Below are 57,671 nucleotides of genomic sequence, written 5' to 3' on the forward strand. Positions count from 1 at the left end.
TTGATGGCCAGGTTTCCGCCCGCGGAGTCACCGGACAACGACAGCCGCGAGGCGTCTCCGCCGTACGTCGACGCGTTATCGGCGATCCATGCCAGCGCACAGCCGATCTGGTCTTGGGTCAGGTCCCACAGATGACGTTCATTGGAGGACAGCGCGTAGTCGACGCCGATTGTCAGCCACCCCTGATCGGCGAACCACCGCAGGTCGGCACCGTGGGCGCTTCGGTCGCCCGCGATCCAACCGCCGCCGTGGATGTACACCAGCACGGGGGCGTGCGATGACGTTCCTCGCGGTCGATAGACGCTGAGCCGCAACGGTTCTCCGTCGAACGTCGAGTAAATCGGCTCTGCGTCGGGCGGCGCCCATTTCGTCTGCCCGATACCGAATGTGTCGAGTAGATCGATGTCGGCACCTGCACGTTCCACCGCCACTGTCATGCGCGCAACGATCACTGATGCGCCGACGAGTGTCGCCACGGCCAGGATGACCAATGCGGCCGAGAAGCGATCTCGCCGCCGGCACAAGCGGTAGAGGGCGATGCCCGCGCCGACGAGCGTGACAACCATCAGCCACGGCAGGTACCACGCGACATACGCAGTCGCCAGGCCGACGTAGGGCACGTCGTAGAGGAACGTGCCGATGACGCCAAGCGCAACCGGCACAATCAGTAGCGTCGCGAGTAACCGCACAACTCATCTAAACCGAATCCACGGTTGTTGTATGCATCCGTCGAGATCACCGGCAAACAAGCGTGCACTCGGCGAAGATCAGTGAATGCAAACCCCTCCCCTGCGCTTGGCCATCGTGATCGGCGCGCTGGGTGTGGTCTTCGGTGATATCGGGACGAGTCCGATCTACACGCTCCAGACCGTCTTCAATCCGCACGACCCGCACCCGGTGCCAGTCTCCCCGGCCAATGTGTACGGCGTTGTCTCCTTGCTGTTCTGGTCGGTGATGACCATCGTCACGCTGACCTACGTCACGCTGGTCATGCGGGCCGACAACAACGGCGAGGGCGGAATCATGGCGCTGATTTCGCTGCTGCGCCGGTGGACCGGGCAGCGGGGACGCCGCACCACGATGGTGTTGTCCGCACTGGGATTGTTCGGCGCCTCACTGTTCTTCGGTGACAGCATGATCACTCCCGCGATCTCGGTGCTGTCCGCCGTCGAAGGCCTCAAGGTCGTCGACTCCGGCTTCGCCGATTTCGTCGTGCCGATAACGGCGGTGATCATCGTCGCACTGTTCTCCGTCCAGCGGCACGGCACCGCGACCGTCGGGAGATTCTTCGGGCCGGTGATGATCGCCTGGTTTGTGACCATCGGGGCGTGCGGCGTGAACGGCATCGTCGACAACCCTGAGATACTCAAGGCGCTCTCCCCGACGTGTGCACTGACTTTCGTCGTCGAGCACTTTCACTTCGCATTCTTCGCCCTGGCCGCGGTCGTACTTGCCGTCACGGGCGCAGAGGCACTCTATGCCGATATGGGCCATTTCGGCCGCCGTGCAATCACATTGGGCTGGCTGGGCGTCGTATTGCCTGCCCTCACGCTGAACTACTTCGGACAGGGCGCACTTGTGCTGCGCGACGAGTCGGCGCTGGGCGCACCCTTCTTCCTGCTCGCTCCGCAGTGGGCGCGAATTCCCATCGTGCTGCTCGCGACCATGGCCACAGTCATCGCGTCACAGGCGGTGATCACCGGAGCATTCTCCGTGGCGTCGCAGGCGGCCGGACTCGGCTACCTGCCGAGGTTGCGAATAGAACACACGTCAGCCTCGACGATCGGGCAGATCTATGTGCCGTGGATCAACGGCTTTCTGATGGTGGCGGTGTTGATCCTGGTCTTTGCGTTCCGCAGCTCGGCCGCTCTGGCGTATGCGTACGGCATGGCGGTGACCGGCACGATCACCATCACCACCACGCTGTTCTTCTATTACGCCCGCACCAGATGGGCGTGGCCGCTGTGGCTGGTGCTCGGCGGCGGCGGAGTGCTGTTGCTGGTCGACCTGATGTTCTTCGCGGCCAATCTGACCAAATTGGTGCACGGCGCGTGGCTGCCGCTGCTGATCGCGATCGTTGCCTACGTCGTGATGACGACATGGCAGCGCGGCCGCGAAATCGTCACCGAGGCAAGGGAGAAGGCTGAAGGTCCGCTACGCGGGTTCGTCGAGAGCCTGCGCGACCGAAAGCCTGCGCTGGTGCGAACTCCGGGCACCGCGGTGTTCCTGAACCGCGGCAAGCGGACCACACCGTTGGCGATGCGCGCCAACGTCGAACACAACCATGCGCTGGCCAAGCATGCGGTGATCGTGTGGCTTGTGACAGAACCCGTGCCGCGGGTACCGGACTCCGATCGAATCACCGTCGACGACCTGGGCTACTCCCGCGACGGCATATTCCATGTCGTCGCTCGCTTTGGCTACATGGAACGGCCGAATGTCCCACGGGCACTTGGGCTTATCGACCCGGCACAGACGGAGGGCCCGATCAGCGTCGACAGGGCGTCGTTCTTCCTGTCTCAGCTCGAACTGTGCGCGGGCAGCAAACCGACGATGCCCGCCTGGCGCAAGCGGCTGTTCATCGCGACCTCCTACATCACCGCTGACGCCGCGGGTTACTTCGGCCTGCCGCTCGACCGCACTGTAATGATCGGTTCGCGGATCGAGATCTAATGACCATGGAGCGATTCGACGTCGTGATCGTCGGTGCCCGCTGCGCGGGATCCCCGCTGGCGGCGATGCTCGCGCGGAGAGGCTTGAGCGTGTGCCTGCTCGACCGCGCGCGGTTTCCCTCCGACACCCCGTCGACCCATATCATCCAGCCGTGTGGCGTGGACGTGTTGGCCCGGCTTGGCGTTCTTGACACCATCCTGGCGGCGGGGGCGGCCGAGCTCGACGAAGTCGTCCTGGTCACCGACGATGTCCGCATCCAGACCCCGGGTGACGAAACAATCAGCGAGCGGCCGGCGATCTGCATGCGACGGGTGACGCTGGACGTGCTGCTGGTCGAGGCCGCCGCGGAAGCCGGGGCGGCCGTCCGGACGGGGACGCGTGTCACAGGTCTGATCACCGACAACGGGCAGGTGACGGGCGTTCAGACGGACGCGGGTCCGATCGCCGCGCAGTTGGTCGTCGGCGCCGATGGCCGCCATTCGACGGTCGCCTCATCGGTCGGTGCCGCCGAATATCACGTAACGCCGCCGGGCCGGATGCCGGCGTGGGCGTACTACGAAGGCGTCGCCGAGCAGAGCGGACGCGCAATGCTCGGCCGCGTCGGAGAGCTGGCCTACCTTGCCAGCCCGACCGACGGAGATCTCTACATGGCGGCCGTCACGCTGAACTTCTCGGAGCAAGCCTCATTCCACGCTGACCGCGACGCCAACTTCACCGCCGGCATCGGCATGTGGCCAGAGCTCGCCGATGTGGTTGCAGGTGCGCGCCGCATCGGCCCGATCAGGGTGCTGACCAATTGGTATGGGTACTTCCGGCAGGCCGCAGGACCCGGCTGGGTGCTCGTGGGCGACGCCGGTCATTTCAAAGACTTCTCGCCGGGCCAGGGAATCGCCGATGCGTTGCGGCAGGCCGAGCGGCTGGCGTCGGCGATCGAACAGGGGCTCGGCCAGTCTGATCCCGACACGGCCATGCATCGGTGGTGGCGGTGGCGCGACCATGATGCCTACGAGATGTATTGGTTTGCAACAACTATGGGCGCGCCGGGCTTCGCGACGCCATTGACCAGGGGCCTGATGAAGGACGTTGCCGCCGACGCCGCGGCCACGCTGACGCTGTTCCGTGTGCTCAACCACGAGGTCCGCCCATCGCAGCTGATGACGCCGTTGCGGGCGCTGCGTGCGACCGCCCGTGCCTTGCGCGACGAGCCCCGTCAGATCGCTTCGATCCTCGGTGAGTTTGTCACCGCCGGAGCCGACGCCCGGCGCCAAGCTCGGCATGGACGGGCACGCCCGCCCGGCATGACGATCGGGGCGTGGCACGCCGGCTAGTCGTCGTCGCCATCGCGCGCCTTGCCCGCAACCAGTTCGATCGTCGCCCAGTGACCAGGTGACACAAAGATGGTCCACTTGCCCTCGCTCAGGCCCAACGGGACAGGCCTGCACTGGTGAGCGTGTACGCGCGGTGGTCTCGCCACTCGCCGGCGACGCGTTAGCGCCGGAAGACCACCCACCGCATCGCGCTGTACATGTACACGGCCTCGCAGGCGCCGGCCACGATCCGCGCGAGGTGGTATTCGACGCCGACGGCAGACAGCACGCTGGACACGCCCAGGATGAACGCCAGGTAGTTCACCACAACCACCCCGACGTAGACGGCGAACTGCGGTCCGACGGCGGCGTGTGAACGGAAGTTCAGCGTCCGGTTGAGGAAGTAGCTCAGCGTGAAGGCGCATGCGTAGGCCAATGTCACAGCGACGGCCAACGGCAGTCCCAGCCCGCTGCGCAGACCCGTCAGCAGCAGCAGATCGAACGCGAACGTGGCGCCGTTGAGCAATGCGAAGCCCAGGAAAGTCGGCGCGACAATGGAATTCAGCCCGAACGGCAACCTGGCGACCGCAACGACGCAGAAGTCATGGAACCGCTCGACCGAACGTGGCCGGGAGTCGACGCGCACAAGCCACGCTGACATGATCAGGTTTCCGGTCCGTGAGCACCGGGCAAACGTCCGGCGCGGATTCAGCTCAGGCCGAATAAGGCGAGCAGCTGGTCTGTCCGCCACCAGATCAGAACCGCGAACAGAACCAGGATCGCCACCGTCACCACCGCCTGGATCAGGTTGCGGCCCTGCCGTGGCGCATACACGTAGGTCGCGGCAACCACCGCGCCGGTGACCAGCCCACCGATGTGGCCTTGCCAGCTGATGTTCTGCGAGCTGATCAACGGGATCACGAATGTGAAGGCCAGGTTTATCGCGATGAGCCCGACGACCCAGCGGACGTCGAGATTCAGTCGCTTGCCCACCACGAAGGAAGCGCCGAAAAGGCCGAACACCGCGCCCGAGGCGCCCGCCGTCGACGCCGTCAACGACGACAACAGGTACACCAGCACCGAGCCACCCAACGCGCTCATCACGTACAGTGCCGTGAATCGTATTCTGCCCAGCCACATTTCGAGCGGCGGACCGACCACATAAAGCGCCCACATGTTGAACAGCAGATGCGTTATGCCGTAATGCAGGAACGCCGACGACAGCAGTCGGTACAGATCTCCTTGCGCCACGCCGGGCGACCACAGCACCAGCTCGCCCTGGACGTTTGTCGACACCGTCTGGAGTACGAACATCGCGACGTTGATGGCGATCAGCCCATAGGTGACGGCGGGAGCCGATCGCTGACGCCCGCCGAAGGCGGTCTGCGGTTGCCGTACCGTCTTGGCGCCATGGTTGACGCATTCAGCACATTGGTGGCCGACGGCCGCGTCGCGCATGCATTCCGGGCAGATGTAGCGGTTGCAGCGTGTGCACCGCACATACGTCGCCCGGTCGGGATGCCGGTAGCAGGCCGGCGTTGTCGGGGTCGTCACAGCGTTCCGAAAAGTTCGATCCAGTTGCCGTCCGGGTCGGCGATGAACATCCAGCCCATACCGGGCACGGGGGCGAACTCGGTGACCGGCTCGACCACCTGGTAGTGGGAGGCGTCAACGGCGGCGGCCACATCGCGCAGATTCTTCACCCCGATGGTGAAGTACCGGATGCCCGCTTGAGCCCGCCCGCCGCCGGCCGCAACGGGCTCGGCCGGAGGTGGGTCGTACGTGACGAGTTTCAGCACCCCGCTGCCCAGCGTGTAGCGGCGTTGCGAACCGCCTGGGAATTCGACGTCGCCCTGCAACTCGAGTTCCAGGAAGCCCTCGTAGAAGGCGACCATCGCATCGAGGTTCGTCGTCACCAAACCGACCTCCACGCCGGGGGTGAGCAGATCCAGCCGCACGGCCACCTCATCTCGTGTTGATGGTGTCTGGCCTATGAGTATCACTGGACTGCGCCGAGGCACTACGTCAGGCGGTCGGCGCCGGCATGTCCTTCGTTGGATGGACATGTTGCGGCCGGCGTTCGTAACTATTCGATCACCATCGACATCACGATCAATTAAGGCACCACAGCGAATTCTGAGAGTTTTCAAGATCTCGGCGACGATCTGTTCGACCGCTCAGCGGAATTCGGCGGATTTGAGGTTTAAATCACGACAACGGGGTGTAACGCTTCTGCCTCTACGTTCGCCTCTGCTTCAACGCCGGCGGGTAGCCATTTGTCCTCGGCTACTTTGGAATTCGGGACGGGGAAACAGCGACCGATTCGCAATTTGAAGGAAGAATGATCATGACATTCAGCAGTATCTCTGCGCGCCGGGCAATCGTCGGCGTCTGTGCCAGCGGACTGCTTGGGGGATTCGCCGTAGCAACCATCGCCGCACCGACGGCGTCGGCGGCACCCGAGCAATGCACCGCCAGCGCGCTCGCCAACACCGTCAGCTCGACGACCGGCTCAGCGCGCGCCTATCTGGACGGCCACCCCGGTGCCAACCAGGCAGTGACGGCGGCATTCGCGCAACCGCGTCCGCAGGCGGCCGCCACTCTGCGCGGCTACTTCACCGCCAACCCTCAGGAGTACGACGCCCTGCGCGGGATCCTGGCGCCGATCGGCGACGTTCAGCGCCAATGCAACGTCGCGGTGCTGCCCGGCGACCTTCAGTCGGCTTACAACGAGTTCATGGCCGGCTGATTTCGCCACGATGGCCCGCCGATGCAGCCCGTGCTGTGGCGGCGGGTTTTCGTTAGTCAGCCTTAGCGTTACCCTGGTGTCTATGAGGGCGACGCGAGTAACCGCTGCAACGGTGATTCTCGCTGGCTGCGTCGCGTCCGCCGGGATCGCTCACGCCGATCCGCCGCCACCGCCCGCGCCGAAGACGACCATCGACGCCGACGGTACGTACACCGTCGGCAAGGACATCGAACCGGGTGTCTACAGTTCGGCCGGTCCTGTCGGCGACGGAGCCTGCTACTGGAAGCGGGTCAACGGCAGCACCATCGTCGACAACGCGCTCTCCAAGAAGCCGCAAGTCGTGCAGATCGAGGCCACCGACACGGCGTTCACGACCAATGAGTGCCAGGCGTGGCAGAAGACCGACGCTCCCCTGCCCGCCGAACCCGGCCCGCAGAGCATCCTCGGACAGCTCGGGCAGCTCATCCTCCGGCCGCCCCCGGCACCGCCCGCGCCGGGCACGGGGTAGTCGGCCGTGCGCTCACGGACGTTTGACTCGGCACTTCAGTCACCGCTCCGATAGCGCGGCCGCAGCGGCAGTGTGGCCGTAGCGCAAGTTCTCAAGTCTCGGCAATTTCGTCGAGCGCAACAACTTCGCGGACTTGATCGTCGTACACACGCACAATCAGGCGACCGATATGGGCGGTAGCCCGAGGCGATCCGAACGGTACTGCGCCCCGTGAGTCGTACCACTGACTGCCACGGGGAGAGTTCGGTGCCGCGGCGCAAATGCCAGCGCCGGATTCTGATGCCGGGCCTACGTGCCGGCCACTCGTCGGCGGACGGTGCGGCAGATTCGGACGGCCGGTCGACCTTGGACGTCGGCGACGCGGCGCGAACCCGCGACGACGTCGAGGGCCGAGACCGACCACCAACCATGAAGTGGTGCAGCACAAAAATGAGATTGACGGATCTCCGCTACCCAGCGATATGCCCCGTCGGCTTTGATCCTTGGCCCACACTGACCGCTACCTGTACACCAGCTGCAAATTTGGCAAACTTTCGCAACGCTAACTAATTTGATTGCCAGCAGCAGCATAGGGCCGTTCTGCAAGGTCCATGCCATACCACATCAGTGTTGTCTTGCTGAGAGACCATAGGCCACAAGGCGAAACTTCACAGTCGAGTAAACGCATAGAAATCCACTTGCAGGGCATAGCAACCAGCGCTTTAGGTAGAACATGTCGTTCGCGCGTCTGGGGTGCGAGGGCTACCGGCAAACCAATCTACTTTCAAACGCAAGCTTGTCCGTAGGTTGCTGATGCCTCAAATTGTGGGTTTTATGGCAAACAATTACGCTCACGTAAGCAGAATCGCGCGGTAGGAAACTTACGAGGGACGACGGGGCGGTCAGCACACGGATCACCGGCCTTGCCTGCAGCGCTGACCAACGGTATCGCTGAGCAGCAGACGGGAGTCCAGCCGTGGCGCAGATGATCAACGCGCATTCAAAAGCATCTCCTCGACGTGGCTGGGCAGCCTGTTGCGCTGCCGCGCGCGAGTGGTCTGCCGTCACGCGCCACCGGGGCTCAAGCCGGCTGGTGTCGTGGTAGACCAGCATCGCGCCGGCACACTTGTGCTTGATAAGGGCAGTGGTCCGCCGATCGCTGGCAGCGAGGGGTTGCCCGTCGACTCAGTCGGTGAAGCGACCTTCCCTGTCGGCGGGGCAGGTCAACGCGGGCCGCGAGACTGGAGAACGTCATCGCCGGCCGGGCGCCAGCCGCTTGTTTGGGACCCACCTGTTGCCAATGGGGATAAATCCGAGTTGGCCCGCGACCTCGCAGTGAGTCAAGAAATCATCGGTGACACGCAAGTACTCATCGTCGACGACTCCACCCTCTCACGCGATTACCTGGCCGGCGTGATCGCGGCGCATGGGGCGCACGTCCCCAGCGTTGCGTGGGATTTATCCTCGCTGATCGCGGCGATCGAGAACACCATGCCACGAGTAATCCTGCTCAACATGGCGGCCCGCGACTACGCAATGCTGCTGCGACACTCATTGGCCCTGAGCCCGAACGTGCGGGTAATCGTGCTGGGAATGTCCGAGGACGACGAATCAGAAATCGTGGCCTGTGCCGAAGCGGGTGTGGCCGGCTATCACATGCGCAAAGACTCCGTGAAAGAGTTGCTCTTCTTGGTACGAAGGGTTGCTGCGGGCGACTCGCCATGTTCGCCGCGCGTCTCTGCAATCTTGCTGCGGAGGCTGTCGGCACTCGCATCGGCTCGGCAACCGATGAAGGAACTCGATCTGACCGCCCGTGAGGTCGAGATCCTGACGATGTTGGAACTCGGCCTATCCAATCGGGATATCGCGGCTCAACTATGCATTGCAATTCACACCGTCAAGAATCATGTGCACAGTGTTTTGACCAAGCTGGGTGTGAGCACGCGGGCCCAGGCGGCGGCGCTCGCCCGCGCTAGTCGGGACAACGAGGATGGTCACTGGAACTAGTCCAATTGCTGGCTAGCAGAGGCATCGTGCGCTTGAAGGTTCTCGAAGATGAAGACGAGGTCAAGATCTTCGCGGGTCGAGATACCCTGAGCAAGAACGAGTTCGAGACCTCCTGGGCCGAAGGCACAGCGTTGTCGAACGAGGAAGCGATCGGCGACGCGCGGCGCAGCCGATGCTCGCAGCCCGCCGGAGCCACGTCGCGATCATCTCCCACGGGCACCACTCCGCCCGGCCTGCCGTGACGCGGTGCGAGGATATCGTTCATGACTGTAGTTCTGGTGCACGGCAATCCGGAGACAGACGCGATCTGGGGCCCGATCGTCGAAGCTCTCGGGCGCGACGATGTGCTGCGGTTGTCCCCGCCGGGATTCGGTGCCCCACTGCCCGACGGCTTCCCGGCGACCTACCTCGCTTACCGTGACTGGCTCGAACGCGAGCTGGAGGGCATCGATGAACCGGTCGATCTCGTCGGGCACGACTGGGGCGGCCTCCATGTGGTGAACGTGGTGATGCATCGACCCGAGCTGGTGCGCAGCTGGGCAAGCGACGTCGTCGGAATTTTCGACCCCGACTACGTCTGGCATGATCTGGCCCAGGTATGGCAGACCCCCGGTGAGGGAGAGCAGCTGGTCGAAGCGATGTTCGGCGGCACAGTCGAGGATCGCGCCGCCCAGTGGTCCGCGTACCTACCGACGGACATCGCAACGTCGATGGCTGAAGCCCAGGGGCCGGAGATGGGTCGGGCTGTCCTCTCGTTGTACCGCTCGGCACGGCAGATGGCTGCTGAAGTCGGACGCGCGCTGGAGAACGCTCGGGCCCGTCCCGGCCTTTCACTGCTGGCCAGCGAGGATTCATACGTCGGATCCGAGGAAATCCGGCGTCGCGCAGCTGAACGAGCTGGTGCCCACACGGAGGTGCTCGACGGACTGGAACACTGGTGGTTGGTGCAAGACCCGGCTCGCGGCGCCGCGGCGCTCACCCGGTTCTGGGAAACACTCGACTAAAAGCTGAGACCGTTTCATCGCTCGTGACGCCAGCCCTAGCGGTGCGCAAGTCGGGCATAACGTCGCACTCCGCATCCGACCTCCGGTTCGGGCGGCCAAATGTCCACGATAAGACCGGCAAGACCGCCCTAGCCGCGTTTGGGGATGCGGATGTGCGGATCCCAGCCGTCGGTGCGCGGCCGTAATCTGAGGGGCGTGGCCGACCTCCATCCCGATGTCGCTCTTCTCGCTCCACTGCTGGGCACGTGGTCGGGTCAAGGCGCCGGCGAGTACCCGACGATCGAGCCCTTCGACTACGTCGAGGAGATCATCTTCGCTCATATCGGAAAGCCGTTCCTGACCTATAGCCAACGCACGAAAGCCACTGATGACGGCCGTCCCCTGCACGGCGAGACCGGATACGTTCGAGTCCCGTCGCCGGGCCGGGTCGAATGGATTCTGGCTCATCCAACCGGTGTCACCGAAATCGAAGAGGGCACATTCTCCGTCGGCGAGACGACGATCAACATGGACTTGATGGCATCGGTGATCGGTCTGTCGGATTCCGCCAAACACGTTTCGGCCCTGTGCCGTTCGATTCGCATTGACGGTGACGAACTGACCTACACGCTGAGGATGGCGGCGGTAGGCCGTCCGTTGCAACACCACCTCAGCGCGACGTTGCACAGGATGCCCGCATGACCGAGGACGGCACAATCCGCGTCCCGACCGACCTCGACGCGGTGACAGCGGTGAGCGAAGAAGACCATTCGGACATCGACCCGGCCGTGATCGAGCGGATCTGGCAGGCGGCGCGGTATTGGTATCAGGCGGGGATGCATCCCGCGATCCAGCTGTGCCTGCGGCACAACGGCAAGGTGGTGCTGAACCGCGCGATCGGACACGGCTGGGGTAACGGACCCACCGACCCGCCCGACGCGGAAAAGGTCCCTGTCACAACCGAAACGCCGTTCTGCGTGTACTCGGCGGCCAAGGCGATCACCACGACGGTCGTGCACATGCTCGTCGAACGCGGCAGCTTCTCACTCGACGATCGCGTCTGCGACTACCTGCCCAGCTACACCAGTCACGGTAAGGACCGCACCACGATCCGGCACGTGATGACGCACAGCGCGGGCGTTCCGTTTGCCACGGGGCCGCGCCCGGATCTCAAGCGGATGGATGACAGCGAGTACGCACGCGAGATGCTCGGTCAGCTCAAGCCGCTTTACCGGCCGGGGCTGGTGCACATCTATCACGCGCTGACGTGGGGCCCGCTGGTCCGCGAAATCGTCTCGGCCGCAACGGGAAAGAATATCCGCGACATCCTCGCCGCCGAGATTCTCGACCCGCTCGGCTTCCGGTGGACCAACTACGGCGTGGCCGAGGAAGACGTGTCTCAGGTGGCGCCGAGTCATGCGACGGGTAAGCCACTGCCTCCGCCGATCGCGGCGGCTTTTCGCACGGCGATCGGCGGAACGACACACCAGATCATCCCGTTCACGAACACCGCCCGGTTCCTCACAGGTGTCGTCCCGTCCTCCAACACCGTGTCGACCGCGGACGAACTGTCGCGCTTTGCCGAGATCCTGCGCCGCGGAGGCGAGCTCGACGGGGTTCGGGTGATGAGCCCGGACACCCTGCGCGCCGCCACGAGGGAATGCAGACGGCTGCGGCCGGATCTCGCGACGGGTCTGGCGCCGCTGCGATGGGGCACCGGATACATGCTGGGATCGAAGCGGTTCGGGCCGTTCGGTCGCGATGCAGCAGCGGCTTTCGGACACACTGGGTTGGTCAACATCGCGGTCTGGGCGGACCCGGATCGGCAGCTCGCGGCTGGGTTGATCAGCAGCGGCAAGCCCGGCCGGCATCGCGAGGCCAATCGCTACCCCGCGCTGCTGGACCGCATCGCAGCCGAGATTCCACAGATTAGGTGTTGAGACCCGAACAGCAGTACGCTTGCGCGCGGTTCGTCGGCGCGCCTAGGAGAAATCAATGCCCACGCAGTCCGCTTCCAGGACGTTCTCCGCGCAGTCACACCGCATCGGCCGAACAGCGCGCTCCGTTCGCAATGTGCCGGGTCTGACTGCCGGTCAGTGCTTCGACATCGACATCAGCCCGGAAGTCAGCGGCTGGGTTATCCGGATCCCGGAGATCGGCGGCGAGACGCGCGCGAGCCGACGGGTCACGGTCGAGGTCGTGGCGCGCAAGTACATCGCCGCGCGAACCGGCATTCCGATCGGCTACATCACGGTCAACGTTCGCGACTGACTGGCCGGACGTCCGGGCGGTTCTCGCGCACTCCGCGGTAGATACCCCATCTGACAACCCACGGCATGAGCACCCGGTCAATCGACCATGCGGGGAACCGGAAGGCGCGGCCGTTGGGCGCGAACACTTCAAGGCCGTCGGACTGAATGCCGATCACCGAACCCCAGCGACGCTTCGGCGCACGGAAGCTGCGCAGCGGTCGCCCTTCGAACTCTGCACGGACGTTGTGCGCAACAACGCCGTCTGCCCGGTTGCGGGCTGAGCTTCTAAGCGGGTCCGTCGCGGCGACATCACCGACCGCGAAGATACCCCGGTGACCGGGCACGCTCAATTCCGGTGTCACACGGACGAATCCGTGTTCGTCGAGAAGCTCCAGTGGTAGCCACCCGGTGTTCGGTTGTACCCGTCCGACCGCCCAGAGCACAGCCTCGGCGGACGACGGCGGCTGCCCGGTGCTCCATTCGACGGGCTCGCCGGTCATCTCGTCGCCGGCGAAACCGTCGGGCAGCAGTGCGCGGTGCCCGGGATGGAGCACCACGCCGACATCGGTGAGTCTCTTTCGAATCGTCGCCCATATCCGGGCATGGTGTTGCGCAAGGGCGCGATCGCCGGGGAAGTACAAGTCCACCCGCTTGCCGGGCCAGGCGATCGCGATGTTGGCGGCACTACTTACCGCTGCGGCGCCGCCGCCGACGACGATCACCGAATCGGCGGCGGCCAGGCGGTCGTGCGCGGAAGCGAGGTCGGCGCCGACCTCTGTGGCCGACTGCAAAGTGGGTCGTCGCCAAAACCCGTTCGTCACGCCGGTGGAAATGATCATGGCGTCATAAGACTCGGTCCGTGTCGCGCCGTCCGCCTGCTCCACAAACACCTCACGGGCTGCGAGGTCGAGGCCCGTGAGCGTGCCATGCACCGTGCGCACACGATCGAGACCGCGGAACCTGTCGAACGGGATCCAGTTGTCGCGGGCCCAGTCGTTGGGGCGCGAGATTCGCAAGCCCAGTTCCTGACCGCTGACCAGAGCCGGCTTGACCGAGATTCCGACAACATCGAAGTGGCGGGCCAGCCGGATCGCAGTGAGCAGGCCGCTGTCACCCAGACCGGCGATGACGACGCGCTTTCGGTTCACCGCCGACCTCCCGGATACGTTCGTCGCCGCTAGGACACTAACTGGCGTCAGCGGATCTTTTCGCCGTATACGCGGTCGACCGTCAGCGCCATCAGCACGCGGCGGTCGGAGACCATCACCGACCGGTATTCGTCCCAGTCCGGATGCTCGCCTGCCGCACTGCGGTAGTAGTCCACCAGCGCTTCCACTTCCGGACCGTGCGGGTCGGCGGCCGGCCCAGTCAGCGTGACGCTGCCCGGCGACAGCTGCGGCAGACCGTTCTTCTTGATGGTGGCGAGGACACCGAGCCGGGTCTCGGCAAGCAATGTGTGCGGGTCGAAGGTCATGTCGTGGCCAACCCGACACGGCGTCGCGGCTATTCCGCCTCACCGGATCTCGGGCCGGATCGCGTCTGGCAGAAAGGCGCCGTCGTTCTTGCCTACCTCCTTGGCGATGAGGTCGTTGAGCAACGCGTTCATGCGGAGTATCAGATCCTTGTTCTTATCCGGATCGACCGTCAGATTGTGCGTCTCGAGCGGGTCGTTCTTCAGGTCGAAGAGTTGGACGTCGTTGTCGCGCAGAATTTGTTCGAGCGTGACTGGGGTATTGAAGGTCGCCGGCGCGTAATAGCGCACAAACTTATATCTGCCGTCGAAGACAAAACTCATGAATCCGCGTTTGTGGAGCTTCGGTTGAAGGTCGGTCAACGGCGGCGCCGGATCTCCCTTGAGCAATTGTGTCATCGCGGCCAGGCAGTAGTTTGAATCGATCGTCAAGGGACCGACGTAGTTGAACAGGGCCCCAGGCCGCACGGCGTGCACATCGGTGGTCTCAGCTGTAGCCAGGACACTCGCAAAGTCGTGGCCTGGCAATCCTTGAACGGCCTCGCGCCGCTTGCTCTCGGGCACCCCCGCCAGCCCGGGTAACGACGGCATCAGATCCAGGTGGCTCGTGACAACATCTGATGATTGGCCGCCGGGGTAATTGGGATGAACAACAATCAACGGCACGTGGGCGTTGCCCTCATATGCCATCGGACCCTTGCCGCGGATGCCGCCGTGATCGCCGGCCATCTCGCCGTGGTCTGCGGTGAAGAGAATGACCGTGTCCTGCCAGAGTCCCAACTCGTCTAGACCATCTTCGAGTTGCTGCAGGCTGAGATCGGTGTCCCGGATCATGTTCAGGTAGTAGTCGTTGAACACCCGCCACATATCGGGACGATCGGTGGGAATGGTGCCCAGCGCACCCTCCCAACCGATGTGGTATTCCGCCAACGCCGCTGGCATCCCCGGCGCTGACAGCGATTCGTGGATCGTCGCTGAAGGATCGGTGTTCCACCGCGTGCTGTACAACGAATTGTTCGGGGGCGTCACGATTGCATCGTTCGAGACGGCCTTCTGCACTTGGGGAGTTCCGGGCACGTTGGCGTCGGCGTACATGATGTCGTGGGGATTCAGGAAGCTCACGACCATGAAGAATGGCTGCCCGGATTCGCGCAGCTTCGGCACGTTGGCTCGCAGCCAGCGCACGCTTTCGCTCCCGGTGTATACATCGGTGTGGTAGCCCTGGTTGGGAAGGCCCGTTTTGTCGCCGTCGGGCTGATAGATGTCGAATCCATAGGGCTTCAACGCTTCGCTGTAGTTGACCGTCGGCCTCGGCGGGATCAAGTCGAGATCCATTTCCCATTTGCCGAAAAACGCGGTTTGGTAACCGAGCTTCTTCATCATCGAACCCATGTTGGGCTCATCTTTTCGCAAGCTCGGCACCCAGCCGGTCTCCATCTGATCAAACACCCCGTTGACCTGCGGCGGCTGCCCGCTGAAGAACGCCGCCCGCGACGGCGTACACATCGCTGAGGCGACGTAGTGATTGCGAAAGCTGATCCCTTGCTTCGCCAATCGATCCAGTGCGGGGGTGGTGTAACCAGCCGCGACCGGCAAGTCGAATCGTGTTTGGTCGCGGATTATCAGAATCACGTTCAACGGGCCGCTGCGGGGCGGACCCTCCGCGGGGCCACTCCGACCGCCGCTGCCGTGGTCGCCGGTGGTGGGTTGCTGCTTGTCGCTAGCGCCGCTGCCATGGATGGCGGTGGCGGCCAAAGCGCCCGCGGCGGCACCGATACCGAGTAGGCCCGCGCCGCCGAGCAGGTGCCGCCGACTAACCCGGCCCGTCGGCGGCTCGCCAGGGTTCTCCGGTGACGGTGGGCCCTCAGATTGTTCGGTCACGCGATAGTCGTCAAGCTCATCATGACGATCCCCCCGCCCCGGCACCCGATCGTTGACGACCAATCGTAGGTCTATGAGGCGGCCGCGCAATGCGATTCGGCATAGTTGGTCGCCAGCCAACCCTACGAGCACGCATAGCCGATTCTTAACTCCGCTAAATAACTTGGGGTTGACCACGAAGAACGGAGTTGAGGCAATGAAATCCACGAAAGTTATTGCAAGCGTTGCGATTGCCGGTGGTCTCGCCGCCGGCGGACTGGCACTCGGTGCCGGTGTGGCTAACGCAGACCCGGGCATCGCCGCCGTACCCACTGATTGGAGACCGCCGCCACCTCGACCGTGGAACGGGCCGGGCTGGGGTGGGCCGGTCGGCTGGGCACCTCCACCGGCGTGGGGTCCGCCGCCCCCACCGCCTCCTCCGCCGTGGGGAGCGCCGGCACCGGGGTTGTGCCTCTTCGACCTCTGTCTGTCGGACTGAGGTAGTCCACGCATGAGAAGAGGGGCACCCGCTGCGGGCGCCCCTCTTGTCATGCCTTGTGTCAGCGGCTCTGTTGGACGCTGGTGTCGACCTGCGGCACAGTCACCTGCGGCTGGATGTCGTGCAGCCAATCGTGGTGATCGATGCCCGCCTGAGCGGGGCCTGCGAAGCCGACGATCGCGGCGGCCAGACCGCTGGCGACGATGGTGGCAAATCCGAACTTCTTCATTTGATGCCTTCTTCTTTCTCTGTCCTTCGGATGGCATGTCGGCCGGTTTGGTGGTTTTCCAAACCGGTATGCGTGTCCAAACACAGAGGTCAGAGCATTAATTCCGATGGCAGTAATTGATCGGCGATTGGCAGGAATCAGTCACTCGAACCGCACTCTGCGGTGTGCGCGAGGCAACAGTCACGCAAACGGTCGCATCGCTGCGCTGCGCAGTTCGTCGTAGGCGTACGTGATGGCCTGCGCCAGCCGGGCGACGTCGGGTAGGGCCTGCGGATCGGTGCACAACCCGATCCCGAGGTCGCCTGCGCACGAGATCGCCGAGATGCGCAGCGCGTGATGAACGGCGGGCTCCGATGAGGAGAACAGGTGTTGCACCCGGCGCCCGGGCGACGCCGACGGGAACGGCGGGGCCCGGGACGTTCGATATCGAGACACTGAACTCGCGCCCGCTGCCGGCAAGGCGTCGCACCGCGTCGCCGATGTGCTTCAGCCGTCCGAGGGCGTGAAACAGGTCGAATAGCTCCTCAGCGTCACCGAGCTCCTTGCGTTGACTGGTCTCGGCACTGATGCGGTCGAGTCGCGCGAGCGGATCCGCCTCGGCCAATGGCAGATCCACGTTGATGAACGAATCACGGTTGCCCAGGTCGCCGGCAGCCTCGTCGCGGTGGTGCAGGCTGACCGGAACCTGAGCGTGCAGGTGTGGTGTTGTCGCCGCGCTGACACCGAGCCAGTCGCGCAACCCGCCTGCAATCGTCGCGAGGAGCACGTCGTTGACTGTCGCGTGGGCAGGCCGCGTAGCGCCGATCGCCTTCAACTCGGCCAGCGGCGCCACCGTGAATGCCAGTTCGCGCGCCCCGGTGATGGGGCGGTCGAATGGCGAGCGGGAGCCGGGGTGGCCGAGTTCACGCAAGATCGCGCCCGGCATCCGCCACGCCTCGGCCAGCCGGTCAGGTTCCGGCGACGCGGGTCGGAGTCCCGGTTGCGCACGAGGCGGAGGTTCAGGGTGTGGATCCCACAGCACCGCGTGCAGGAAGCGGACGGCAGCGATGCCATCGGCCATCGCGTGGTGGATGCGAACCGCGATGGCTTCCCGGCCATCGCCGAGCGGCCCGATGACGTCGAACGTCCACAACGGTCGCGCGCGGTCGAGGTGTTCGGACATCAAGCCGCTGACGGTCCGCCACAAGTCTTCTTGCGACACGCACTCCGGAGTCGTCGGTCGCCGGATGTGGTGGCTGATATCGAAGTCTGCCGCTTTCACCCAGCGAGGTTGCGGCCCAGAGGTATCCACTCGCTGGGTTGCCCGGGGCTGCGTCGCGAGCCGCTTCGCCACTGCGCGTTTCAGCCCGTCGATATCGAGCGCTGTGCCGGGTTCCAGGATGATCAGCTTGAGCGTGTGGCCGGTGATGACGTCAGATTCGACGCTGAGGATGCGAGCGTCGTCTTCAGAGAGCTGTTCGGGACCCTGATAATCCACGCTCTGACGATAGGTTGTCGCGCACCCGCGAACGTTCCTTACCGCTCGACGAATCGGGCGAAATTTCGAGCGGTACGGAACGTTCGCGGCCAGAAAGATGGCTTCAGACGTGGACGGCGTCGATCGCCCGGTAGATGCGCTGCTCACTGACGGGCCTAGGGGTGCCGAGCTGCTGGGCCCACAGGCTCACTCGCAGTTCCTCGATCTGGCGGCCGATGTCGCGGACATCGGCGGCGTCCGCACGTGCATGCGATAGGGCACGCACGAGGTCGTCGTACGCGTCTTGCACCGCGTGTACCCGCAACATCCGATCGCGGTCTGCGGCGACGCCGTGAGGCAGACGGTCGAGGCGCCGCGCGATCGCGGTCAGGTAGCGGGTCAGGTCGGCCAGCCGGGCGGCCCCAGTCGCCGTCACGAAGCCATTCGGCAGCAGCCTGGCGAGCTGTTCGCGAATGTCGGTGATCGCGTCGGCCTGGGTGGCCGATGGCGTCGCGGGAAGACCGAGTTCGACCTCGTGTGCGGCGTTCAGCACCTTCTCGACGCGGCCGACGATGTCGAGCGTCGTCGGCACGAGAGCTTTGGCGACGTTCGCGCGCAGCACCGCGAAGTCGGCGCGGGTCCACACCGGCGTCGTGGCCAGCGTGTCCACCGCGGCGTCGGCGCAATCGTCGAGCAGCGCGCCAAGCGACCCGTCAGGATTGGTGCCAAGCATCAGCCGTGTCCGCGGGTTGATCTGGCGTTCAACGGTTTTGGCTGGCGACGGGACAGCCAGCCGTAGCAGCCGCCGCGTGCCGGGCCGCATCGCGGCGTTCTGCTCCACTTCTGTTGCGAACACGCGCACGTCCACCGCTGCGCCCGCATCGGTCAGCGCAGGAAAGCCACGCACGGTGTGTCCGCCGCTGCTGCGCTCGACGGTCCGCGGTAGCGCGTCGAGGTCGTCCGGCCAATCTCGGAGTCCGGTTCGCTCCAGGTCTCCCGCGACCGCTTCGGCGACGGCGCGTCGCACCGACCCGGCAAGCTGCTCCTGCAACGACTCGAGGTCTTTGCCGCGGGCCACCTCGGTCCCGTCGGCGGATTCGACGGCGAAGGTCACCCGCAAATGCGGCGGCAGCTTGTCGAGATCGAACGCATCGATCGGGACAAGCACACCGGTGCGTCGCTGAAGGGCGCGCTGCAGGGAGTCCAAGAGTGGCTCCTGTTCCGGGTGCAATTCGGCAAGAACCGCTCTAGCCGTGTCCGGTGCGGGAACGAAGTTGCGGCGCAGGTCTTTTGGCAGCGCGCGGATGAGCGCGGTGATCAGTTCCTCACGTAGGGCAGGAACTTGCCAGGCGAACTCGTCGCCGCCGAGGCGCGTGAGCACCTCGACGGGTACGTGCACGGTGACACCATCGTCGATGGCGCCGGGCTCGAAGCGGTAGCTCAACGGCAGCGACAGGTCACCCGCTCGCCAGGCGTCGGGCTGGTCGGCGTCCGCCTCGGTCCGAAGTAGGTCATCGCGGGTGAGCGTCAGCAGCTCGGGTGTGCGATGCCGCTGCTTTTTCCACCATGCGTCGAAGTGCCTTGCGGAAATGACCTCGGCTGGGACGCGGGCGTCGTAGAACGCATAGATCTCGTCGTCGCCGACGAGCAGATCGCGGCGACGGGCGCGCTCCTCGATCTCGGCCAATTCGTCACGCAGCCGGGCGTTGTCGCGGAAGAAGTGGTGGCGGGTCTGCCAGTCGCCCTCGACAAGGGCATGGCGGATGAACAGGTCGTGCGCGAGCGCCGGTTCGATCTGCGCGTAGTTGACCCTGCGGCGCGGCACGAGTGGCAGGCCGTAGAGAGTCACCCGTTCGTAGGCCATGGTGGTGCCGCGCTGTGCATCCCAGTGCGGCTCACTGTAGCTGCGTTGCACAAGATGCCCGGCGACGCGTTCGACGGCCTCCGGTTGGATACGTGCCGCCATCCGCCCGTAGAGCCGGGCGGTCTCGACGAGGTCGGCGACGACGACCCAGCGCGGCGGCCGCTTTGTGAGCACCGAACCGGGAGCGAGCACGAACTTCGAGTTGCGTGCGCCGGAGTACTCGCGCGAATCCCCTTCGCGCACACCGATATGCGACAGCAGTCCGGCTAAAAGCGCGCTGTGCACGGTTGCGGGGTCGGCGGGCTCGTCGGCTTCGCGGATGCCGAGGTCGCGCGCGATGCTGCGCAGCTGGCCGACGAGGTCTTGCCATTCGCGGATGCGTAGGTAGTGCAGGAACTCCTCGCGGCACATTCGCCGGAACGCGTTGCCCGAGCGAGCTTTTCGTTGCTCACTGAGGTAGCGCCAGAGATTGAGGTACGAGATGAAGTCGGAGTGTTCGTCCGCGAACCGGGCGTGCTTTTGTCGTGCAGCTTCTTCATTGTCGGTTGGACGCTCGCGCGGGTCAGGGATCGACAGCGCGGCGGCAAGCACGAGCACCTCACGGACACAGCCTTCGGCGTCGGCGGCAAGGATCATCCGGCCCAGGCGCGGGTCGACGGGTAGCTGCGCAAGGCGCCGACCTATATCGGTGATGGCGCCCTGCTGATCGAAAGCACCCAGCTCCTGCAGTAGCAGCACGCCGTCACGGATGCTGCGATTGTCAGGCGGGTCGAGGAACGGAAAGTCTTCGATGTTGCCGAGCTGCAAGGCCGCCATCTGCAGGATCACCGCTGCGAGATTGGTGCGAAGGATCTCTGGGTCGGTGTAGCGGGGCCGCGACGCGAAGTCGTCTTCCGCATACAGCCGGATGCACACGCCCGGTGCCACCCGTCCGGATCGGCCGGCGCGTTGCGCGGCGGATGCCTGCGAGATCGGTTCGATCGGCAGGCGTTGCACCTTCGTTCGGCGGCTGTAGCGCGAAATGCGTGCGGTGCCGGGGTCGACGACGTAGCGGATGCCCGGCACTGTCAGCGACGTCTCGGCGACGTTGGTGGCGAGCACCACGCGACGGCCGGTGTGCGGCTGGAACACTCGCTGTTGCTCGGCGGTGGGAAGTCGCGCATAGAGCGGCAGGACCTCGGTGTGCTTGAGATCGCGCAATACTTCACTGGTATCGCGAATTTCACGTTCGCCGGACAGAAAGACGAGTACGTCACCCGGAGGTTCATGCTCAAGCTCGTGAATCGCGTCGACGATCGCCTCGGTCTGGTCACGCATCTCGGTGTGAACGATCTCGTGGTCGGGGTCGTCGGGATCGTCCTCGTCGTTACCAGCTGAAACCACGACTTCCAGTGGGCGATAACGAATCTCGACCGGGTATATGCGCCCGGACACCTCGACGATCGGCGCGTCGTCGAAATGCGCGGCAAAACGCTGCGGTTCGATCGTCGCTGAGGTAACGACCACCTTGAGGTCGGGTCGGCGCGGCAGCAGCTCGCGTAGGTAGCCGAGCAGGAAGTCCACATTGAGGCTGCGCTCGTGTGCCTCGTCGAGGATCAGTGTGTCGTAACGCAGCAGGCGCCGGTCGCGCTGGATCTCGGCGAGCAGGATGCCGTCGGTCATCAGCTTCACCAGCGTGCGGTCACTGGCCTGGTCGGTGAAGCGGACGGTATAGCCGACTGCGTCACCGAGCGGCGTTCCCAACTCGTCGGCGATGCGCGCAGCGACCGTGCGGGCGGCGAGACGTCGCGGCTGGGTGTGGCCGATGGTGCCGCGGATGCCGCGGCCGAGTTCGAGGCAGATCTTGGGCAGCTGCGTGGTCTTGCCCGAGCCGGTCTCACCGGCGACCACGACCACCTGGTGCTCGTTGATCGCCTTGGCGATTTCGTCACGACGTTGGCTGACCGGAAGGTCCGGATAGGTGATCGTCGGGAGGGCGGCCTGACGAGTGGCGATCAGCGCCTCGGCGACGGCCACCTGCTCAGCGAGCTGTTGAACCTTCTCGGGTGCGGCGTTGCCGCGGAGATTCTTGAGCCGACGGCCGAGGCGGGCGGCATCGCGGATCGTCAGGCCGTCGAGGCGGCTACGCAGCGCGCGCAGCTCGTCGGTGGACGATCCAGGCACTAGACGCTTGGTGGCGACCAGTAGTCGAGCATCTCCGCGAACGTCTCGAAGGCCGGCGCGGACACGCCGTACGCGGCCTCAAGGTGGATGCTCAGCGGAAAGCCAAGCTCGCCGACGCCGTCGATGACGCGCTTGTACAGGTCGACCATGAGTTTGCGCTTCTGAGCAGGCTCGGTTTCGGCAAGCCGTCTGACGAATGCCTGCTCGTCCGCGACGACTGCGTTGCCGGGGTCCTGAATGAGCCACTCGATCAGACCCACCCGGGTCTCGACCTTGGGGACGAAACCGAACGACAACAGAATCTCGGGCCGATGGTCGGTCGTCTTCGTGAACTCGGTCAAAAAGCCCACGATCGCATCGGAGTACAACAGCTGGGTCATGCCGTACGTTGCGCCCTGATCACACTTGAACTTGAACCGGCCCTGCTCGCCGTCGCGCGTGGGAATCAGGATCGCGCCGCGATTCGGGACCAACTGGTCATAGATGGAGAGGGCGTCGGTCGGCGCGACGCCAGCGCCTTCACCGTCGTTCATGGTGCGGGGCACGCCGACGAAGGCGATGCCCTCGAATCCAGCGTCGCGCAGCTCGGTCAGCCGCCCGCGTAGCGACGGTTCGTCCAGGAACGCGGTGACCTGGGTGCACAGTCCCTTCACCGCCGGTAGCTCCGGTTGGATGATCGTCCAGAAGTCCAGGACGTCCATCTTCGGCTTCATCTCGACGGGACGGTCGTCGTCCTCTTCGATCATGCCGGGGATCATCACGTGCCCGATCCGGCCGTCGAGGCCGGCTTCGGCGGAGAACCGCCGCAGCTTGCGCGCGTCTTCCAGCGCCTGCTCCCGACCGTGTTCCGCGTTCGGCGGTACGAGCTCGAACGCGACGGTGTTGAGAGTCAACCGGCTACTCCTCATTGGACGATTGGCTTCCCGGGCGCGGCTAGGTTAGCCACGTATCGCACTTCGCCGGGAGCCCTACGATACCGGCCGGGGTCGACGGCTGTGCGGCCGGGCGTGTTGCTGGTAGCCCGTATCCACCCGCCTGCCGCCGCGATTCGGCCAAGCCTGGTCAACATCCTGCCAACCCGAAACAAACCGCTCTGCCTGCTGGTTTTCCCCGATAGACGGGCCACAAAAGCTCATCATCGAGCGTCAGAGCCGCGGACGTGTAGTCCGCGAGCCTCCCGCCGAAGAACTTCACAGGAGGCATTCAAATGAAGAAGATCACCTTTGCCACCCTGGCCTCGAGCGTCTTGGCCGCAATGGCCATCGGCCTGGCCGGCACGGCACTCGCCGACCCGGGCGACGGCACCGTAGCGCTGCCTCCGAGCGGACCGGTAGGCGTCTACCCGCAAGCTGGCGGAACGAACCCGTACACACCGTTCGGCGTCGACCCCTACGTGCCGTTCGGCGTGTGGGCACAGCAGCACTAACACACGAGTTCGAGGTGCCGTCCGACACTTGTCGGGCGGCACCTCGTCATCTGTCGAGCTCACCGGCGATGCCGCGCTCGATGGCTGTACGAGCACGCTCCGGCAGAACGACCAACCCGTCGAGCTCGCGGCGGGCAAGGCCGTAGGCGCGCTCGCGTTCCTGCGGAGTCGCCGCGCTGTCCACCGCGACTCGCAGCGACCTCTGCGCCCGGCTGAGACGCTGTTGTTCCTCGCTTGAGAAGTCCTTGCGGCGCCTGCGAATCGCCTCGGACTCGGCAGCATCGAATGCGGTCACATAGCTCTCCACCGCATCCAGATACCGACTCGCGGCGTCGGGGTCGTCGAGAAGATCTTCGGCTTGGGCGGGCCGAAGCAAGTCCGCCCGAAGCTTGGCCCGATGGAACCGCTCTGTGAGCGGGTTACGCATATCGGTCATCAACGGAAAGTCGAGGAGCTTGGCGATGTCGAGTTCGTAGTCCAGCCAGCGGGTGTCGGTGCGGTCGTGTTCCTTGACGGTGCGCGCGATCATCCGCCACTGGTTATTGCTACCGGGCTGGCGGGGCGTGGCCGCTTCGGGCTGCGCCTCATCTTGGCGACGACGGAACGCCCTCATGCCGGCGACAAGGACACCGATCAGCGGACCGACGACGATCAGCAGCTCGATCAAGCGGATCAGCAGCCCCATTCAGCCAGGATGCCACCGCCGTACGCTGGGTGAAGTGAGCGTTGCACCCGATACGGCGATCCTGCTCGACGATCACTTCCGCCGCGAATTGCCGGAGATGGCCGTGCGCTGGCGGGCCGAGGCCGCACCCGACCCGAAACTGCTTGTGCTGAACGAACGGCTTGCCGCTGCGCTCGGGCTCGACGTGGCATGGCTGCGGACTTCCGACGGGCTGCAGCTGTTGATCGGCACTCAGGTGCCCAGCGGTGCCAACCCCGTCACGCAGGCGTACGCCGGGCACCAGTTCGGAGGGTTCGTTCCGCGGCTGGGTGACGGACGTGCGCTTCTGCTGGGCGAAATCACCGATGCCGACGGACGTCTGCGCGACATCCACCTCAAAGGTTCCGGAGCGACGCCGTTTGCGCGCGGCGGGGATGGGTTCGCGGCGGTCGGTCCGATGCTGCGCGAGTACATCGTCAGCGAGGCAATGCATGCCCTCGGTATCCCCACGACCCGGTCGCTTGCCGTGGTCGCAACGGGACGTCCGGTGCAACGGGAGACGGTGCTGCCGGGCGCCGTGCTGGCCCGCGTCGCGACCAGCCATCTGCGGGTGGGCAGTTTCCAGTACGCGGCGACCAGCGGCAATGTCGGTTTGTTGCGGCGCCTCGCGGACCACGCGATCACGCGGCATCACCCGAACGCGGGTGCCGCCGAGAATCCCTATCGCGCGTTGTTCGAGGCGGTGATCGCGGTCCAGGCCTCGCTCGTGGCGCGGTGGATGCTTGTCGGTTTCGTCCACGGGGTGATGAACACCGACAACATGACGATCTCCGGCGAGACGATCGACTACGGGCCGTGCGCCTTCATGGAGGCCTTCGATCCGGCGACGGTGTTCAGCTCGATCGACACGTGGGGTCGCTACGCGTACGGCAACCAGCCGGCGGTCGCAGCGTGGAACCTCGCGAGATTCGCAGAGGCCTTGCTTCCACTGTTCTCCGAGGACGAGGATCAAGCGCTCGCCCTCGCGCAGGAGTCGCTCGACCGCTTCAGCCAGCAGTACAACGACGCGTGGTCCTCCGGTATGCGCGACAAGCTCGGGTTGGCTCAGGTCGAGCAGGATGCGTTGGCGCCGTTGGTATCTGGACTTCTCGACCAGCTTCAGCAGAGCCATGTTGACCACACGTCGTTCTACCGGTTGCTCGGTCGCGCGGCTCGCGGTGACGCCGAGCCGGCCCGCGGCCTGTTCATCGACCTCGCGGCGTTTGACGGGTGGTTGTCGCAGTGGCGCGCACTTGGACCCGACGCCGAGGCGATGGACCGGGTCAATCCCCTGTACATACCGCGAAACCATCTCGTGGAAGAGGCGCTTGCCGCGGCGACGGAGGGTGAGCTGGAACCGCTCGAGCGGCTGTTGACGGCGTTGACGGCGCCGTACGACGAACGGCCCGGTCTAGATCGCTATGCCGAGCCGGCCCCTGAGGATTTCGGCGCCTACCGAACGTTCTGCGGAACCTGAGTCAGTCCCCAGAAACACTCGGCCGTAAGCGAATCGACATTTGCGTCAGGCCAATTGCGTTTTCTTGCATTCCCGGCGTGCCGATTCGCTAGGGGCGCCGTACCTACCGGATGCGGTGCGAGCCGCATGTGGGTCGGGTAGGTGGCTTAGCCGTCGCATTGGGTGTCGGCGCCGCCGTCGTTGCCGGTTGGGGCAGCGGGAGGTTGCGAAATGCCGGCGGTCCAACCGATGCATCTGTTGTGGTTGCTCGCCGCGATCGCAGTGCTCGCCGTGGTGTGCACGTTCGTCGGAGCGGCTGTCGCGAGGCGTAACAAGCGGCGCGCGCGGGATCTTCGTCCTCGGCTTCTTCTGTGGCTTGACAGCGGGTGTGATTCTGCGGCGATGGCGTCGCGGCGGCAGTGACCGCATCGCCGCTCGAGTGTTCACCGTTGTGGCATCAAACCTTCGACTGGGCTCAGGCACCTTCCGCTGAGAGGCGTTCGCGAAGGGTGGCCGCCCGAAGCGTGAGGTGGTTGCGCTCGGCGAGGGTTTGCGCCTGTGCGACGGCCTGTACGTAAAGCTGTGCCGCCGTGGCGATGTCGCCGGCACGCTCGTGGAGGTGAGCGGCCGAAGCGGTGTATCGCGGGAGCGTCGGGTCTAGCTCGGCGAGCGCGGCGAGCCCCGCCTGCGGTCCGTCTGCCTCACCGACGGCGACGGTGCGATTGAGCCGCACAATCGGACTGTCGGTGATGCGGACGAGCTCGTCGTACCACTCGACGATCTGCACCCAGTCGGTCTCGTCGACTGTCTGCGCGTCGGCGTGCAGGGCAGCTATCGCAGCTTGGGCCTGATACTCCCCGAGCTGGTCGCGGGCCAGCGCGGCCTGGAGCATGGCAACGCCCTCGGCGATCAGGTCGCGCCGCCACAGGCCGCGGTCCTGATCGGCCAGCGAAACGAGACTGCCGTCGGCGCGTGTCCGGGCCGGGCGTCTCGCGTGGTGAAGCAGGAAGAGGGCGAGGAGTCCCGCGACCTCCGGGTCGCTGGTCGTCGCGGCCAGCTGCCGAGCCAGCCGAATCGCTTCCGCGGCGAGGTCGACATCGCCGCTGTAGCCCTCGTTGAAGACGAGGTACAGCACCCGAAGCACGGTGCGCAGATCGCCGGGTTGATCCAGCCGGACGTCGCTCGCGGTGCGCTTGGCCCGGCTAATGCGTTGGGCCATCGTCGCTTTCGGCACGAGGTACGCCTGAGCGATCTGGCGGGTGGTGAGGCCGCCGACGGCCCGCAGCGTCAGCGCGACCGCCGACGCGGGAGTGAGGCTCGGGTGTGCGCACAGGAAGTAGAGCTGCAGCGTGTCGTCCGCTGATTCGGTCGGTCCGGGTGGCGGCTCGTCGGACACCCGGAGCTCGCGATTGCGCCGCGCGATGTCGGATCGGGTCAGATCGAGAAAGCGACGCCACGCCGTGGTGATGAGCCAGCCCTTGGGGTCGTTGGGGACTTTATTAGGCCACGTCCCCCACGTTTCAATGGCCCGTATCAACGCTTCCTGCACGGCGTCCTCGGCGGTCGCGAAGTCCGCCCCGCGGTGGACGAGGGCGGCCAGCACGCCGGGAATCAGATCCCGTAGCTGGGCCTCGTCCACCGCATCGGCGGCCATTACTCGGTGACGGTCGTCGGCGAGCCCATGAACGGCCGGACTTCGAGCCACTCGTGGATCGGCTTGCCGCCTGCGCCGGGCGCCGCGGACAACTCGCCGGCCAGCTCGACGGCGCGCTGGTAGGAGTCGACGTCGATGATCATCCAGCCGGCGATCAGGTCCTTGGTCTCCGCGAACGGCCCGTCGGTCACTGGCGGCTTGCCCTCGCCGTCGTGGCGGACCCAAGCGCCCTCCGGGGCCAGTGCTTGGCTGTCGACGTACTCGCCGCTGCCTTCCAGGCGCTTCGCGAAGTCGTTCATGTACTGGATGTGATCCTGGACCTCACCGGGTGTCCACTGGTCCATCGGCACGTCGTTGACCGACGCAGGCGCGCCTCGGTAGTGCTTGAGCAATAGGTACTTAGCCATCATTTTCTCCCTTCGAAGGTAGCGACCCTAGTTGGTCGCTCACCCCTAGGACGGAGCCGTCACGAAGTTCTCGACATCGCGGCTCTAGCCGCGGTACTGCGCCACGCGTTCGGCGCACTCGTCGTGCATTCGCGCAGTTGATCGCGTTCTTGAATCGTTCAGCCTGACTACTCTTTCTCAATTCACTGTCACGTCTTCAGCGAGTATCTCCTTCGCGACACGTCTACGGCAGGTCCCATCGCCGTCAGTGGTGATCTGTAGAGTTCTCGCGTGCCTCGGAGCTCAACCGTGAAATCTGTAAATGCCCGTCTCGCTGAGGAATTGGCTGTCAAGGAGGTTCAGGTCGCCGCCGCTGTGCGGCTACTGGACGAGGGCGCCACTGTTCCGTTCATCGCCCGGTACCGCAAAGAGGTGACCGGAAGTCTCGATGATGGCCAGCTGCGGACCCTCGAGGAGCGCCTGCAATACCTACGGGAGCTGGACGACCGTCGGGCCGCGGTACTGGCCTCCATCGACGAGCAGGGCAAGCTCACCGACGAGTTGACGGCCGCCCTGATGGCCGCTGACACCAAATCGCGCGTCGAGGACATCTACCTGCCCTACAAACCCAAACGACGGACCAAAGCGCAGATCGCTCGTGAGGCTGGACTCGAGCCCCTTGCCGATCGGTTGCTCGCTGATCCGGCCCTGGTCCCAGAACAAGCTGCCGCGGAGTTCCTCAGCGACGACGTCGCCGACGCACCCGCGGCGCTGGACGGAGCACGACACATTCTCGCCGAGCGAGCGGCCGAGGATGCCGGACTCGTCGGTGCCATCCGCGAGAAGTTCTGGAAGGGCGGTTCGCTGCGGACGGCGCCCTGGTCGGAGGACGCCGCGAAAAGCGCCGCAGCGCAGAAGTTTCGCGACTACTTCGAGTTCAGTGAATCGCTGCAGAGCATGCCGTCGCACCGCGTGCTCGCCGTGATGCGCGGTGAGAAGGAGGAGGCGCTTGCGCTCACCTTCGACGGCGGCGACGACGAGCCGTACCACGCCATGATCGCCCAGACTCTCGGTGTCGACATGACCTCGAAGGCCCCGGCGACACCCTGGCTGGCGGCGACCGTCGCGTGGGCGTGGCGGACCAAGCTGAACATCTCCGCCAGGGTCGACGCCCGCATCCGGTTGCGCCAACGCGCCGAGGAGGAGGCCGTAGCGGTGTTCGCCACCAACCTCAAGGACCTCCTGCTCGCCGCGCCCGCGGGTAACCGCACGACCCTGGGCCTGGACCCGGGTTACCGAACCGGTGTGAAGGTGGCCGTGGTTGACGGCACCGGCAAGGTGGTGGATACCTGCGCGATCTACCCGCATCAGCCGCAGAAGCAATGGGACACGGCCAAGGCGACTCTGGCCGCTCTGGTCGCCCGGCACGGCGTCGAGTTGATCGCCATCGGCAACGGCACGGCGTCACGCGAGACCGACGCCCTCGCCACAGAACTCATCGACGACATCCGGTCCGCCGGCTCCAACGTCCCCGCGAAGGCCATCGTGAGCGAGGCCGGTGCATCGGTGTACTCCGCCTCTGCGTACGCGGCGCAGGAGCTGCCGGCACTCGACGTGACACTGCGCGGGGCGGTGTCGATTGCGCGGCGGCTGCAGGATCCGCTGGCCGAACTGGTGAAGATCGACCCGAAGTCGATCGGCGTCGGTCAGTATCAGCACGACGTCACGCCAGGCATCCTCGCGCGCAGCCTGGACGCTGTTGTCGAGGACGCGGTGAACGCGGTAGGCGTCGACCTCAACACGGCCTCCGTGCCGCTGCTGGCGCGAGTGTCGGGGGTATCAGAATCCTTGGCCGAGGCAATCGTCGGCTACCGGGACAAAACGGGACCGTTCCGCAATCGCAGCGCATTGCTGGACGTTCCACGGTTGGGGCCCAAGGCCTTTGAACAATGTGCAGGCTTCCTGCGGATCCGTGGTGGCGACGATCCGATCGATGCGTCCGGTGTCCACCCGGAGGCGTACCCGGTTGTCCGGCGCATCCTGGATCGCTCGGGTGTCACTCTCGCCGAGCTCATTGGCAACGAGCTCTCATTGCGGTCGCTTCGACCCGCCGACTTGGCAGACGACCGGTTCGGCATCCCCACGGTGACCGACATCCTCACCGAACTGGAGAAGCCGGGACGTGATCCGCGGCCGGCGTTCTCCACGGCTACATTCGCGGCCGGCGTGGAGAAGGTGGCCGATCTGAAGGTTGGCATGGTCTTGGAAGGTGTGGTGACCAATGTCGCCGCGTTCGGCGCGTTCGTCGATGTTGGTGTGCATCAGGACGGCCTCGTACATGTCTCCGCGATGGCGGATCGCTTTGTGTCCGACCCGCATGAGGTTGTGCGCTCCGGTCAGGTCGTGCGGGTGAAGGTCATGGATGTCGACGTGGAACGCCAGCGGATCGGGTTGAGTCTGCGTCTGAACGACACACCGCAGCCCGACCGGGGCACGCGTTCCGACCGCGCAGGCGCACCCCGTCGCGACGCCGTCAAGCAAGGGCGAAACTCGGACCGTGGCAAGGATTCTGGCCGGCAGGCGTCGAACCCAGCCGCGGGATCGATGGCAGAGGCGTTGCGTAAGGCCGGTTTCGGAAACTGACCCATGTAGTTCTAAGTCAGCCTCAGATTCCAAGTGGTAGAACCTTCATCTGAGTCGGTACTCATGGGCACGTCGCGAGTCCAGCTGGCGATGTAGCTCCAGTCGGAGTCCTCCACCCACGCGAGAGTGTCGAAGCTGGTGGCCTTTTCGCGAATGAATCTTGCGTACAAGTCGACGTTGTCCTTGATCCACATGTCGTCGCCGCGAATTTTCAGTCGGAGAACGAGGTGGCCGTTCAGTCCGTTAGAGAATTCGAATCCATACCCTGGATATGGCATCGGATTCTGGCCGACGCCGGGCGGGAGTTCGGGTGTCTTGTCGTTTCTCCGCGGCAGCCTTGTGGGGCCTATGTAGTCGTAATTGCGGATCGCGCCACGCTCGAGATCATCCTCTGTCGGATAATCCAAGTTCAGCACACGCAGTTGAGCACCATCTCTTACGACGGCGGCTTGGACGAGGCTGTCGGTCCCTGCGTCCAACGAGTCCTTCGTTTCGACGACCATTCTGATTGCACCTAGCCACATTTCAGATACTCCATCCACTGGTTACTGTCAGGTGCCGCCAGCGTGTCACTGTCCAGATGGGTCGTCCTGAGTAGTCGAGTACCTGTTCTTGCCGGCCAACGCACGCAGCCGAACCCGAGGAAGCGCAGACAACCGTGCAAGCCTAGGCGGCCGTCGAGATGCAATCGCCCAGACTGACCGCCGCTAGTGGCCCGCGTTGCGGGCCAGATTGATGGCGTATTGATTCACGAAGTTGCCCGCCGGCGGATCACCGCGGTTGCACGATCCGTCGGATTCGCCGGGACGTTTGATCCACAGGTAGGCGTCGGCATGCGCACCCGCGGTAGCCGCAGTGGGCGGAGTGCCCAGTGCTCGGCCGCTGGGGTTGCACCAGTCGAGCGGGGAGTCGGGCGCTGGTCCGGCGCCGTTGCGCGACGTGTCGATCACGTAGTGCGAACCGTTCGTGAGCCCCGAAATCGCCTCGCCGTAACCAATCTCGTCATCGGTCGTGAAGAAGTTAGCCGTGTTGAGGCTGAAACCTCGAGCGTGGTCCACACCGGCCTGTTTGAGCCTGGCGGCCATGTCGTCGGCACTGTGCCAGCGCAAGTGGCCAGCGTCGATGTATACGGCCGCGGCCGGATTGCGGGTCAGCGCGTCAACGGCGTAGCGAATCAAGTCGAACCGTTCCTGGCGCTGGTCACCCGACAGGCAGTCGGCCATGGCGAGCGCATCGGGTTCGACGATGATCGCCGCCGGCGACGAGCCCAGGTCGGCGGCGATGCCGTCGATCCAGCCCTTGTAGTCTGCGGCCGTCGCGAACCCTCCCGCAGCGAAGCTGCCGCAGTCGCGGTGTGGGATTCCATAGAGTGCCAGCACCGGCATGGCGCCGGCTGCCTGCGCGTCACCGGTGTACTTCGCGACCGTGGCTGCAGAAGAGCCCGGGACGATCCAGTACGCCTGCGGCGTGTTCGCGATGGCGGTCAACTCAGGGCTCGGCGGATCGGCGCTCTGCGCGGCGCGCATGGCAGCTGACGTCGGATTGACGTAGAACGGCACTCCAGCCAACGGGTTTGCCTCATCGGCGGCCAGCCGTACCGCCGGGGCAGGACCGGCGTGCACCGGGTCGGCAAGAAGGCCCAGACAGGCAACGGCCGCAAGAGTGAGGAAGGGCGCGATCCACCGTGCGACTGCGCTGGCAGCTGAGGACATCACCCCGGGAAAGTTAGTGCTTGGAAGCACCGAGCGCCAATCACCCACGAAGCAGTGGATCTGGACGTCGGCACACGGCGCCGACTGTTGGTTACGCCTTGCCGAGTGTGACCTGCGTCGTCTGGGCTGTCCCGGATTCGTCCACGTAACTCAACGAAACCGTGTCGCCGGGCGCTTTCGATCGAACCGCGGCCACGAGCGCTTCCGGACCGTCGATCACCTGATCGTCGACCTTGGTGATCACCGCACCACTGGGAACGCCCGCGGCTGCCGCGGGACCGCGGTCGACGACCTCACCGATTGCCGCCCCGCCACCTTTTGCCGAGTCGCTGCTGAGCTGCACGCCCAGGGAACCGTGGCTGGCAGTGCCGGAGGAAACGAGCTCATCGGCGATGCGTTTGGCCTGATCGGCCGGAATCGCAAAGCCGAGGCCGATCGATCCGCTCTGGCCGCCGCCAGATCCGCCGTCGCCGCCGCCCATGCTCGCGATCGCGGAGTTCACCCCGATCAGTTCTCCGTTCATGTTCACAAGTGCGCCACCGGAATTACCCGGATTGATCGCTGCGTCGGTCTGGATGGCGTTTAGTACGGTGACGTCGCCGCTGGCACCGTCGCCAGCGGCGACCGGCCGATTCAGCGCACTGACGATGCCGTCGGTCACGGTTCCCTGCAGACCCAGCGGTGAGCCGATCGCCACCACTTGCTCACCAACCTTCACATCTTTGGACGATCCCATTGCGATGGGCGTCAAACCCGACACGCCTTGAGCGCGCACAACGGCGAGATCCCCGGCGGGATCGGTGCCCACGACGGTGAACGGCGCTGTCTGGCCGTCGGAGAAGGTCACGGTCTTGGTGATCCCGCCGCCGTCGGTGGAGTCAGAGAAGGCGGGCTGGGCTCCTTGATCGGCGCCGACCGCGGGAGCTACGACGTGGTTGTTGGTCAGGATGAGGCCGTCGGCACTCAACACGACGCCAGAACCGGTATCGCCTTGGCCGCCCATGTCGATCTGCAGCTTGACGACACTGGGCATCACTTTGGCCGCGACTTGTTCGACCGAGCCGGCGGGCGCCTTGGCTGCGGGCTGGGACGGCGCAGGCGCCTGGGCGATGGGCGGCTTTGTGGCGGTCGTGTCGTGGGCTAGCGCGACAGCGCCGATGGTGGCCGCACCGAGTCCACCACCGACGACTGCGGCGACCGCAGCGCCGGCGACGATGGCGCCGCGACGAGGACCTTTCGGCCGCAGCCTCGGAATTGGCGTCGTAATCGGCTGGTGTGCAGCATGATACGGATCGTACGGTGACGCCGTCGGCTGCTGGGTGTAGCGATAGTCGTAGCGCAAATGTGAGGGAATGTAGGCGTTGGCACCGTGGTTTGCCTGTCCCGCAGGCTGACTCGGATCGGGTTGGTTGCCGGGCAGATCCGTGGGATACCGCGGAGGGTTCGTCATCGTCTTCCGTTCGTTGGTCAATCGTGAATCAGCCCAGTGGCTTCAGCACAAAGATGCCTACGATGACTGAGACGGAACTGAGAGTCTGCTCAGGGAAGCCCGAGACTTTGCTCCGAGCCGCCGAACATTAGCCTGCCGCGGCGGCGCGCTGGCCGACTGCCGCTGTCAACCGCGCAATCCGGCGGCGCAGCACTAGCGCGACTGCCGACTGCCAGATCGCCAACAAGGCGAACAGTGCAGCCAGCATCCATTGGTGGTCAAGGCCCTGCAGCACTGCAAGTACCGCAAACACGCCAACAGCCGCCGGCGCCCATCTGTTCGACTGGCTGCTGACGGCCAGCCAGCCCTGCCACACGGCGGGCTCGATCTCCGCAGGCAGTTCGCCGGTCCGCAATGCGCGCTTGTACCTAAGGGCGTCGTCCGTCGAACCGTAGATGCGGTGCATGCGTTGATCCCCCAACACGACACCGATGACGCCGGTGAGCATGCCGGCGATCATCGACACCACGATCCGGGCAGTGACCGACTCACCGGTGTCGCCCCAGGGCGCGGAAACGGTATAGAGCGACATCACTCCGAAGATCGCAGCCGCCGACAGCACGCCGGTAATAGGTGCGCGAGCTGCCGCGGGCAGCCGATAGAACCAGGTTTGCATGGGGTGTCTCCTCAAAATCCTGCGCGTGGCCGAGCTTCGGCCGCACATGTACGGGTACTGAGCCCGCCTGCAGGAGACACTTTTTCGAATCTCCGAACAAGTCGCGGAAATGTGTCCCGCGTGTCGGCGGTCGCCGCCCGTATATACAGCGCAGCCATCGGGGCCTGCGCACAACGCGGGAAGCCGGTCGAACCTCTAATTGTCCTGGGGCACAGCCTGTTCCGGGTTCACAGCTTTTCGGCTCGGTTTACCACGGCCGTATGCACTCACATCGAAAGGAAAGAGCAATGAAGACACGGGCTTTACGCGCAATGACGGCGGTGCTGATCTCCGGCGGCATCGGTCTCACCGGTCTCGGGCTAGCCAGCGGTACGGCCCAGGCCGAGCCATACCGGCCATCGACGTATCACTGGTGCCCCGGCGACTACTGGAACCCTGGCTGGGGCTTCAACTGGGAGTGGCTGCTGTGCCATGACGACTGGCACCGAGATATCGACGGGTACTGGCACGGCCGCGACTACCACCGAGACGGCTGGCGCGGCCATCGTGGTGACTACTGACGAGGCGGCGACGGTGCAGCCTCGGTCGTTACCCGAAGTAACAGCATCAATTGCGCGCGCCGCATATGCCGGGTGCTAGCCGCCGCGTGGCCCGCAAGTTGATAGCCCTTTGTGAACCGATCGGCCATCCGTTGCGTAAGAACTTCTGGAGCCCGGCACGACCTCGGTCGGCCGGGCCTCCGGGTGAGGCTCGGTAGACGATCGACCCCCGTTTGGAGACCTATGTCAGTGACAGCTGAGTTCGACTGGAACGTTGTGGCTGACGCCGAGTTGGTCGGTGCTGCCGCCGCAGGCGACAGGGCGGCGTTCGCCGAAATCTATGACCGCTACGCCACCCGACTCTACGACTTCTGTGCCGGCATCGTGGGTGACCGTGACGCCGCCGATTGCGTCCAAGAAGCGTTCTACAACGCCGCAGTCGACCTACCGAAACTGCGCGATCCCGACAAACTGCGGCCGTGGCTCTACACCATCGCTCGCCACCAGGCGTTGCGAACGTTGCGTGCGCGCCAGCGCGAGACAGTGTCCGACGAGTTGCCCGACGAACCGTCCTCCGACGCCGGCCCCGACACGCAGGCGGCACGAAACGAACTAGCGGTGTTGGTCGCCCAAGCCGAGGGCGGACTCTCACAGCGCGACCGCGAGGTTCTGGATCTGGCATACCGGCACGGCCTGACGAATGCAGAAATCGGGGAGACGCTCGGCGTCAGCGGCGCCTCGGCCAAGAAGATGGTGCAACGGCTGCGCGATACCGTCGAACAATCCTTGGGCGCGCTGCTGATCGCCCGCCAAGCCAGCTCCGGGCAGAACCGCTGCCCTGACCTCGCGTCGACCATGACGGGTTGGGACGGGCAATTCACCATCCTTGTGCGCAAGCGCATCTCGCGTCACATCACTTCGTGCCCGAACTGCGACGAGGATCGGGGCAGGCTGGTGAACCCAACTGCGCTCCTGGGCACCTCGGCTGTGCTCATCCCCGCGCCCGCGTGGTTGCGCGAACAGACGCTGAGCAATGCGCCGCATCCTCTCGCCGGTACAACCGCTGCCGCCGCAGCGGCCGGTCACGCGGCAAAGCACGTCCCGGCCCGTCTGTTCGCGTTGACCGGCCGCTTCACGTTGGTGGCCGCAGCGGTCGTCGCCGTCCCAGCGGTGATATGGGGTGTGTCGACCGGGCCGCCCGCGCCGCAGGATACGCAGGTCACGCCAGTCACTTCCGTTGAGGTCAAGCCTGTCGCGCCGACGACCATTCCCTTGCAACGACCCAGCAATACCGCTGCGCCGCAACCCAATGTCCCGGCGACTGAACCGAATACGTCGGTGCGACCCTCTTCAGGTCCGGTGGACACGGACATCCCGAATCCCGAGAATCCGGGAAACCCGCCCATCGAGCAGGCGCCGCCACCGCATGAAACCACCGCTTCGGTGCCCTCGAGTGCGCCGACCGTGACGCGAACCAGTCACGCCGCACCAGCGTCGGTGGCGCCGAGCCCTCCGGCCGCCACGCGCCAACACACACCGCAACAACCTCCGGCCAAGCACTGCCAAGACGGGAGCACCGTTGACAGCGGCCAGTCCTGCCCTACCCCCCAAGCGCCTGCCAGACCGAATTGTCCACATGTGGCCGTGCCGGGCAACCCGATCTGCGGGCGGACAACAGAGGGCAACTGAAACGGGCCCAGACCAAGATTGGTCTGCGAAAAAGTGTCCCCACGGATGTCCCAGCTTCTCCGTACATATGTCTGCCGCCCACCAGGACGGCCATCGGAAAAGGAGCTCTGCATGAACACCACCGCTAGCAACATCAGGTCCGTGTCGGCGCGCCGCAACGCGTTCGGTTTCCGGGTGTTGGCTGGGGCGATCTTGACGGGCGGTTTCGCGCTGGCCTGGTGCGACTCCGACTACTGAATCGGCTACTGGTAGCACGACGGATAGGAACACAATGGATTTCGAGAAGTACGCAAACATCGCATTTCTCGCGGTTTTCGGCGTCGGCTTGGTCCTGATCGTCTACGGGACGTTCGTCAAGAACAAGTGGGGCATCAACCTCCGTCGCGTCGCATGCCCGAACTGCGGAACGGAGGTCGGGCGAGTGCGGATGCCGAACTCGGGTAAGCAGGCGATGTGGGGCGGCCATACCTGTCCCAACTGCCACTGCGAGATAGACAAATGGGGCCGACGGACTACCCCCGAAAACCTCTGACAGCGCTTGCCGACTGAACAAGACCGACACTTCGAATACGCGCACTCCCCCAGCCGAATGAGGCTGGGGGAGTCGCTTTGCGTACCGCCCCTTGGTGTTTCGTGCGTGCGGCAAAGCCTCGACGGCGGCCGCCAGCATCGGCAGAAATTTTCACAAAAGATGTCCCCCACGCCCGCGATCGCTGCCCATACATACAGCGCGGCCGTCCGGGCCGCCGCACGAGAAAAGGAACTCCGTCATGAACACCACCCACAACACCAAGACAAAGCGGCTCATTGCGGCATTGGGGGTAGCAGCAGCCGCTGCGGTGGCACCCGCCCTGCTGTTCGCCGGTGCGGGAACCGCGCAAGCTGAACCCTGCTCCTCCTACGACGCTTCCTGCTCCCCTTTCCCTTCGATTAGCAACGAGGACCTCGGTTCGGTGGTGGCAGCGGACCCAGGCGGTCCTACCGGGGGATTCAATCCGCAGCCCCTCGCACCGCTTTGGCCGCAACCGCAGCCTGTGCCTGGTGCATCTGCGTGGAACAACCTGCCGCAGGAGAACCCGATCACAGCCATATTCGACGGCCTTGGGATCGACCGCGGGTGGTGACAGCCCGCGGATCTCGGTGACTACCGTATGGTCGGCCCGTCAACCTGCTTAGGTGGCGGGCCGACCGGCCGTTCACAGTTCGAGCATGATCGCCGCCGGCCTGGCCGGCGCTATCGTGTCCGCGCGTTACTGTGCTTTGGTCGGCCTCAGCGAACCTGCCGATGGAAGAGTTGGGCACATTCATGACCGCAGCAGCAGAAGCGTCGGCGCTCGAATCGCGGGTCGGCCACTACTACCGAGCGGACGACACGTACCTGGTCGGTCGCGAGAAGGTACGCGAGTACGCCCGTGCAGTGCAGGACTATCACCCCGCGCACTGGGATGTCGCCGCCGCCGCGGAGCTGGGATATTCGGGCCTGGTGGCTCCGCTGACGTTCACGTCGGTCCCGGGTATGACCTGCAATCGCCGCATGTTCGAATCGGTGGTCGTCGGTTACGACACCTATCTACAGACCGAGGAAGTCTTCGAGCAGCACCGCCCGATCGTGGCCGGCGACGAACTGCATATCGACGTCGAACTGACGTCGGTGCGCAGGATCGCCGGCAGAGACCTGATCACCGTGACCAACACCTTCACCGACACCGCCGGCGAGCGGGTGCACACCCTGCACACCACTGTCGTCGGCGTCACCGCCGAGGACCTCGATCCGGCGATCAAGACAGCCGTGCAGAACGCGATGATGCACGACTTGAACATCCTCGCGATTGGCGAGAACGATGCCGCCTACCAGAAGACGGTGCGCCCCGAGGGCGAGGTTCGGATCGCCGAGGAAGGCGCGACCCGCACGCCGGGTACGCCGTCCTTCGATGACGTGCAGGTCGGCGACGAGCTACCCGTGTATCACACCCGACTGTCCCGCGGCGACCTGGTGAACTACGCCGGCGTGGCCGGCGACGCCAACCCGATTCACTGGGACGAGGACATCGCCAAACTGGCCGGGCTGCCCGACGTGATCGCTCACGGAATGCTCACCATGGGGTTGGGTGCCGGATTCGCCTCCGCATGGTCGGGCGACCCCGGTGCCGTTACTCGCTACGCGGTGCGGCTGTCCCAGCCCGCGATCGTGTCGGCCACCGAGGGCATAGACATCGAGTACAGCGGCCGGATCAAGTCGTTGGACCCGGTGACCCGCACCGGCGTCGTCATTGTCGCCGCGAAGTCCGGTGGCCGGAAGATCTTCGGCCTGGCGACGTTGAACGTCCGCTTCCGCTGACCCTGGCGGTGACGGCGTGGAGCGGCTTCACTCCTACTCCTGTCTCGTTCCGGTGAGAACTGACAAAATACTTAGTTCAGGTAGCGTTTCAGGAGTGCGCGCAACTGACGGGGCGGGCTCTTGCACTTCATGCGTGCTGCAAAGGTCGACGGCGAACAGAGGAGCGGCAGGGTGAATCTCGGTCCGTGGGGTGATCTCACGATCCTCGCTGCCGTGTTGGAAATGGTCTTCGCCACTTTCGTGTTCGTGTACATCGGCCGGCTGGAGAATCGGACATCCCATCCTTTAGGTGAAAAGGTGGGCGCCCATAAAGCGGTGCTAGCGAAACTCCGCAAGCGCGAACCGATGTCGCAAGAAGAAGTGGGTTATGCGACCGAATTGGTCGCTGACGCCCGATCACCGCTCGCGTACGCGATACCCGCGGCTCTGTTCACGACGGGATTCTTCTACGTGGTCGGCTGCCTGTACATGCTCCACATAGATGGCGGTCATCCCTCCTTTCGAACGTTCATCGGAGGCATCCCGATGTTGACCTCGATGAACATGGCCGCTCAGCTGCGCAGGGTCGCACGGTTGAAAGGGAAACTGCGGGACGTTTCGGTGACGGAGCTCGAGCCGTCTGACGAGCTGACCGGAGTTGGTAGGGCCTGACCCGAGGAGGCGACCGATGACCGAGTCGAGCTGCGCGACTCGTCACGCCTCGGATCCCGTCGCCGTGCGTCTGATCAGCGAAAGCGGTTGCTGTTCAACACATCCGACTCTCAATCCTCACTTTTGAGAGCGTGGTTGAGCTCCGGAGACCGCCGGGTCGTCGTCTTCCCACAGCAGTAGTTGACGAACCGATTGGCGTGATCCGTAGGGCTGAAGCATTCGGCTGGCGGGGCGGGGACGCACCTTCAGCGGCCACCAGAACCAGCGGCCGATCAGCGCCGCGACGGCCGGAGTCATGAATGAACGCACGATCAGCGTGTCGAACAGCAGACCGAGGGCGATAGTGGTCCCGATCTGACCGAGTATCCGCAAGTCGGCGAATATGAAGGAGGCCATCGTGGCTGCGAAGACCAAACCGGCGGCTGTCACCACCGCGCCGGATCCGGCCATCGCCCGGATGATGCCGGTATTCAAGCCGGCGCCGATCTCCTCTTTGAACCTCGATATCAGCAACAAGTTGTAGTCAGACCCCACGGCCAACAGCAGGATGACGGCCAGCGCCAGCACGATCCAGAACAACTCGATACCGAAGATGTCCTGCCAAATCAGCACAGAAAGCCCGAAGGAGGCACCCAACGACAGCGCCACGGTGCCCACGATGACGAACGCGGCGACGATGCTTCGGGTGATGAACATCATGACGAGCAGAATCAGACAGAGCGCAGCGATTCCGGCGATCATGAGATCGTATTTGGCGCCGTCCTGGATGTCCTTGTAGGTGGCCGCAGTGCCGGCGATGAAGATCTTGGACCCGGCCAGGGGCGTGCCCTTGACGGCTTCCTGCGCGGCATGTCTGATGGCGTCGATGTGCGAAATACCTTCAGGCGTAGCGGGATCGCCGTCATGGGTGATGATCATGCGGGCGGCCTTACCGTCTGGTGACAGGAACAGCTTGAGCCCGCGCTGGAACTCCGGGTTGGTGAACGCCTCCGGCGGTAGGTAGAACGAGTCATCGGTTTTCGACGCGTCGTAGGCCTGGCCCAGGGCGGTCGAGTTCTGCAGTGCCGCCGCAGTCTGGTCGTTGATACCCGAGGTGGTGGCGTAGTTCGTCAGTGTCAGGTCGCGGTTGGTCTGCTGAGTGGCGATCTGTGGCGGGATCAGCGCGAGCAGTTTCGGCTGCAGCTCATCCAACTTCGTGATGCTCGCCGAGACGTTGCTCAACTGGTCGGTCAGTGCGTTGATACCGTCGAGTGCGTCGAAGAGGGATCGCAGTGCCCAGCAGATCGGGATGTCGAAACAGTGTGGCTCCCAATAGAAGTAGTTGCGCAGCGGCCGGAAGAAGTCGTCGAAGTTGGCGATCTTGTCGCGTAGGTCTTGGGCCGTGGCGACCGTCTGCTGAAATGCCTTGGTCTGCTCGTCGGTGGCTGTGCTGGATTGTTGTTGCAGCGCATACTGCTGCCGCAGGATGTCGATCGAGTTGTTGATGGTGTCGACCTGTTTGAGTAGGTCGGCGCCGCGGGCCTGCTGGAAGGGCAGGTTGTTGATCTGAGACGCGCTTCCGGCGCTGATCTGGAACGGTATCGACGTGTGGTCCAGGGGCGTGCCGAGAGGCCGGGTGATCGACTGCACCTGTGCGATACCGTCGGTGTGGAAGACGGCCTTGGCGACGCGCTCCAGCAGGATCATGTCGGTCGAATTGCGCAGATCGTGGTTGGCTTCGATCATCAACAGTTCGGGATTCAGCCGCGCCTGCGAGAAGTGGCGTTCCGCGGCCGCGTAACCGACATTGGCCGGGGCACCGGCAGGCATGTAGGGCCGCGCGTCGTAACTCGTCGTGTACCTCGGCAGGGCAAGCAGACCGATGAGGGCAATGGCGATCGTCACCACCAGCACGGGCCCGGGCCAGCGAACGATGGCTGTGCCGATCCGCCGCCAGCCTTGGGTGCGCATGGGGCGGGCGGGTTCGAACAGCCCGAAATGGCGGCCGATGGTCAGTAACGCCGGTGCCAGGGTCAACGCCGCCACCACGGCGACGAGGACGCCGGTACCGGCGGGAACGCCCAGGCTTTGGAAATACGGGAGCCGGGTGAAGGTCAGACACAACACCGCGCCGGCAATCGTCAGACCCGAACCCAAGATGATGTGCGCGGTTCCGTGGTACATCGTATTGAACGCCGACACGCGATCCTGCCCTGCGTAACGTTCTTCGTGAAAGCGGCCGAGAAGGAAGATCGCATAGTCTGTTCCGGCCGCGATGACCAGGAGCGTCAGCAGATTGGTCGAGTACGTCGACAGCTTGATGATGCCGGCGTTTGCGAGGACGGCGACGACGCCGCGGGAGGCGGTCAACTCGATCATCACAGTGAAAATCACGAGAAACACTGTGGTGAGACGCCGATAGAGCCAAAACAGCATCACTGTGATCACCCCGATGGTGATCAGTGTGGTTTTCAGGGTTCCGTGGCGGCCCACCTCGAACTGATCTGTGACCAGGGGCGCGGCGCCGGTGACGTAGGCCCTGACACCCGGCGGCGGCGGTGTGTGATCGACGATGTTCCGCACCGAATCGACGGACTCATTGGCCAACGACTCACCCTGGTTGCCGGCGAGGTACACCTGCACCAATGCCGCCTTGCCGTCGGAGCTCTGCGAGCCGGCCGCCGTCAGCGGATCCCCCCAGAAATTCTGAATGTGCTCTACGTGCTTGGTGTCCTTGGAGAGCTTGTCAATCAAGCCGTCGTAGTAGTGGTGCGCGTCGGCACCGAGCGGCTGATCGCCCTCCAGGACGATCATCGCCGAACTGTCGGAATCGAACTCGCCGAACACTTTGCCGATACGTTTACTGGCCTGCAACGACGGCGAATCCTGTGGGCTCAGCGACACGTTGTGCGCTTCGGCAACGGTCTCCAATTGCGGCACGAAAACATTCGTCACCACCGCCAGGCCCAGCCAAAACAGCGCGATGAGCACCGCGAACCGCCGGATGAGGTCCGGAACCCGCTGGGTGCTCATCCGGACTTGTCCAGGCAGTAGGTGAAGGCGTTCAAGGTGTTCACCGATCTCTCGTCCTTGACCACGTCGTCAATCTTTATTCGGCAGCCGATCGAGTCGCTGTTGCCCTGCGCCGCCACGTTGACGAAGACCGCCGGCTGGGTGGTGGTCGTGTCGTAGGCCCAGGGCAGCGTGACGGCGTCGGCGCGCTGCGGTTGGGCGTTCACGTCCAGGTAGGTGATGGTTGCCACTGTGCCCGGCGGGCCGAATACCTCCAAGACCACATGCTTGGGATTGAACGGAACGATGTCGTTCTCGGAGCCGCTGGGTGTCGACGTGACATCCTGAGAGGCGAAGATGCCGTGCAGCCGATACACAGCGAGTCCAGCCACCGCGAGCACAGCCACCGCCACCAGTAGCATCCAGCGTTGGCTGAGTCGCCGTCTGATCGAAACCCGCTGCATCCGTGACCCTTTCATGAGCGGCGACAGGCGCGGACGGTAGTGAATTCCATAGGATGGCTAATCAACTAGGTTGACCGTACGACACGAGACCGGCCCCCCACAACACTGGGCCAGTCTCCGCGACGACAAGTGAGAATACGGGCCGAATCTGGGAACTTTCAGGTCGAGCGTCGGCTGCCGTGGCCGACGACGTCGGCGACAGCAGCTGGCGTTGGTGCGCTGATAGATCACGGCGATAAGAAGGCCGTGCCGACTGTGTTCCGTTTAGTTGTCTGCGGGTAATGGAGTGGGCGAGACGATCACAGGCGCATCAGCTCACTTGTCGCGGCTCCACACAACATATTCCGCTGCTGTCGTCGGCGGTGGCTGTCGAGATGCGGTGGAGATTGACCGGACTCGGCGGGCCACTTTGACAAGACTTCGGCGTGTCGACATATGTTGCTGATGTGGCCTCGTCGTAGCGCCGACGAGCTGCGGATACGGCCGAGCATTCCCAGCGCCAGCACCCAAAGCGCTTGCGAGCGCGCGTCTTACCCGGACGTCGCGGTCTTGGCTCAACGCGCGCCCGAGTTCATCCGCATGTCTTGCCGCTACCCGCCGTCAGTCAGTTGACGCTGGAATGATCGGCAGCACGACACGGGAGGGCCGTGTCGCGTCGTGTGCGACCAACTGCCTGGCCGGGCGGGAGCTCGTTCCGCGTTCGCTGGGCTCACCGGTGTTGAGGTTCCGTTCCCATCGGGGGAAGTTGCTGGATGTGATGTGCACCCGAATACGGTGACCGGCACGGAATACGTGGCACGTGGACCAGAGATCCAAGACGTGCTCGACGAACTCGCCTGGCGTCGCAACCGCGCGCACAATTCCGTCGACGATGTTCCGCGAGACGCCCTCGGTGTCGACGTCGCAGAGCCTGGCGACCCAATCGGTTGTCGGCGCGTCTGTCGTCGCGTGGATGAAGGCGCGGATTCGCCCGGTGACTTCCACGTCCTCGGCTAGCGGCTCAGTGCTGTAGACCAGCACGTCCGGCCGGGCCTCAACCTTGTGTTGGTCCAGCGGACCCGCCCGGAACTCGCTCGACATGAGCAAAGCGCCGCCGGTGGTCGGCACGGGGTCGGCCGGGTCGTAGATGAAGGTGTCGGTTCCCTCGGCGGGACCCGGCGGGTCGTGGGCGAGTCGGCCGTCGGCGCGCAGGAAGAGTTCTGTGTCGACGGCGCGGGAGAGCGGCCACTCCTGTTCCTCCCGCCACTCGTTGGTTCCGGTGACGAACAGCAGCACCGGTGGCAACTCCGTCCCCGGCGAATCAGGCTCGCCAGCGGTGTCGCCGGCGTCGAGCCAGCGCGTGAACCACCCGACCTGAATGTCGGTAAGGCTGCCGCGAAAGCCGACGAGCTCGCCGTTCGCGCCCATTCCGAAGTTGACGTCACCCACGTGGCCGTTCCGGTCACTGTGACACCACGGCCCGACGATCAGGTTTGCCGGACGACCGGCTGCTCGCATCGCCATGAAGTTGTCGAGCGTCCCCTGACAGAAGATGTCGTACCAGCCCCCGATATGCAGGCTCGGCAGATCCACCTCCGAATGGCGGCCTGCGACCCGGCAGGACGCAGTCCACGCCGGATCTCGCAGCGACCGTTCGAAGCCGAGCTCCGGGATGTCATGTCGCACGAAAGCGGGGTGACGGCCGGCCGGAAGTTCGCGATAACCCATCTCCGCGACCGCGTCGAAGTCGCGGATCAGCGCCGCAAGTGCCTGTCCTTTGGCCATCGGGTCGTCGGCGTAACGGCGTAGAACACGATCCAGACCCTGCATGAGCGACCACGGCAAGCTGATCCCCAGCTCGGCGGCGCCGCCCCGGGAGAAGAGGCCATCGTTCGGCTCGGACCAAGTTGCCGCCGGTGCGATGGCCTTCAGCTCAGGCGGCTTCGACAGCGCCGCCATCCACTGGGTGTTTCCCAGGTAACTGGGCCCGAACATCCCGACGGAGCCGTTCGAAGCAGGGAGCGCGGCGGCCCAGCGGACCGTGTCGTGGCCGTCGTCCGTCTCGAACGTCCATGGCTCCCACTCACCGTCCGAAGCAAATCGGCCCCGCGTGTCCTGGATGACCACGATGAATCCACGTCGGGCGATACCGGCTGGGTCGAGCATGGCCAGGATCGCCGGAACCTGCTTGCCGTAGGGCATTCGGGCCAACAGCACAGGCCACGGCCCATCGCCGATGGGTCGGTAGACGTCCGCTCGCAGCACAACGCCGTCCCGCATAGTTGCGCAGACGTCATGTTCGATCGTCACATCAAGCACTGATCGGCCTCGTTTCTCTCGTCGATGGGAGATGTCGGCATCCTGCCAGGACCGACGGGTTCTCCCCTACACCCGAACGGGGGTATGGGTCAGGGGGTGATCCTTCGCTTGTTCTGAACTCGGTTGCCTTGCTGTGTTGGCACCGTCATTCCGCGGCGAGAGCGAGAACGGTGACTGTTCCTGCGGCTCCGTCGACCAAGACGTGATCGCCGGTGCGCAAGCGGCGTGAGCCGTCTATCGTGTTGACGACTGCGGGCAGGCCGAGCTCACGGGCCACGATGGCACCGTGGCTCCCGACGCTGCCAATGTCGATCACAACCGCCTCGGCCAGCATGAAAAGTGGTGTCCAGCTGGGATCCGTCGCCTCGCAGACGAGGACCTCGCCGGGCTCGAGCGTGTCTTCGTCCTCAGTGCGCCGGACGATCCGGACGGTGCCCTCGTAGGATCGGCCGCTGGCTCCGACGCCGGTGAGGACTTCACCCAAGACGACGCGAGCTGCGCTCTTCACGATCGGTTCGGGCATTCCGGTGAAGGTGGTCGGCAGGGTGTAGCCGCGGTACTCCGAAACGCTCTCACTTCGCTGGGCCAGAACACCCCCGCTGACTGATGCACCACGGTCGGTGCGAAGTTCATCAAGCGTGAACAGGAAGACGTCGTCCGCAGCGGCGATGCGTCCATCCTCGACAAGCTGAGCACCCAGATCCCTTGCGGCAGCACGAAAACCGTCGATCGCCCGAAGGAAAGCAGCCTTGCCGAGCTCGGTCTGACGCACGGAGACGGCGATCTCGGAGAGTGCCTGCCGCAACTCGACGACCTCAGTGGTGTCGAGTCTGCTTTCGAGTTCAGCCAGCGCGGCTCGCTGACGAGAGACGGCGTGCTCGGCTCGTCGCTCAGGATGTTCGGTGGAGTCGCGGCTACGCAACGCGGAGACGATTGGTTCCAGCAGGGATGGCGCTTCCCGCCAGGAGCGGCCGGCCGGGTTGCCTTCACTTTCGCCGTGGAATCCGTGTCGCTCGATGAACGTGTTGATGGCGAGTTCGCCTCGCGAGAGGCTCCACAGGTCCGCCGCCATCGAAAGCTCTGCGACGTCCCCGAACGCCGAGGTCACGCTGGGCACGAGGTCGAGCGCCTCGGCGCCAGCTGCGATCCGATAGACGTTCGCCATCGAAACGACGCTGAGCAGCCGCGTCTCGTTGTGGATACCGATCGACCAGACGAATCGCTCGAAGGCCACGCCGAGGCGCCGAACCGGATCCGCACCGGACGGTGGCCGCAGGACTTCTTGCCGCCACCAATGGTCCTGCCGCTCGACCATGGCAGCGAGCCGCTCGGTGTGAGTGCCCCGTACTTGTTCGACGACGTCGGCCACCAGCGCCTGCTGGTCGTCGCTGAGGCGGGGGAATGGCTTGGGGTTCGGATGAACGGAGCCGGCCAGTCCGAACTCGAAGTCGTCGGCGGTGATCCCGGGGAAGCGGTCGACCCACTTGCGGATGGCATCGACGTTCATCGCTTGTCGGCCGTAGAACACTCCGGTGAGGCGGTTGTTCTGATCCGGGTCGACGTACACCTGATCGGGACCGAGTAGACCGAACCGGTGCCAGCAGCGCAGCACCGCCAGTTCGTTGCCTGGTCCCCAAAGGCTCCAGCACAGCGGTGTCATGACTGACGGAGCCGCCTCGCCGATGTTGGCGGTGGTCCAGTAGGTGTCTGGGTTGCTGTTCCCCCGGGTTGGATCGTTGTCCGACGGCGCAGCGGTGCCGCGCACGGAATCGGCTAGTGTCATTGACTTTTCTCCAGCAGAAGGCGAATGAGCGCGCCGCGGTCGAGATAGCCGATCCCGGTCTCACCTTCGCACTTCCAGTCGACGAACAGGTTGGTCAACATGTACCGGTCCGGACTGCGCAGATCCGTGCCCATCGCGAACTCGGCACCATCAACGACGGTGAAGGCCATGCCCTGGCGTATCCGGCCCTCGATGGTCTTTTTCGTGCCCTCGACATCGAGCTGGAGCGTCACCAAAAGCGGCTCGCCGCTTGCCGAGTCGAGATCCGTCCAGCGCAACATCGTGGCGGGCCGAGCCCCGTCCGGCTCGAACACCGCCGCGCGCTGGAACTCACCGGAGGTGTACTCACCGAACATGGTGGCGAAGGCCCACCCGGATTCGAAAACGCCATTGCCCCAAAAGCCGCGCCGCAGCAAGCTCATGTCACGTGGACCGATGGAGTGATCCCGGTGGCCGATGCCCGCGAGCCGATGCGCGGCGCCGTTGATCGTGACGGTGCCGGACACCTCGACGGTCTGCTCGTGATGGAATCGGCCCCAGTCGCCGAAATGGGTTGATCCCTCGGGGATCCAGACCGGATAGGCGGCGTCGAGGTCGAGGGCGATCTCCACCGGTGCGTGTCGTTCGTCCGTCACGAGCCCGGTCGCGCCCTGCGCACCCGTCACGTCGACCATTCCGCCGTGAAAGCGGAACGCCCACTTGCGGAACGGATCCACAACCGACAATTGGGCGTGCGGCGGGCCGAATTGGCCGGCGCCGGGCGCAACGGTCTTGGTCGAATAGACCTGGCCGTCAGGCAGCGTCACGACAACAACGACGTGCCAGAGCTGGGGGTCGTCGAGCATGGTGCCCATGTGCCACACCACCCCCAGTCCGGCTTGGTCGCGAACGTTCCACTGGATGTTCTCCGCCCAGCGGTCGACTCCCTGCGGGCGTTCGTGGACTTGGTCGTCGGAGGGATCGAGTTCGACTCCGTCTGTGGTGAACACAGCGGCCGAGGCCGAGACTGCTTTGTCAATTGTCATGGGAGACTGCCTTTCCGCCGCGGTCACCGCGGCTTCTGCGACGCAGTCGCTCCGCCAGCGACACTTCCGCGGCGGCTATGTCCGACTGTGTCCAGGAGAGCAGCTGCGAGAGGTCCGCATCGTCGCGCTCACTGGCGGCGGTGACCGGTAACGCACCGGGATAGACAACGCCGGCCGTGGCATCGACGGTGACAGTCTGCCCGGCGAGTTCGGTGACGGTTTGTTCGCCGCACCCCACAACGCAGGGCACTCCCAGCTCCCTGCACACGACCGCGGCGTGGGACGTGGAGCCGCCGAGTTCAGTGAGCACCGCCACTGCCAGAGCCATCGTCGCGACGTCGTCGGGATCGGTCGTGGGCCGGGCGAGGACAACATCCTCACCGGCGTCGGCCCGCCGCTCGGCTTCCGCGACATCGGTCATGACGACGCCCACCGCGATCCCGGGGCAAGCCGGCTTCCCCTTCGCGATCGCGGCCACGGCACCCGCGGCGCCGAAGTCGACGTGACGCGTGACCAAAGACTCGACCTGCTCGGGCGTAACGCGGTCCAGGGCTTCGTCCGGCGTGATCAACCCCTCCCGCTGCAATTGGACGGCGTGCCGAACCGCCGCTTCGGGTGACCTTTTTGCGTTGCGCGACTGCAGCATCCACAGCCGGCCACTTTCCACGGTGAACTCGATATCCTGTACATCGCGCCGGTCTCGTTCCAGGACAGTGGCTTTCGCCATCAGGTCGTGGTAGACATCCGGAAGGTCGAGAGCGAGTTGCTCGATCGGACGGGCGTCGATCCGACCGGAGACGACGTCCTCGCCTTGACCTCGGACCAGCCACTCTCCGTACGGCGCCGGGTTGCCCGTCAACGGATTACGGGTGAACAACACCCCGGTGCCCGAGCAGTCGTCAAGGTTGCCAAACACCATCGCCTGAATCGTGACGGCTGTCCCCCACGCGTCGGAGATGCCTCTAGCCTGTCGGTACTCGGCGGCCCGCCGGCCGGTCCATGATTCGAAAACTGCGTCGATGGCCTGCCGTAACTGCTGCCAGGCATCGTCCGGCGGCTCTGTGCCTACGACATGCTCGAACTGTTGAATGAACCGCCGCCGAGTGTCCCGGGCGAACAAGACGTCTCCGGTATGGCCGGCCAGCGACCGCTCGGAAGCGTCGTTCAATCCGAGATTCAAAATCGTGTCCATCATGCCCGGCATGCTCACCGCTGCTCCAGACCGAACCGAAAGCAGTAGGGGCTGTTCGCCTCGACCGAACTGGCGACCGGTGGCGTGCTCTAGTTCGGCGACGGCGGCGGGCAAGGCGACGGCGACGTCGTCGGGAAGTGTGCGGGCGTTGGCGTAATACTGGTTGCAGACCTCAGTGGTGAGCACAATGGCCGGTGGCACCGGCATACCCAAGGCGCGCATGCGTTCAATGCTCCAAGCCTTGCCGCCCAACGTATTTGCGTCCAGGCCCGTCGTGCCGTCCAGCAGTACCACACAACGATTCGCGAGGGCGGTCATTGTGCCCGCCCGGCTTTCGCTTCTTCCGAACGGCTGAGGCCAGCCAGTCCGATGAGGTCCTCGTGCAGTTCGAACCACGCGGTGTGGTAGCTGTCGATCAGTGGACCGGCGAACCACGCGTGGTCTCCCGCGCGAATCTTGGCCAGGGCGGAGGAGAACCGCGCCGGGTAGTTCGCGAGGCGGGTAGCGATCTCGGCGAGTTCGCCGAGAAGTGGCGTGCACTGATTGTGCAACTCAGCGAGTCGGCTGATGACCGAAGCGTCGTAATCCGGATTTGTGTGGTCATTCGGGTGCGACCCGTCCAGCATCTGCCAGTCGGTCACCAGCTGTTTGAACTCAGTGTTGATGAGTGTGAATCGCGCGTACGCCGACGCGAGACGCTCTTGGTCAATCCCGAGTCGCTCCTCTGCTATCAAGTGAGCGAGCGCCTCACGTCCGCGCGCAGTGAGCCGGACTCGACCACGGGATTCCTCGAGATCTCCTGCCCGCAGAAACTCCTGCACCGCTGACTCTGCTTCATCGGGCGTCAGGCCGGCGCCGGCGGCGACATCCGGCACCGTCGGCCGTCCCTTCAGGCGCGCCAACTGCAGAATTTCGAGCCGGTAGTTCAACTCTGAACCTCCATGGATGCGCTCGGGATCCGGTTGAGCCGGAACGGCTGCGGCGATGTCTTCGCCGATCAATCCGTATGTGCCGCACTATGATCCCCGCCTCAACGTGGATGCCAGGTGACCCCGGTCACTCGCACCATAACAAAGTCTATGGTGTGCCTGCAAGCCTTGTTCTGGAAGTAGGTTGCCCCAGGTCTCGTAGAAATCGAGGTGGCGCATTCAAGCGACGGGCCGCCACAACCAGAGCCGATATCAACGGGTGGGCCGCACGGTACGGCACAGATCCCGATTTCTTGTCGACCGAACCAGCAGAGGAATCGTCCTAACCGGGCCAATCGGTGTCGGCAAAAGCCGCCTGGCCCGACGTGCCGGTCGGATAAAGTGGTGACCGATTCAAGATGCCGAGATTGCCTCGAAACCGGTCGTCGACCGGGCCTCAGCCAGATTCGAGCACACTGACGACGTCTAAGTATCGGATCTGCAGCCTGCGTGACAGGGCCAGCGACGGCACATACCGCCGCGGTTACGACACCGCACAATCGTTGTGCAGCGCTTTGCAATTCGACCTCACAGGAGGAGTCGTGAGACGAGCACTCCAGCTCTCGCACCGGGAGCGGGCAAATCGGGGCTGGCTTTCCACCACGCGGCTTTTGGTTGTGGGGCTTTTATTCTTCGGATGCTATAGCCTCATGGGCGCCGTGGGCGCAAGCCAAGCCATCGGCGACGTCGGCGATCTGGGGCCGCCCCCCGCGGATTCCGAGATCAGGCAGGCCCTTGCTGATTTTTATAGCGCGGGGCAGCCTTTGGGCTCATCGGTCGATGTTCATCTCGATGGCACGCCGCTGGTGGGCTTGCCTACGGAACACGCGAACCCGCCGCCTGATCCCTGGTGTGTCCGCTGTGGCTATCCAGACCAAGGCACCAGTCCCATGTACCCGGTCATGGCGCTTGTGACGGTCAAAATCAATCAGGGACTGGAATCCAGTTCGCTTGCACGGTCCAGTCCTGTCGAAACCACCAATACCCGTAACGGGACGTCGTGCGCCGGAGTAACCCAATCGCGGTATTGCCCGGCCTACTACTTCTACCGAGACGGACAGGGCAATTGGCAGATTGCCTAGTGTCGCGCCGCTTGCATGGCCTTCGGGCGGGGATGGGCAGGCTTCTGCGGTCGATTCGCGTGTGCGGCGCAACCTTTCGATGTAGGTGAAGGAAAGAAGCGGCCGACCTGGAGCGAACGCCGCGTCACAATCAGCTACTGACGGTCAGTGCACAGATCGCTTGCCGCGATGTCGACAACTGTATTAGCTTGCTCTTCCGTCATCCCATAAAGAGGCTTCGCGGCGGAGTTGTATACGGCTTGCTCGACCGCTTCGACTGGAGATTTGCCTCTCAGAAAGAGCAAACACACTTCCCAGCCCCACTCTTTTAACTCGTTGTCGCCGCGCGGCGGATTGATCCCGGCCTCGTGCAGTTTTTGAAGATAAGAAGTGGAGTCGGCTCTCGCGGCGGGGATGCCGACCATGGTGGACAAGACAGTCGCCTCAATCGCGAACACCGCGCCGAGTACGCCCAACGTACGCAAGTTGCGAGACATTCCCGACTCCTATCCGACTGGGTCTGACCCGGAGCAGGCGTGCCGCCGGACCGCTGCGTACCCGAAATGTCAACCCTACCCACCCTATCCAGCGGACGCATCAATACGCGCCGAATGGCCGAACGAACGTGAACGCTTAAGTCCTTCGTCAGCACCATCCAGTTCGGCCCCATGTGAAAGCGTTGGGGCGCAGCGAAAATCACCGGGTTCGGCGGCCACCGGTGTGGGGGTCGCCGAGTGAGTATCTGGTGATCGACTGGACCGAAAGCGGCTGCGCGGGTTGCTCTTATTCTCGCGGGGCTTTCGTTCTCCCGGTGGCGTTTCGTAGCCTTCTCCAGCGACCAGCGGCCACCACCACACTGGCGTTGATCGACGAAGTGCTGGCCGGGCATGGATGGTCGACCGGCTGTGCTGCATCCGCTTCGCCTCTGCCCGCCACTCATAACTACCCGTCGCACTGAAGTCGGCGAATCAATCGCAAATGTGTGATCGCTCGATCTTGCTGCCCCAGTGCTTGACCCTCTGCACTGATGGACCGTACACCCAGGCGGTGTTGCGGGCTCTGATCCCAACCGCGGTATTCGACAGGTGTTGCCACAGCCGATAGAAGCTTTCCCCTTGGTAGAGCGGGAAGTAGACGTCGCCGGCGAAGTCCTGGCTCTGTGTCAGGGACTCCGCCCGCGGGGCAAGGAACGCGACCGATTGTTCGATGTTGGCGGCTACGGCATCGGCCTGCAATTGGATCACGGGGACCGTCCAATCGTTACTCGCCTGGAGTAGATTGAATCCGAATTCGTCCATCTGGCGGCGCAATTGAAGATACTGCGCATTGAACCACTGACACATTTCCCTCTCGGCATTGATGTCGGCGTCCGTAACGTTCTTGCGTGTTTGGTCGTAGGGGTAAGGGAACGTGGGTGTCCAAGCGCTGGCGGTGGGCGTAAACACCGGCAGAGGCGGAGGAGGTGGATCTGCCGGATCTGCATTGGCCCCACTGCCCGCAACCGCGTAACCGGAAGTCACGATCGCAAGACAAACCATCACCACCATCAGGTAGCGCTTCACGGCCCGTCGGATCATGACCGTCATTTCTCTCCTCCGAGTGGTGTTGTCGCGAGTGTTGCGCGCCAAAATTGAGCTGACACAGACTCATTACGCCGCGGCCGGACATTGGCCCATGCTCTCTGGGAACGTGCGCTACTTGTCCCCCACGATTTGGGCAATGCCCCCGACATCGCTGATCTTCCAGCCATTGGCGGGGTCGACGGTCACGCTGTAAGTCGCGGTCGACTGCAAGTTCTCAGCGGCCTGGACGGTCTTCGTCATGACGCTAACGAAAGCGTCGACAACGTAAACGCCATTTTCGTGTGACCTCACCTTGGCGGCAAGGGGCTTTGCAGTGGAAGTCCATTGCAGCGGAAGCAGGATTTGCTCCATTGCGTTCGCAGCTTCCGAGAGCTTCTTGGTGAGTTCCGGAGTAGTGCCCTCGACCAACGCCTTCTTCCATGGTCCCAAATCTTGATGATTCATGATCGCTGCTCTCACGGCATAGTCGAGAGCTATTTGCTCAGCGTGGGTTTCGTCTCGTGCTTGCTGCGCCTGCGCATCGAGCTTGGTATTCGTACCCACGTATAGCCATGTCATGACCACCACCGCACCGATCAATCCCACGACAATGGACACGAGGGCCAAGGTTCGAAGCGAGATGGAGATGCGCCGTTGTCCGCGAGCACTTCCTTCCTTAGGCGTCTCCCGCTCAGCCGCCGCCTCCTCCGAGGCGCCCGAGTCGGCAGCAACCGACTCCTTCGTGCCTGTGTCCAGCTCAGTGATGTTCACGGCCTCACCATCTTTCATATCCTCGTCCAGAGCGTCTCCGTCCACGGGGCACATCAGTTACCAGCCTGCCTTTCCGGAAGGGTCACATGCAGGTTGATCGCGCCGTCTTCCGGCACCGCCGCCAAAAGGTTGGTGAGGACCTGACCGCTGTCGATGGTGCCAAGACTGTTCGCGATGGCCTGAATGTTCGGCGTGAGGGGTTCGGTGAGCACCCTGATGTCAGGTGCCCGGTCGTCTAGCAATTTCTGGATGCGTTGGATGAACTTGCCGATGATGTAGACGTTTCCCGGCGAATCGAGGCGCAGATTTATACTCGCCCCGTAATCCCACAGGTCGTGAACGTACGGCCCAAGCTCTCGGACGTATGGCGCAGCGTCGGCGAGTAGCGAGCCGACAAAGCCGGCGTTCTCCAACAGACTCTGAAGGTTTTCCAGCGCCATCTTGCCGTGACCGTTGAGGCCGGCAGTAGTGTTGCGGAGTAGATTGCTGGCACGCTCCAGGTTGGGTAGGACCGCGTAGGGATCCGGTAGACCAGCGTCTGCCTCTTTGATGACGTTCTCGAGCTGGCCTGGGTCGAGCTGGTTCAACATCCGAACTACGCTCGTCCCCAACTCCGAAATCGACCGCGGCGCTTTGATTAGGTCGCTCGCGACATGCTGACCATCGATGAACGCGGGCCCTTCGGACTTCTGTGGCTCGAGTTCGATATACGACTCGCCGAGCGCCGAGAGGTTTTCGAGACGAACCAGGCTGTCGGCGGGAACCTTGAACTTGCTATCGATGTAGAAGTGGATGGTTGCATTCGAGATAGTCGTGTCGATGCGACTTACCTTCCCCACGGGTACTCCACGAAGGAGGACGCTGGAGTCGACGACGAGGTTGTTTACATCGGGCACTTCCAGAGTCAGGTTGGCCCGGGCAGAGGGCGGCGAAACGCGCAAGCCCAATGCTGCGACGTAGACAAGGAATCCAACGATCATCACTGAGAACGCAACGAACGTCGCCGTAGTTTTGGCGATCACGGGACCGCTCCTAGCATCCGCAGTACCTGTTCCACATTTCCCGACAGCTCCCGCCCGTCCGGACCGATGATTGATGTGACGTTGATCGCCGGATACTTGTCCTGCGGCAGGAAATACTCATTGATGAATCGTCGGTAGGCGGGGTACTCCTCCTCAACGATCTGCTTCGATCCCTGTAGAGCCTGCAGGGCGGTCGCGGCCGAAGTCATCATCGGGACCAACCAGTATCCGCCGTTGTAGATCGAACCAATCGACGGCAACAACTTGCCGAACTTCTTTGCTATAACCGTGGATCGCTCAAACCCGCGCACTCCCTCGGGTGAAAACCAGAAGTTGAGCTGGGGCGCGCGCGCACCCAGCATCGTCGAGGTTTGTTCGATCCCACTGAGCATCACATCGACTGTGTCAATGTTGTCCGACAATTGGACGAGGTCGGTGGTCACCTGGGAAACCACCCTGCGCACTTCGTCCTTCGGAGGAGTGATGCGGTTGAGCCGCATGATGGTGTTCTGTGCACGCTGGATCGACCCGCTACCGATGAAGTTCGCCATATTTGCAAGGGTGTCCTCAATCTGGGGCGGCGAGACCGTGTGCTCCAGGGGAATACGTCCTCCGGGCGCGAGCGGCGGTCCCAGTGGTTCCTCGCCTGGGGGACGCTCAAGTGCGAGGTAGATGTCGCCTAGAACAGTTGCCTGCTGCAGCACCGCAGCGCTGTTGGACGGGACTTCGACGCCACTGCCCACGCGGGCCGTGACGTTGACATGATCAGCGACCACATCGGCGTTGGTAACAACCCCGATTGTTTTCCCGCCCATGACCACCTTGGCTCTATCAGGGAGGTTGAGGACGTTGGCGAATTCCACAACGATCTCGTATCCGTCCCGATAATCGCTGCCTGGCGCCGGAATGGCATCGATGGACAGCGACGCACATCCCGTCGCGGTGAGGCCGCAGATCAGGGTACAGATCAGCGCTCGCACTCGAACGTTCATCGCCGCTGGGCCTCCGTCAGTACGTATTGCAGGAGAGCTACATCCGCCGCGTACGGTCTGCCCCCGATGTCGGCGCAACTGCCCGGCAGCGACGCGTTCATGGCGCCACATGCCAGCAGGCCGTTCGGTGTGGGTATGCGGAACAGCGGCGGGCGCCATGTCAACAAGTCGAACAGGTGACCGTTGATGTGCTTTGCCAGGCCGCCGGCGAGTGCGCCGGGCTGCTCGCCGTTGAGGCCGCTGATAAACCGCGGCAATGGATTGAGTATGTCCGCGATCCCCTTGTAGTGCGGACTGGCGATCCGCAGTAGTTCACTCGTTGCATCAAGCGCGTTCTGAATCTCAGGTCCCAGCTCGAGTTCGAGGTCGGTGATGGCGGTGAGGAGCTCGGGCAGGGGTAATGCAAAGGGAGGGAAGGCCGCCGCGGCCTTTATCAGGTCCGGGCCGGTCGCCGGCAAGTCGCGCACGATCTGTTTCAGGGGTTCTCTGTTGGCCCGCAACATCGAAGTCAACTCAGCCATGTTCCTGGTGATCTCGCCCATCTCCGAAATCGTCTTGTCTGGGTTGTCCAGCAGCTGTGACGATCTGGTGAGGAGTTCATTGGCGCTTACTCCGTTGCCCGTCAACGCCTCATCGATCCCGCGCAAGGAGTCCTGCAGGTTCGTTGAGCCCTTTGGATTGACGGCGTTGACGAAGTCAGTTGCTGAACCGATGGTCTTCGAGATGCTCATCGGTGTGGAGGTGCGACTCAGTGGGATGCATTCGGCAGGCTTGAGTTGTGGACCGCCACTGTAGTTACCGACCAGTTCCAGCGCTCGGTCGGCGAGGATCGATGGTGACCGAGTGACTGCCTTAACGTCAGCGGGCACGTGCTCTCCGGGGTTTATGGTGAACACGACCTTGACGTCAAGGGCTCGCGGCTCGACGGCCTTTATGACGCCGATCGGGTATCCCATCGTGGTCACGGGATTGCCGACGTACAGACCCACGCTGTCGGACATGATGGCGCAATGGTTTTCAGCATCTTCTGCTTCGGGGCGACCACATGATGCCGCGCCGAAGATGACCATCAATGCCGCAAGAGCCATCGCACAAATCGAACGACCCGAAGAGTAACCGTACATCAGCAGCGACTTCCCTCAGTCGGGAAGCAAAGATCCGTGGCGAACAATTCCGGTGGCGTGCCGGCGTTTTGGGCCTCCAATGTCGTTTCCATTCGTTGACGTACGCGGCCGAGAATGCGGACTATGACGCCATTTCGGTCGGCGATGGTCTGAAACTCGCCAAGGATGCCTCGGACCTTGTTCAGAAAGTCCTGCCTGTGATGCATGTAGAAGTCACCGAGAGGTTCGAGCCGAGTCATTATCTTCCCCAGCCCGTCGATGGCCGAGCCGAAGCCCTTGCCGTAAAGGACTAGTGTCTCTTCCAAGATGGCGACGCGAGAAATCAAATGCTCGAGCAGTTCGCGGTTGTCGTTCAATCGTTGAATGTATTCATTGGACATCTCAAGAATGCTGGTCAGCTGGCCCCCCTGACGCTCCAGAACCTGGCTGACGGTGTTGCCGGCGTCGAGAAGCTCGGTCAGGGTTTCAGTGTTGCTTCCCGTGAGACCCTGCTGAATCTGATTCAGCGATTCGTTGATCGGTTTAGTTGCGACATTGTCGGTGATTTTCGTCGAGTCCGACAGGGTACGAATCAGGCTGTATGGCATCGTGACCCGTTCCACAGGAATCGGACGCGAACCCAAGGGCGCGTCGCCGAGCGGAATCAGGCTCACGTAATAACCCCCGATCACAGTGAGCATTCGGACTTCGACTTGCGTTTGGTCGCCGATAAACACGTGCTTGTCCACGCTAAGCCGCACCCGAACATGGTTCTGGTCGATGGCACGATCCTTGACCTTGCCGACGACGATGCCCGCGACTCGGACCGTATCGCCTGTACTCACCGCGGCCGCATCGTCAGTATTGAAGGTGACGAGCTCTTGACTCGGCGGTGCGACATATACCCATGCAACGACCACGCCAACAACAGTCGCCATGACGATGCTCGCGATCCCCCACAACATGGGATTGCGTGCGGAACGGATCACTGATTGCATACGACCACCTTGCGGCCATTGAGGAGCACATCCACGGGCAAAGGCAGTTCGGCACGCCCCTTGGAACAAGGTGTCGCGGTACCTGCGATGGGCGGCGGTTGAATGTTCTCCCATACCACCGGAATTCGCTTGATTCCGT

The 57,671-nt window shown here is 64.1% G+C and carries 55 protein-coding genes (1 of these 55 running past the window's edge); 22 read left to right on the top strand and 33 right to left on the bottom strand.

The genetic code is table 11. The features are described from left to right. Nucleotides 1-662, bottom strand: a 662-nt coding sequence (locus tag VJV41_RS02310) for an alpha/beta hydrolase (protein ID WP_325330682.1), incomplete at its 3' end; no start/stop codon positions are given. A 112-nt stretch (nt 663-774) separates the two neighbouring features. Between VJV41_RS02310 and VJV41_RS02315 the strand changes: the two genes are divergently transcribed. Both VJV41_RS02315 and VJV41_RS02320 read left to right on the top strand, forming a co-directional pair. Then, nucleotides 775-2,673: a potassium transporter Kup gene (locus VJV41_RS02315; RefSeq protein WP_325330684.1), complete on the top strand. Its 1,899-nt coding sequence runs from the start codon at nt 775-777 to the stop codon at nt 2,671-2,673. Beyond that, nucleotides 2,673-4,001, top strand: coding sequence for an NAD(P)/FAD-dependent oxidoreductase (locus VJV41_RS02320; protein ID WP_325330686.1), 1,329 nt, complete (start codon nt 2,673-2,675; stop codon nt 3,999-4,001). Before VJV41_RS02315 ends, VJV41_RS02320 begins: the two co-directional genes overlap by 1 nt. Before the next feature lie 160 nt (nt 4,002-4,161). Here the strand turns inward: VJV41_RS02320 and VJV41_RS02325 are convergent, their stop codons facing one another. The 3 genes from VJV41_RS02325 to VJV41_RS02335 are packed head-to-tail and all read right to left on the bottom strand — an operon-like array spanning nt 4,162 to nt 5,944. Then, nucleotides 4,162-4,641, bottom strand: coding sequence for a GtrA family protein (locus tag VJV41_RS02325; protein ID WP_325330688.1), 480 nt, complete (start codon nt 4,639-4,641; stop codon nt 4,162-4,164). A 47-nt stretch (nt 4,642-4,688) separates the two neighbouring features. Further along, nucleotides 4,689-5,534: a rhomboid family intramembrane serine protease gene (locus VJV41_RS02330; RefSeq protein WP_325330690.1), complete on the bottom strand. Its 846-nt coding sequence runs from the start codon at nt 5,532-5,534 to the stop codon at nt 4,689-4,691. Then, nucleotides 5,531-5,944 carry a VOC family protein gene (locus tag VJV41_RS02335; protein ID WP_325330692.1) on the bottom strand — a complete coding sequence of 138 codons (414 nt, stop codon included), beginning with the start codon at nt 5,942-5,944 and terminating at the stop codon, nt 5,531-5,533. The genes VJV41_RS02330 and VJV41_RS02335 overlap by 4 nt, the downstream gene beginning before the upstream one ends. A 383-nt stretch (nt 5,945-6,327) precedes the next feature. On the opposite strand from VJV41_RS02335, the gene VJV41_RS02340 reads away from it, so the two are divergent. The 8 genes from VJV41_RS02340 (at nt 6,328) to VJV41_RS02375 (ending at nt 12,477) form a co-directional block, all read left to right on the top strand. Continuing rightward, on the top strand, nt 6,328-6,729 hold the full coding sequence (locus tag VJV41_RS02340; RefSeq protein WP_325330694.1) for a heme-binding protein: 402 nt from the start codon (nt 6,328-6,330) through the stop codon (nt 6,727-6,729). 82 nt (nt 6,730-6,811) lie between these two features. Next, nucleotides 6,812-7,237 (top strand): hypothetical protein, encoded by a 426-nt coding sequence (locus tag VJV41_RS02345; protein WP_325330696.1) that lies wholly within the window; start codon nt 6,812-6,814, stop codon nt 7,235-7,237. Nucleotides 7,238-8,551: 1,314 nt separating this feature from the next. Then, nucleotides 8,552-9,223: a response regulator transcription factor gene (locus VJV41_RS02350; RefSeq protein ID WP_325330698.1), complete on the top strand. Its 672-nt coding sequence runs from the start codon at nt 8,552-8,554 to the stop codon at nt 9,221-9,223. A gap of 26 nt (nt 9,224-9,249) precedes the next feature. Next, entirely contained in the window at nt 9,250-9,465 is a 216-nt protein-coding gene (locus VJV41_RS02355) for a hypothetical protein (protein ID WP_325330699.1), read from the top strand. Between the two features lie 21 nt (nt 9,466-9,486). Continuing rightward, complete coding sequence (locus tag VJV41_RS02360) at nt 9,487-10,227, top strand: alpha/beta fold hydrolase (protein WP_325330701.1); 741 nt, start codon at nt 9,487-9,489, stop codon at nt 10,225-10,227. Between the two features lie 195 nt (nt 10,228-10,422). Then, on the top strand, nt 10,423-10,908 hold the full coding sequence (locus tag VJV41_RS02365; protein ID WP_325330703.1) for a peroxynitrite isomerase: 486 nt from the start codon (nt 10,423-10,425) through the stop codon (nt 10,906-10,908). Beyond that, complete coding sequence (gene lipE / locus VJV41_RS02370) at nt 10,905-12,146, top strand: lipase LipE (protein ID WP_325330705.1); 1,242 nt, start codon at nt 10,905-10,907, stop codon at nt 12,144-12,146. The genes VJV41_RS02365 and lipE overlap by 4 nt, the downstream gene beginning before the upstream one ends. A gap of 55 nt (nt 12,147-12,201) precedes the next feature. Next, nucleotides 12,202-12,477: a long chain fatty acid-CoA synthetase gene (locus tag VJV41_RS02375; protein ID WP_325330707.1), complete on the top strand. Its 276-nt coding sequence runs from the start codon at nt 12,202-12,204 to the stop codon at nt 12,475-12,477. Here VJV41_RS02375 and VJV41_RS02380 read toward each other — a convergent pair. The 3 genes from VJV41_RS02380 to VJV41_RS02390 are packed head-to-tail and all read right to left on the bottom strand — an operon-like array spanning nt 12,461 to nt 15,810. Next, entirely contained in the window at nt 12,461-13,606 is a 1,146-nt protein-coding gene (locus VJV41_RS02380; RefSeq protein WP_325330709.1) for an FAD-dependent oxidoreductase, read from the bottom strand. The genes VJV41_RS02375 and VJV41_RS02380 overlap by 17 nt on opposite strands. Nucleotides 13,607-13,653: 47 nt before the next feature. After that, entirely contained in the window at nt 13,654-13,932 is a 279-nt protein-coding gene (locus VJV41_RS02385; protein ID WP_325330711.1) for a hypothetical protein, read from the bottom strand. 39 nt (nt 13,933-13,971) lie between these two features. Further along, a complete protein-coding gene (locus tag VJV41_RS02390; RefSeq protein WP_325330713.1) occupies nt 13,972-15,810 on the bottom strand; it encodes a sulfatase-like hydrolase/transferase in 1,839 nt (612 codons plus the stop codon). 196 nt (nt 15,811-16,006) lie between these two features. On the opposite strand from VJV41_RS02390, the gene VJV41_RS02395 reads away from it, so the two are divergent. Beyond that, nucleotides 16,007-16,288: a hypothetical protein gene (locus VJV41_RS02395; RefSeq protein WP_325330715.1), complete on the top strand. Its 282-nt coding sequence runs from the start codon at nt 16,007-16,009 to the stop codon at nt 16,286-16,288. 61 nt (nt 16,289-16,349) lie between these two features. Here VJV41_RS02395 and VJV41_RS02400 read toward each other — a convergent pair whose 3' ends face one another. From VJV41_RS02400 to VJV41_RS02420, 4 genes are all read right to left on the bottom strand, one after another. After that, nucleotides 16,350-16,517 carry a hypothetical protein gene (locus tag VJV41_RS02400; RefSeq protein WP_325330717.1) on the bottom strand — a complete coding sequence of 56 codons (168 nt, stop codon included), beginning with the start codon at nt 16,515-16,517 and terminating at the stop codon, nt 16,350-16,352. A 97-nt stretch (nt 16,518-16,614) separates the two neighbouring features. After that, nucleotides 16,615-17,994, bottom strand: a complete 1,380-nt coding sequence (locus VJV41_RS02410) for a wax ester/triacylglycerol synthase domain-containing protein (RefSeq protein ID WP_422656554.1) — start codon at nt 17,992-17,994, stop codon at nt 16,615-16,617. 103 nt (nt 17,995-18,097) lie between these two features. Further along, a complete protein-coding gene (hrpA, locus tag VJV41_RS02415; RefSeq protein WP_325330719.1) occupies nt 18,098-22,000 on the bottom strand; it encodes an ATP-dependent RNA helicase HrpA in 3,903 nt (1,300 codons plus the stop codon). Next, nucleotides 22,000-22,893, bottom strand: a complete 894-nt coding sequence (locus tag VJV41_RS02420; RefSeq protein WP_325330721.1) for a mycobacterial-type methylenetetrahydrofolate reductase — start codon at nt 22,891-22,893, stop codon at nt 22,000-22,002. The genes hrpA and VJV41_RS02420 overlap by 1 nt, the downstream gene beginning before the upstream one ends. Nucleotides 22,894-23,207: 314 nt before the next feature. On the opposite strand from VJV41_RS02420, the gene VJV41_RS02425 reads away from it, so the two are divergent. Further along, a complete protein-coding gene (locus VJV41_RS02425) occupies nt 23,208-23,426 on the top strand; it encodes a hypothetical protein (protein ID WP_325330723.1) in 219 nt (72 codons plus the stop codon). A gap of 46 nt (nt 23,427-23,472) precedes the next feature. Here the strand turns inward: VJV41_RS02425 and VJV41_RS02430 are convergent, their stop codons facing one another. Further along, on the bottom strand, nt 23,473-24,111 hold the full coding sequence (locus tag VJV41_RS02430; protein WP_325330725.1) for a hypothetical protein: 639 nt from the start codon (nt 24,109-24,111) through the stop codon (nt 23,473-23,475). Nucleotides 24,112-24,145: 34 nt separating this feature from the next. Here VJV41_RS02430 and VJV41_RS02435 point away from each other — a divergent pair, with 34 nt between their 5' ends. Further along, nucleotides 24,146-25,606 (top strand): protein adenylyltransferase SelO, encoded by a 1,461-nt coding sequence (locus VJV41_RS02435; protein WP_325330727.1) that lies wholly within the window; start codon nt 24,146-24,148, stop codon nt 25,604-25,606. Between the two features lie 454 nt (nt 25,607-26,060). Here the strand turns inward: VJV41_RS02435 and VJV41_RS02440 are convergent, their stop codons facing one another. Together VJV41_RS02440 and VJV41_RS02445 are read right to left on the bottom strand one after the other, a co-directional pair. Next, nucleotides 26,061-27,239, bottom strand: coding sequence for an RNA polymerase sigma factor (locus VJV41_RS02440; protein ID WP_325330729.1), 1,179 nt, complete (start codon nt 27,237-27,239; stop codon nt 26,061-26,063). Further along, a complete protein-coding gene (locus VJV41_RS02445; protein ID WP_325330731.1) occupies nt 27,239-27,646 on the bottom strand; it encodes a YciI family protein in 408 nt (135 codons plus the stop codon). The genes VJV41_RS02440 and VJV41_RS02445 overlap by 1 nt, the downstream gene beginning before the upstream one ends. Before the next feature lie 270 nt (nt 27,647-27,916). On the opposite strand from VJV41_RS02445, the gene VJV41_RS02450 reads away from it, so the two are divergent. After that, complete coding sequence (locus VJV41_RS02450) at nt 27,917-30,268, top strand: Tex family protein (protein WP_325330733.1); 2,352 nt, start codon at nt 27,917-27,919, stop codon at nt 30,266-30,268. 11 nt (nt 30,269-30,279) lie between these two features. Here VJV41_RS02450 and VJV41_RS02455 read toward each other — a convergent pair whose 3' ends face one another. From VJV41_RS02455 to VJV41_RS02470, 4 genes are all read right to left on the bottom strand, one after another. Continuing rightward, nucleotides 30,280-30,771, bottom strand: a complete 492-nt coding sequence (locus VJV41_RS02455) for a hypothetical protein (RefSeq protein WP_325330735.1) — start codon at nt 30,769-30,771, stop codon at nt 30,280-30,282. A gap of 204 nt (nt 30,772-30,975) precedes the next feature. Next, complete coding sequence (locus tag VJV41_RS02460; RefSeq protein ID WP_414684861.1) at nt 30,976-31,983, bottom strand: glycoside hydrolase family 6 protein; 1,008 nt, start codon at nt 31,981-31,983, stop codon at nt 30,976-30,978. 88 nt (nt 31,984-32,071) lie between these two features. After that, nucleotides 32,072-33,430 (bottom strand): S1C family serine protease, encoded by a 1,359-nt coding sequence (locus VJV41_RS02465; protein ID WP_325330737.1) that lies wholly within the window; start codon nt 33,428-33,430, stop codon nt 32,072-32,074. A gap of 127 nt (nt 33,431-33,557) precedes the next feature. Next, on the bottom strand, nt 33,558-34,085 hold the full coding sequence (locus VJV41_RS02470; RefSeq protein ID WP_325330739.1) for a hypothetical protein: 528 nt from the start codon (nt 34,083-34,085) through the stop codon (nt 33,558-33,560). Between the two features lie 287 nt (nt 34,086-34,372). Between VJV41_RS02470 and VJV41_RS02475 the strand changes: the two genes are divergently transcribed. From VJV41_RS02475 to VJV41_RS02505, 7 genes are all read left to right on the top strand, one after another. Then, nucleotides 34,373-34,645: a hypothetical protein gene (locus VJV41_RS02475; RefSeq protein WP_414684862.1), complete on the top strand. Its 273-nt coding sequence runs from the start codon at nt 34,373-34,375 to the stop codon at nt 34,643-34,645. A 222-nt stretch (nt 34,646-34,867) separates the two neighbouring features. Next, the gene (locus VJV41_RS02480) at nt 34,868-36,313 is read left to right on the top strand and encodes an RNA polymerase sigma factor (RefSeq protein WP_325330741.1); all 1,446 of its coding nucleotides are present in this window, start codon (nt 34,868-34,870) and stop codon (nt 36,311-36,313) included. Between the two features lie 111 nt (nt 36,314-36,424). Then, nucleotides 36,425-36,550 (top strand): hypothetical protein, encoded by a 126-nt coding sequence (locus VJV41_RS02485; protein WP_325330743.1) that lies wholly within the window; start codon nt 36,425-36,427, stop codon nt 36,548-36,550. Between the two features lie 34 nt (nt 36,551-36,584). Beyond that, nucleotides 36,585-36,845 carry a hypothetical protein gene (locus VJV41_RS02490; RefSeq protein ID WP_325330745.1) on the top strand — a complete coding sequence of 87 codons (261 nt, stop codon included), beginning with the start codon at nt 36,585-36,587 and terminating at the stop codon, nt 36,843-36,845. Between the two features lie 238 nt (nt 36,846-37,083). Beyond that, on the top strand, nt 37,084-37,437 hold the full coding sequence (locus tag VJV41_RS02495) for a hypothetical protein (protein ID WP_325330747.1): 354 nt from the start codon (nt 37,084-37,086) through the stop codon (nt 37,435-37,437). A gap of 182 nt (nt 37,438-37,619) precedes the next feature. Then, nucleotides 37,620-38,651 carry a fused (3R)-hydroxyacyl-ACP dehydratase subunits HadA/HadB gene (locus VJV41_RS02500; protein ID WP_325330749.1) on the top strand — a complete coding sequence of 344 codons (1,032 nt, stop codon included), beginning with the start codon at nt 37,620-37,622 and terminating at the stop codon, nt 38,649-38,651. Nucleotides 38,652-38,822: 171 nt separating this feature from the next. Then, nucleotides 38,823-39,302, top strand: a complete 480-nt coding sequence (locus VJV41_RS02505) for a hypothetical protein (RefSeq protein WP_325330751.1) — start codon at nt 38,823-38,825, stop codon at nt 39,300-39,302. A gap of 117 nt (nt 39,303-39,419) precedes the next feature. Here the strand turns inward: VJV41_RS02505 and VJV41_RS02510 are convergent, their stop codons facing one another. The 7 genes from VJV41_RS02510 to VJV41_RS02540 form a co-directional block, all read right to left on the bottom strand. Then, entirely contained in the window at nt 39,420-42,314 is a 2,895-nt protein-coding gene (locus VJV41_RS02510; RefSeq protein WP_325330753.1) for an MMPL family transporter, read from the bottom strand. After that, nucleotides 42,311-42,757 (bottom strand): MmpS family transport accessory protein, encoded by a 447-nt coding sequence (locus tag VJV41_RS02515; RefSeq protein ID WP_325330755.1) that lies wholly within the window; start codon nt 42,755-42,757, stop codon nt 42,311-42,313. Before VJV41_RS02515 ends, VJV41_RS02510 begins: the two co-directional genes overlap by 4 nt. A 600-nt stretch (nt 42,758-43,357) precedes the next feature. Further along, entirely contained in the window at nt 43,358-45,046 is a 1,689-nt protein-coding gene (locus tag VJV41_RS02520; RefSeq protein WP_325330757.1) for a CocE/NonD family hydrolase, read from the bottom strand. A 154-nt stretch (nt 45,047-45,200) separates the two neighbouring features. After that, nucleotides 45,201-46,838, bottom strand: a complete 1,638-nt coding sequence (locus VJV41_RS02525) for a PEP-utilizing enzyme (protein WP_325330759.1) — start codon at nt 46,836-46,838, stop codon at nt 45,201-45,203. After that, a complete protein-coding gene (locus VJV41_RS02530) occupies nt 46,835-47,863 on the bottom strand; it encodes a hypothetical protein (protein WP_325330761.1) in 1,029 nt (342 codons plus the stop codon). Before VJV41_RS02530 ends, VJV41_RS02525 begins: the two co-directional genes overlap by 4 nt. Then, nucleotides 47,853-49,373 (bottom strand): pyruvate, phosphate dikinase, encoded by a 1,521-nt coding sequence (locus tag VJV41_RS02535; RefSeq protein ID WP_325330763.1) that lies wholly within the window; start codon nt 49,371-49,373, stop codon nt 47,853-47,855. The genes VJV41_RS02530 and VJV41_RS02535 overlap by 11 nt, the downstream gene beginning before the upstream one ends. After that, nucleotides 49,370-50,056, bottom strand: coding sequence for a hypothetical protein (locus tag VJV41_RS02540; protein ID WP_325330765.1), 687 nt, complete (start codon nt 50,054-50,056; stop codon nt 49,370-49,372). Before VJV41_RS02540 ends, VJV41_RS02535 begins: the two co-directional genes overlap by 4 nt. Before the next feature lie 617 nt (nt 50,057-50,673). Here VJV41_RS02540 and VJV41_RS02545 point away from each other — a divergent pair. Then, entirely contained in the window at nt 50,674-51,105 is a 432-nt protein-coding gene (locus VJV41_RS02545) for a hypothetical protein (protein ID WP_325330766.1), read from the top strand. A 134-nt stretch (nt 51,106-51,239) separates the two neighbouring features. Here VJV41_RS02545 and VJV41_RS02550 read toward each other — a convergent pair whose 3' ends face one another. The 8 genes from VJV41_RS02550 to VJV41_RS02585 all read right to left on the bottom strand — a co-directional run. Continuing rightward, nucleotides 51,240-51,581: a DUF732 domain-containing protein gene (locus tag VJV41_RS02550; protein ID WP_325330767.1), complete on the bottom strand. Its 342-nt coding sequence runs from the start codon at nt 51,579-51,581 to the stop codon at nt 51,240-51,242. 471 nt (nt 51,582-52,052) lie between these two features. After that, nucleotides 52,053-52,661 (bottom strand): hypothetical protein, encoded by a 609-nt coding sequence (locus VJV41_RS02555; RefSeq protein ID WP_414684864.1) that lies wholly within the window; start codon nt 52,659-52,661, stop codon nt 52,053-52,055. Between the two features lie 117 nt (nt 52,662-52,778). Beyond that, nucleotides 52,779-53,417, bottom strand: a complete 639-nt coding sequence (locus VJV41_RS02560) for a hypothetical protein (protein ID WP_325330771.1) — start codon at nt 53,415-53,417, stop codon at nt 52,779-52,781. 53 nt (nt 53,418-53,470) lie between these two features. Continuing rightward, on the bottom strand, nt 53,471-54,439 hold the full coding sequence (locus VJV41_RS02565; RefSeq protein ID WP_325330773.1) for an MlaD family protein: 969 nt from the start codon (nt 54,437-54,439) through the stop codon (nt 53,471-53,473). Further along, the gene (locus VJV41_RS02570) at nt 54,436-55,431 is read right to left on the bottom strand and encodes an MlaD family protein (protein WP_325330817.1); all 996 of its coding nucleotides are present in this window, start codon (nt 55,429-55,431) and stop codon (nt 54,436-54,438) included. The genes VJV41_RS02565 and VJV41_RS02570 overlap by 4 nt, the downstream gene beginning before the upstream one ends. Next, nucleotides 55,428-56,432 carry an MlaD family protein gene (locus tag VJV41_RS02575; protein ID WP_325330775.1) on the bottom strand — a complete coding sequence of 335 codons (1,005 nt, stop codon included), beginning with the start codon at nt 56,430-56,432 and terminating at the stop codon, nt 55,428-55,430. The genes VJV41_RS02570 and VJV41_RS02575 overlap by 4 nt, the downstream gene beginning before the upstream one ends. A gap of 122 nt (nt 56,433-56,554) precedes the next feature. Next, nucleotides 56,555-57,532 carry an MlaD family protein gene (locus VJV41_RS02580; RefSeq protein ID WP_325330777.1) on the bottom strand — a complete coding sequence of 326 codons (978 nt, stop codon included), beginning with the start codon at nt 57,530-57,532 and terminating at the stop codon, nt 56,555-56,557. Next, nucleotides 57,520-57,671: the final stretch of an MlaD family protein gene (locus VJV41_RS02585; protein ID WP_325330779.1), read on the bottom strand. It continues 856 nt past the right edge of the window; the window shows 152 of its 1,008 coding nt (coding positions 857-1,008); its start codon lies beyond the right edge, outside the window; its stop codon occupies nt 57,520-57,522. Before VJV41_RS02585 ends, VJV41_RS02580 begins: the two co-directional genes overlap by 13 nt.

Source organism: Mycobacterium sp., assembly GCF_035274705.1.
In the GTDB taxonomy this organism is placed as follows: domain Bacteria; phylum Actinomycetota; class Actinomycetes; order Mycobacteriales; family Mycobacteriaceae; genus Mycobacterium.

Excerpts from the sequence above, each read along its gene's own strand:
- VJV41_RS02465 (WP_325330737.1), bottom strand. The coding sequence starts at position 33,430 with ATGACGAACCCTCCGCGGTATCCCACGGATCTGCCCGGCAACCAACCC.
- VJV41_RS02320 (WP_325330686.1), top strand. The coding sequence starts at position 2,673 with ATGACCATGGAGCGATTCGACGTCGTGATCGTCGGTGCCCGCTGCGCG.
- VJV41_RS02475 (WP_414684862.1), top strand. The coding sequence starts at position 34,373 with ATGAAGACACGGGCTTTACGCGCAATGACGGCGGTGCTGATCTCCGGC.
- VJV41_RS02445 (WP_325330731.1), bottom strand. The coding sequence starts at position 27,646 with ATGGCTAAGTACCTATTGCTCAAGCACTACCGAGGCGCGCCTGCGTCG.
- VJV41_RS02440 (WP_325330729.1), bottom strand. The coding sequence starts at position 27,239 with ATGGCCGCCGATGCGGTGGACGAGGCCCAGCTACGGGATCTGATTCCC.
- VJV41_RS02430 (WP_325330725.1), bottom strand. The coding sequence starts at position 24,111 with ATGGGGCTGCTGATCCGCTTGATCGAGCTGCTGATCGTCGTCGGTCCG.
- VJV41_RS02360 (WP_325330701.1), top strand. The coding sequence starts at position 9,487 with ATGACTGTAGTTCTGGTGCACGGCAATCCGGAGACAGACGCGATCTGG.
- VJV41_RS02455 (WP_325330735.1), bottom strand. The coding sequence starts at position 30,771 with ATGGTCGTCGAAACGAAGGACTCGTTGGACGCAGGGACCGACAGCCTC.
- VJV41_RS02470 (WP_325330739.1), bottom strand. The coding sequence starts at position 34,085 with ATGCAAACCTGGTTCTATCGGCTGCCCGCGGCAGCTCGCGCACCTATT.
- VJV41_RS02325 (WP_325330688.1), bottom strand. The coding sequence starts at position 4,641 with ATGTCAGCGTGGCTTGTGCGCGTCGACTCCCGGCCACGTTCGGTCGAG.
- VJV41_RS02425 (WP_325330723.1), top strand. The coding sequence starts at position 23,208 with ATGAAGAAGATCACCTTTGCCACCCTGGCCTCGAGCGTCTTGGCCGCA.
- VJV41_RS02580 (WP_325330777.1), bottom strand. The coding sequence starts at position 57,532 with ATGCAATCAGTGATCCGTTCCGCACGCAATCCCATGTTGTGGGGGATC.
- VJV41_RS02375 (WP_325330707.1), top strand. The coding sequence starts at position 12,202 with ATGCCCACGCAGTCCGCTTCCAGGACGTTCTCCGCGCAGTCACACCGC.
- VJV41_RS02500 (WP_325330749.1), top strand. The coding sequence starts at position 37,620 with ATGACCGCAGCAGCAGAAGCGTCGGCGCTCGAATCGCGGGTCGGCCAC.
- VJV41_RS02555 (WP_414684864.1), bottom strand. The coding sequence starts at position 52,661 with ATGATCCGACGGGCCGTGAAGCGCTACCTGATGGTGGTGATGGTTTGT.
- VJV41_RS02530 (WP_325330761.1), bottom strand. The coding sequence starts at position 47,863 with ATGACAATTGACAAAGCAGTCTCGGCCTCGGCCGCTGTGTTCACCACA.
- VJV41_RS02535 (WP_325330763.1), bottom strand. The coding sequence starts at position 49,373 with ATGACCGCCCTCGCGAATCGTTGTGTGGTACTGCTGGACGGCACGACG.
- VJV41_RS02485 (WP_325330743.1), top strand. The coding sequence starts at position 36,425 with ATGAACACCACCGCTAGCAACATCAGGTCCGTGTCGGCGCGCCGCAAC.
- VJV41_RS02490 (WP_325330745.1), top strand. The coding sequence starts at position 36,585 with ATGGATTTCGAGAAGTACGCAAACATCGCATTTCTCGCGGTTTTCGGC.
- VJV41_RS02385 (WP_325330711.1), bottom strand. The coding sequence starts at position 13,932 with ATGACCTTCGACCCGCACACATTGCTTGCCGAGACCCGGCTCGGTGTC.
- VJV41_RS02550 (WP_325330767.1), bottom strand. The coding sequence starts at position 51,581 with ATGTCTCGCAACTTGCGTACGTTGGGCGTACTCGGCGCGGTGTTCGCG.
- VJV41_RS02575 (WP_325330775.1), bottom strand. The coding sequence starts at position 56,432 with ATGTCCGACAGCGTGGGTCTGTACGTCGGCAATCCCGTGACCACGATG.
- VJV41_RS02545 (WP_325330766.1), top strand. The coding sequence starts at position 50,674 with ATGGGCGCCGTGGGCGCAAGCCAAGCCATCGGCGACGTCGGCGATCTG.
- VJV41_RS02510 (WP_325330753.1), bottom strand. The coding sequence starts at position 42,314 with ATGAGCACCCAGCGGGTTCCGGACCTCATCCGGCGGTTCGCGGTGCTC.
- VJV41_RS02480 (WP_325330741.1), top strand. The coding sequence starts at position 34,868 with ATGTCAGTGACAGCTGAGTTCGACTGGAACGTTGTGGCTGACGCCGAG.
- VJV41_RS02570 (WP_325330817.1), bottom strand. The coding sequence starts at position 55,431 with ATGAACGTTCGAGTGCGAGCGCTGATCTGTACCCTGATCTGCGGCCTC.
- VJV41_RS02315 (WP_325330684.1), top strand. The coding sequence starts at position 775 with ATGCAAACCCCTCCCCTGCGCTTGGCCATCGTGATCGGCGCGCTGGGT.
- lipE (WP_325330705.1), top strand. The coding sequence starts at position 10,905 with ATGACCGAGGACGGCACAATCCGCGTCCCGACCGACCTCGACGCGGTG.
- VJV41_RS02395 (WP_325330715.1), top strand. The coding sequence starts at position 16,007 with ATGAAATCCACGAAAGTTATTGCAAGCGTTGCGATTGCCGGTGGTCTC.
- VJV41_RS02515 (WP_325330755.1), bottom strand. The coding sequence starts at position 42,757 with ATGCAGCGGGTTTCGATCAGACGGCGACTCAGCCAACGCTGGATGCTA.
- VJV41_RS02525 (WP_325330759.1), bottom strand. The coding sequence starts at position 46,838 with ATGACACTAGCCGATTCCGTGCGCGGCACCGCTGCGCCGTCGGACAAC.
- VJV41_RS02345 (WP_325330696.1), top strand. The coding sequence starts at position 6,812 with ATGAGGGCGACGCGAGTAACCGCTGCAACGGTGATTCTCGCTGGCTGC.
- VJV41_RS02340 (WP_325330694.1), top strand. The coding sequence starts at position 6,328 with ATGACATTCAGCAGTATCTCTGCGCGCCGGGCAATCGTCGGCGTCTGT.
- VJV41_RS02495 (WP_325330747.1), top strand. The coding sequence starts at position 37,084 with ATGAACACCACCCACAACACCAAGACAAAGCGGCTCATTGCGGCATTG.
- VJV41_RS02400 (WP_325330717.1), bottom strand. The coding sequence starts at position 16,517 with ATGAAGAAGTTCGGATTTGCCACCATCGTCGCCAGCGGTCTGGCCGCC.